The 44,549-nt window shown below is 60.5% G+C and carries 31 protein-coding genes and 2 pseudogenes; 9 read left to right on the top strand and 24 right to left on the bottom strand.

Annotated features, from left to right (window positions below):
• Positions 1-86 precede the first annotated feature (86 nt).
• The 7 genes from AC27VU_RS07445 to AC27VU_RS07415 all read right to left on the bottom strand — a co-directional run bounded on the left by AC27VU_RS07445 (position 87) and on the right by AC27VU_RS07415 (position 7,914).
• Positions 87-1,511, bottom strand: a complete 1,425-nt coding sequence (locus tag AC27VU_RS07445; protein ID WP_488723795.1) for an ABC transporter substrate-binding protein — start codon at positions 1,509-1,511, stop codon at positions 87-89.
• Positions 1,512-1,789: 278 nt separating this feature from the next.
• Complete coding sequence (locus AC27VU_RS07440; protein ID WP_003225615.1) at positions 1,790-2,035, bottom strand: 4Fe-4S dicluster domain-containing protein; 246 nt, start codon at positions 2,033-2,035, stop codon at positions 1,790-1,792.
• A 25-nt stretch (positions 2,036-2,060) separates the two neighbouring features.
• Positions 2,061-3,791, bottom strand: a complete 1,731-nt coding sequence (locus AC27VU_RS07435; protein ID WP_488723794.1) for a fumarate reductase/succinate dehydrogenase flavoprotein subunit — start codon at positions 3,789-3,791, stop codon at positions 2,061-2,063.
• Position 3,792: 1 nt separating this feature from the next.
• Entirely contained in the window at positions 3,793-4,539 is a 747-nt protein-coding gene (locus AC27VU_RS07430) for a GntR family transcriptional regulator (protein WP_003225618.1), read from the bottom strand.
• Between the two features lie 223 nt (positions 4,540-4,762).
• The gene (locus AC27VU_RS07425) at positions 4,763-5,731 is read right to left on the bottom strand and encodes a Gfo/Idh/MocA family protein (RefSeq protein WP_488723793.1); all 969 of its coding nucleotides are present in this window, start codon (positions 5,729-5,731) and stop codon (positions 4,763-4,765) included.
• A gap of 25 nt (positions 5,732-5,756) precedes the next feature.
• Entirely contained in the window at positions 5,757-6,644 is an 888-nt protein-coding gene (locus AC27VU_RS07420; protein WP_488723792.1) for a Dyp-type peroxidase, read from the bottom strand.
• Positions 6,645-6,876: 232 nt separating this feature from the next.
• Positions 6,877-7,914 (bottom strand): AraC family transcriptional regulator, encoded by a 1,038-nt coding sequence (locus AC27VU_RS07415; protein ID WP_003225624.1) that lies wholly within the window; start codon positions 7,912-7,914, stop codon positions 6,877-6,879.
• Positions 7,915-8,124: 210 nt separating this feature from the next.
• Between AC27VU_RS07415 and AC27VU_RS07410 the strand changes: the two genes are divergently transcribed.
• From AC27VU_RS07410 to AC27VU_RS07400, 3 genes are all read left to right on the top strand, one after another.
• Entirely contained in the window at positions 8,125-9,072 is a 948-nt protein-coding gene (locus AC27VU_RS07410) for a SphA family protein (protein ID WP_488723791.1), read from the top strand.
• 253 nt (positions 9,073-9,325) lie between these two features.
• Positions 9,326-9,520, top strand: a complete 195-nt coding sequence (gene relB, locus AC27VU_RS07405) for a type II toxin-antitoxin system RelB family antitoxin (protein ID WP_095136765.1) — start codon at positions 9,326-9,328, stop codon at positions 9,518-9,520.
• Entirely contained in the window at positions 9,426-9,794 is a 369-nt protein-coding gene (locus tag AC27VU_RS07400) for a type II toxin-antitoxin system RelE/ParE family toxin (RefSeq protein ID WP_315975172.1), read from the top strand. The genes relB and AC27VU_RS07400 overlap by 95 nt, the downstream gene beginning before the upstream one ends.
• 48 nt (positions 9,795-9,842) lie before the next feature.
• Here AC27VU_RS07400 and AC27VU_RS07395 read toward each other — a convergent pair whose 3' ends face one another.
• From AC27VU_RS07395 to gspG, 9 genes are all read right to left on the bottom strand, one after another.
• Complete coding sequence (locus tag AC27VU_RS07395) at positions 9,843-22,349, bottom strand: filamentous hemagglutinin family protein (protein WP_488723790.1); 12,507 nt, start codon at positions 22,347-22,349, stop codon at positions 9,843-9,845.
• A 212-nt stretch (positions 22,350-22,561) separates the two neighbouring features.
• On the bottom strand, positions 22,562-23,671 hold the full coding sequence (locus AC27VU_RS07390) for a substrate-binding domain-containing protein (protein WP_488723789.1): 1,110 nt from the start codon (positions 23,669-23,671) through the stop codon (positions 22,562-22,564).
• 471 nt (positions 23,672-24,142) lie between these two features.
• A complete protein-coding gene (gene gspF / locus AC27VU_RS07385) occupies positions 24,143-25,354 on the bottom strand; it encodes a type II secretion system inner membrane protein GspF (RefSeq protein WP_003225634.1) in 1,212 nt (403 codons plus the stop codon).
• Positions 25,354-26,760 carry a type II secretion system ATPase GspE gene (gene gspE / locus AC27VU_RS07380; RefSeq protein WP_488723788.1) on the bottom strand — a complete coding sequence of 469 codons (1,407 nt, stop codon included), beginning with the start codon at positions 26,758-26,760 and terminating at the stop codon, positions 25,354-25,356. The genes gspF and gspE overlap by 1 nt, the downstream gene beginning before the upstream one ends.
• A gap of 435 nt (positions 26,761-27,195) precedes the next feature.
• Positions 27,196-29,574, bottom strand: a complete 2,379-nt coding sequence (gspD, locus tag AC27VU_RS07375) for a type II secretion system secretin GspD (protein WP_488723787.1) — start codon at positions 29,572-29,574, stop codon at positions 27,196-27,198.
• Positions 29,571-30,119, bottom strand: a complete 549-nt coding sequence (gspM, locus tag AC27VU_RS07370) for a type II secretion system protein GspM (RefSeq protein WP_488723786.1) — start codon at positions 30,117-30,119, stop codon at positions 29,571-29,573. The genes gspD and gspM overlap by 4 nt, the downstream gene beginning before the upstream one ends.
• Entirely contained in the window at positions 30,112-31,296 is a 1,185-nt protein-coding gene (gspL, locus tag AC27VU_RS07365) for a type II secretion system protein GspL (protein WP_488723785.1), read from the bottom strand. Before gspL ends, gspM begins: the two co-directional genes overlap by 8 nt.
• Complete coding sequence (gene gspK / locus AC27VU_RS07360) at positions 31,293-32,246, bottom strand: type II secretion system minor pseudopilin GspK (protein WP_488723784.1); 954 nt, start codon at positions 32,244-32,246, stop codon at positions 31,293-31,295. The genes gspL and gspK overlap by 4 nt, the downstream gene beginning before the upstream one ends.
• 8 nt (positions 32,247-32,254) lie before the next feature.
• Positions 32,255-32,713: a type II secretion system major pseudopilin GspG gene (gspG, locus tag AC27VU_RS07355; RefSeq protein WP_456019824.1), complete on the bottom strand. Its 459-nt coding sequence runs from the start codon at positions 32,711-32,713 to the stop codon at positions 32,255-32,257.
• A gap of 148 nt (positions 32,714-32,861) precedes the next feature.
• Here gspG and gspI point away from each other — a divergent pair, with 148 nt between their 5' ends.
• Positions 32,862-33,236, top strand: coding sequence for a type II secretion system minor pseudopilin GspI (gene gspI / locus AC27VU_RS07350; RefSeq protein ID WP_488723783.1), 375 nt, complete (start codon positions 32,862-32,864; stop codon positions 33,234-33,236).
• A 232-nt stretch (positions 33,237-33,468) separates the two neighbouring features.
• Here gspI and AC27VU_RS07345 read toward each other — a convergent pair whose 3' ends face one another.
• The gene (locus tag AC27VU_RS07345) at positions 33,469-33,828 is read right to left on the bottom strand and encodes a DUF6124 family protein (protein WP_488723782.1); all 360 of its coding nucleotides are present in this window, start codon (positions 33,826-33,828) and stop codon (positions 33,469-33,471) included.
• A 598-nt stretch (positions 33,829-34,426) separates the two neighbouring features.
• On the opposite strand from AC27VU_RS07345, the gene AC27VU_RS07340 reads away from it, so the two are divergent.
• Positions 34,427-35,173 carry a hypothetical protein gene (locus AC27VU_RS07340; protein WP_488723781.1) on the top strand — a complete coding sequence of 249 codons (747 nt, stop codon included), beginning with the start codon at positions 34,427-34,429 and terminating at the stop codon, positions 35,171-35,173.
• A gap of 135 nt (positions 35,174-35,308) precedes the next feature.
• Here the strand turns inward: AC27VU_RS07340 and AC27VU_RS07335 are convergent, their stop codons facing one another.
• Together AC27VU_RS07335 and AC27VU_RS07330 are read right to left on the bottom strand one after the other, a co-directional pair.
• Entirely contained in the window at positions 35,309-35,875 is a 567-nt protein-coding gene (locus AC27VU_RS07335) for a hypothetical protein (protein WP_488723780.1), read from the bottom strand.
• A 258-nt stretch (positions 35,876-36,133) separates the two neighbouring features.
• Positions 36,134-36,640 (bottom strand): annotated as a pseudogene (locus AC27VU_RS07330) (tyrosine-type recombinase/integrase).
• A gap of 317 nt (positions 36,641-36,957) precedes the next feature.
• Between AC27VU_RS07330 and AC27VU_RS07325 the strand changes: the two are divergent.
• Positions 36,958-38,690 (top strand): annotated as a pseudogene (locus tag AC27VU_RS07325) (DUF6119 family protein).
• A gap of 153 nt (positions 38,691-38,843) precedes the next feature.
• On the opposite strand, the gene AC27VU_RS07320 reads toward AC27VU_RS07325, so the two are convergent.
• A complete protein-coding gene (locus AC27VU_RS07320) occupies positions 38,844-39,275 on the bottom strand; it encodes a type II secretion system protein N (RefSeq protein WP_488723779.1) in 432 nt (143 codons plus the stop codon).
• A gap of 133 nt (positions 39,276-39,408) precedes the next feature.
• On the opposite strand from AC27VU_RS07320, the gene gspH reads away from it, so the two are divergent.
• Together gspH and AC27VU_RS07310 are read left to right on the top strand one after the other, a co-directional pair.
• Positions 39,409-39,861 carry a type II secretion system minor pseudopilin GspH gene (gene gspH, locus AC27VU_RS07315; RefSeq protein ID WP_488723778.1) on the top strand — a complete coding sequence of 151 codons (453 nt, stop codon included), beginning with the start codon at positions 39,409-39,411 and terminating at the stop codon, positions 39,859-39,861.
• Positions 39,858-40,466, top strand: coding sequence for a type II secretion system protein GspJ (locus AC27VU_RS07310; RefSeq protein WP_488723777.1), 609 nt, complete (start codon positions 39,858-39,860; stop codon positions 40,464-40,466). Before gspH ends, AC27VU_RS07310 begins: the two co-directional genes overlap by 4 nt.
• A 339-nt stretch (positions 40,467-40,805) precedes the next feature.
• On the opposite strand, the gene AC27VU_RS07305 is transcribed toward AC27VU_RS07310, so the two are convergent.
• The 3 genes from AC27VU_RS07305 to AC27VU_RS07295 are packed head-to-tail and all read right to left on the bottom strand — an operon-like array spanning position 40,806 to position 42,989.
• Positions 40,806-41,744 carry a FecR family protein gene (locus tag AC27VU_RS07305; RefSeq protein WP_488723776.1) on the bottom strand — a complete coding sequence of 313 codons (939 nt, stop codon included), beginning with the start codon at positions 41,742-41,744 and terminating at the stop codon, positions 40,806-40,808.
• A 31-nt stretch (positions 41,745-41,775) separates the two neighbouring features.
• The gene (locus tag AC27VU_RS07300; RefSeq protein ID WP_262142560.1) at positions 41,776-42,327 is read right to left on the bottom strand and encodes an RNA polymerase sigma factor; all 552 of its coding nucleotides are present in this window, start codon (positions 42,325-42,327) and stop codon (positions 41,776-41,778) included.
• The gene (locus AC27VU_RS07295; protein ID WP_488723775.1) at positions 42,324-42,989 is read right to left on the bottom strand and encodes a secretin and TonB N-terminal domain-containing protein; all 666 of its coding nucleotides are present in this window, start codon (positions 42,987-42,989) and stop codon (positions 42,324-42,326) included. The genes AC27VU_RS07300 and AC27VU_RS07295 overlap by 4 nt, the downstream gene beginning before the upstream one ends.
• A 207-nt stretch (positions 42,990-43,196) precedes the next feature.
• Between AC27VU_RS07295 and AC27VU_RS07290 the strand changes: the two genes are divergently transcribed.
• Positions 43,197-43,511, top strand: a complete 315-nt coding sequence (locus tag AC27VU_RS07290; RefSeq protein ID WP_201137405.1) for a hypothetical protein — start codon at positions 43,197-43,199, stop codon at positions 43,509-43,511.
• Positions 43,512-43,804: 293 nt separating this feature from the next.
• Here the strand turns inward: AC27VU_RS07290 and AC27VU_RS07285 are convergent, their stop codons facing one another.
• Positions 43,805-44,245, bottom strand: coding sequence for a carboxymuconolactone decarboxylase family protein (locus AC27VU_RS07285; protein WP_003225663.1), 441 nt, complete (start codon positions 44,243-44,245; stop codon positions 43,805-43,807).
• Positions 44,246-44,549 lie beyond the last annotated feature (304 nt).

The following is a 44,549-nucleotide window of genomic DNA, read 5'->3' as shown; positions in this document are numbered from 1 at the left end:
TTTCCCCCCCCCCCCCCCCCTCTTCCCCCCCCCCCCCCCCCCCCCCCCCAAGCCCGCTCCCACAAGGGAATGTGGTGTGCCTAAGATCAGCGCACGGCCACAGCCTGGGCCGTGGCATCGGTGAAATCGAAGACCTTGCCACCCTGCGCCGCCGCAAATTGCTGGGCCTGGCCCTTGAGCAGAAACGCGCTCAGGCGGCCCTTGGCATCACTGGCGAACCACGCCTGATCGGCGAGCAACTTGATCCCGCTGTCACTGGCCTGGGCATACACCGCGCGGATGTTTTTGCCTTCCTGCTTCAACGCGGCCAACGCAGTGAAAGCGGATTCCGCCGAGGCGTACTGGCGCACCTTGTCTTCGCCGCGCACCCAGATTTCGGCGACGTGGCTGAAGTCAGTGATCGCTTTGCCGGTCGCGGCATCCAGCGCTTTCAACGGTGTTTGCGCGTAATTGGCGAGCTGCGCGGTGTAGTCCAGATTCGAGGCCTTGAAGGCAGCACGGATGTACTGATCGTCGATGAAGGTGTTGAGGTCGAGGCCGCGATCAGCCTTTTTCAACAGCTTCAGGGTATCGATCGCGGTGCCAACAGCCTGACGATATTCCGGCTTCCAGCTCAGGTCGCGGGTCTGTACGCCGAGCGGGCCGTGGAACAGGTAGTTGACCTCGGCATCGACGCCGGTGACTTTGGCGATCAGCTCGCTGTATTTCTCCGGCTCGGCGGCGAGCAACTGGTTGGCTTCGATACTCGCGCGCAGGTAGGCGACGACGATTTCCGGGTACTGTTTCGCGTAGGCCTGATCCACCAGTGCACCGTGGAAAGTCGGCGCGTTGGCCTGAGCACCGTCGTAGATCTTGCGGGCGAAACCACGGCTCGGGAACAGTTCGGCGAACGGCACGAAATCGGCGTGGGCGTCGATCTTGCCGGCCTGCAACGCGGAGCCTGCGACTTCCGGCGGCTGAGCGATGATGTTCACGTCTTTGAGCGGGTCCCAGCCCTGCTCCGCCACCGCGCGCAGCAACATACCGTGGGCGGTCGAAGCGAATGGCACCGAGATGGTCTTGCCCTTGAGTTCGCTCAGCGCCTGCACCCCGGACGCACTCGGCACCACGATGCCGTTGCCGCTGCCCTTGATGCTGCCCGACAACACGCTGATGAACAGGCTGTGCTTGCCGGCAGTTTCGAACGCCACACCGTTGAACGCCCCGGGGAAATCGGCCATGGCGCCGAAGTCGAGTTTGCCGGCGACCATCTCGTTGGTCAGCGGTGCGCCGCTGGTGAAGTTTTTCCACTGCACGTCGTATTTCGCGTCTTTATAGGCGCCGTCGTGCGGCAGGTATTTGTCGAGCAGACCGAGCTCACGAATCAACAGCCCGCCGGCGGCGCAGTTGATGGTGGTGTCCTGGGTGCCGATGGCGATGCGGATGGTTTCGGCCGAGGCCGACAGAGTGAATGAAGCCAGTACCAGACCGGCGATTGCTGCACGCAACATGAGTGTTTCCCCTCGAATCATTTATTGGATGTTCGTCTCCGCCGCGATCAGGGCGCGGTGGGAAACGAGGGGTTTTGGGTGAATCCAGCGTCCGGGTGTTTCCGGATGGCTTTGGGTTGTCTGGGCGGGCCTCTTCGCGAGCAAGCTCGCTCCCACAGGATTTTGGCGTACTCAATTTGTGCAGTAACTCGATCCATTGTGGGAGCGAGCTTGCTCGCGAAAGCGGCGTATCTGTCAACATCATTGCTAAATGACCCACCGCTTTCACGAGCAGGCTCGCTCCCACATTTCGAGCAGGATCAGCGCAGGAGATAGGGGATGTCGACCTTGACGGCACCAGTCGGGCAATCCTTCTCACACGGCATGCAGTACCAGCATTCATCGAAGGCCATGTAGGCCTTTTGTGTGGCCGGGTTGATCGCCAGCAGGTCCATCGGGCAGACGTCGACGCACACGGTGCAGCCTTTTTCGGCGATGCATTTGTCCTCGTCCACGGTGACCGGGGCGTTGGAGCGGAAGAAGATTTCCTGGGCTTGATAGGCCATGGTTCGGACTCTCTCTGGTGATGCATCAAGCGGCGAACGCGCCCACCCGCAAGCGGTCGTAAGCCTGCATTTCTTCGGCATCGAGCGGGATGATGTACGGCTCGACGGGTTTCTTGAAACTGGTCATGCGGCCGTCTTCACCCTTCTTCAGATGGCAATGGCAGAACCACTCGCTGTCGTTGCGCTGCGGGTGATCGACACGGTAGTGGTACAGGCCCCAGCGGCTCTCGGCGCGGAACAGTGAAGCGCGCGCAGCCATTTCCGCGCAGTCGCGGATCACGCTGGTTTCCATGGCGCGCATCAGTTCGTGGGCGTTGTTGGCTTTCATCTGCTCGAGGTCGCGTTCGATGTCGCTGAAGCGCTGCAGACCGATCTGCATTTTTTTGGTCACTTTCGGCGGTTGCAGGTAGTCGTTGACGAAGCGCCGCAGCTTGTACTCGACCTGCGCCGGCGGCAGCCCGTGTTCGCGATCGAGCGGTGCGTAGACCCGCGCTTGCTCCTTTTCGATCTGTGCGGCATCCAGCGCGGAAAACTCGCGCCCGGCGACAAAATCCGCCGCGTTGTGCCCGGCGAACCAGCCGTAGGTGAACGCGCCGAGCATGTAGTTGTGCGGCACAGCGGCCATGTCACCCGCCGAGTACAAACCTTTCACCGAGGTCTCGGCACGCTCGTTGACCCACACCCCGGACGCCGAATGGCCGCTGCAAAAACCGATCTCCGAGATGTGCATCTCGACCATCTGCGTGCGGTAATCGGTGCCGCGATTGGCGTGGAACTGGCCGCGACTCGGGCGTTCGTTGCTGTGCAGGATTTCCTCGATGTTCTGGATGGTTTCCTCGGCCAGGTGATCGAGTTTGAGGAACACCGGGCCGTTGCCGCTTTCCAGTTCCTGGTGGAACTCCCACATCATCTGTCCGCTCCAGTAGTCGCACTCGATGAAGCGTTCGCCCTTGTTGTTGGCGGTGTAGCCGCCGAGCGGGCCGGTGACATAGGCGCAAGCCGGGCCGTTGTAGTCCTTGATCAACGGGTTGATCTGGAAGCATTCGAGGTTCGCCAGCTCGGCCCCGGCGTGATACGCCATCGCGTAGCCGTCGCCGGCATTGGTCGGGTTCTCGTAGGTGCCCATCAGATAGCCCGAGGACGGCAGGCCGAGGCGACCGGCCGCGCCGCAGGCGAGGATCACCGCTTTGGCCTTGATCACATGGAAGTCAGCGCTGCGGCAATCGAAGCCCATCACGCCGTTGACCGCGCCCTCCTCGTCGGTGAGCAAACGGGTGCAGACCAGGCGATTGGTGATGCTCACCCGCGCACGTTTCAACTGGCGATAAAGCACCTTTTTGATGTCGTGCCCTTCCGGCATCGCCAGCACGTAGGCACCCATGTGGTGGACTTTTTTCACGGCGTAATCGCCGGTTTCGTCCTTCTCGAACTTCACGCCCCAGCGGTCGAGTTGCTCGATGGTTTCGAAACTGTGAGTGGCGTAGGCGTACACCGCCGCCTGATTGACGATGCCGTCGTTGGCAATGGTGATTTCCTTGGTGTACTGCTCCGGCGTCGAGTGGCCGGGGATGATCGCGTTGTTCAGGCCGTCCATGCCCATGCTGATCGCGCCGCTGCGTTTGACGTTGGCCTTGTCGACCAGCAGCACGCGCAAATCACGGTTCTTCTCTTTGGCCTTGATCGCCGCCATCGGGCCGGCGGTGCCACCGCCAATCACGACGATGTCGTATTCCTGCTCTAAGGTCTTGCGGGTCATGTCACGCCCCTTTTTGCCGGTCGATCCGCAGGCGGTACTGGAACGCATCGCCACGGTAGTAAAGGTGTTCGAAGTCCAGCGGCTGGCCGTTGGCGTCGTGGGTCAGACGCTCGATGCGCATGATCGGCGAGCCGGCCTCGACGTTCAGCGCCTGGGTCAGGTCGCTGTCAGCCAGTACCGCGTCGATCGCCAGATCGGCGTGACCGAGGGCGATGCCGCAGTCGTTTTCCAGAATCAGGAAGATGTCGCGGGTGACCAGATCAGCCTTCTCCAGCCGTTCGCCGACGGCTTTGGGCAGGTAGGTGATTTCCAGCGAAATCGGCTCGCGGTTGATCAGGCGTACACGTTTGATCTGCGCCACGGTCTCGCCTTCGGCGACTTGCAGGCGTTCGGCGACACGTTTGTCGGCGGGGATGAATTTGAAACTGCGCAGACGGTTGATCACCTCGTATCCGCGCCCGGTCATGGACTCGGCGAGACCTTGCAGGCTGCTGACGTTTTGGAAGGTTTTCGGCTTGGCGACGAAGGTGCCTTTGCCGTGGATCTTGAAGATCAGCCCTTCTTTCTGCAGATCACCCAGCGCCTGGCGCACGGTGATGCGGCTGACTTTGAACAGCGTGCCGAGTTCGCTTTCGGACGGCATCTGGCTGTCTTGCGGATATTCGCCATCGAGAATGCGTGCGCGCAGGACGTCGCGCAGTTGGGTGTGCAGCGGGACGCTGGGTAAGGAGAGAACGTTATCGGTCATCAGGGATCACTTGTTATAACGAGTTATGACGTGATCTTAGAGACGTTATGACAAGCTTGAGAAATACCGAATGGGCATAACCTTAGACACGACGACACACAGACCTTTGTGGTAGGGGGCTTGCTCCCGAAGGCGGTGTGTCAGGCGATGGAAATGCCAGCAATGCCGGCCTCTTCGGGAGCAAGCCCCCTCCCACAAGGAAATAGTGTTGTGGTCTGGAGGATCAGTACCGTTTGAGGATCTGGTCCATGACCCAATCGGTTTTGAGGGCTTGTTCGGCGACAGCGGGATGTTGCGAATCGCCACGGATGTGCGCATTCATCCCGAGGACGTGATGCCACTGAATGTGCTCGTGATGGGGGATTTCCAGACTGATCTGTTCGTCGGCAAATAGCTGGACCGGATGCTCATCGAATACGGAAAAACTGATGCGCCCTCTACTGCCGATAATCTCCACCCGATCCTCGCGCCGATCCGCGACAAAGCTCCAGCAGCCCATGCCCAGCGCTCCGGAGGCGAAGCGCCAACTGGCGCTGACCGCGTCTTCCGCCGCATACAAACCGGCCTGCCGCGCGGTGAAACCGGCGACTTCGACGATATCGCCGAGCAGGTACTGAAACAGGTCGAAACCATGGCTGGCGAGGTCGGCAAAGTAACCGCCACCGGCCACGTTCGGGTCGGTTCGCCAGTTGGCGCTGCCGTCCAGATCCGCCGCCGAGGGGGCTTTGGTCAGCGTCCAGCTCAGGTGCCGCACCTCGCCGATGCGGCCCTGCGCCAGCCATTGCCGCACTTGGGCAAAACGCGGTAACGAACGGCGGTAGTAGGAAACGAACAGGTGCAAACCGGTGTCGGCAAATGCCTGCTGCATCTCGCGACTCTGCCCGGCGTTGAGCGCCATCGGTTTCTCGACGCAGCAATGCTTGCCGGCGGCGGCGACTTTCAGGCTGTAGGCGTGGTGGCTGTCGGGTGGCGTGGCGATGTACACCGCGTCCACCTCGGGGTCGTTGATCAGTGCATCGACATCGGTATAAACCCGAGCGATGCCATGGCGCGCGGCGTAATCGGTCACCGCTTCAAGGCGGCGGCCCATCACCGCCACCAGCGCCGAGCCGGGCGCCTTGTAGAAGGCCGGCCCGCTCTTGCGTTCCGTGACGCTGCCGCAACCGATCATGCCCCACCGCACCACGTCCATGCTCAACTCCCTTTGTTTGAAACACTCAGCCGATGCGCAACGCGCGCAGATCGAGGTGGCCGTCCTTCAGCGGCGGGCACCAGTAGTAGCCGCCGGTGATCGGCCGGCTGATGCGATACAGACCGTCAGTGATGCCGTCTTCCAGACCGCTCATGCGCCGCAGTTGGGCTTCGAAGGCGTCCAGCGAAACACCGAACGCGAGGAACATCAGGCCGGCACGCTCGCCTTCGATCCACGGCATCGAACGACGCACGACGAAGGCTTCCGGGGCGAAGCTTTCCTGGGCGGTGCGTTTGACGTGGGCGGAGACCGGCGCGTCGTCGATCTCTTCGTTGTCGCTGAGGCGACGGCCCATGATGTTGTCCTTGTCTTCGGCGGACAGCTTGTGGAAACCCTTGAGGTCGTGCTGCCACTGCTGGATCGCGGCGAAACTGCCACCGACCAGCCCGTCAGCGCCCTCGCCCAGCAACGCGGCGGCAATCGCGGCGTCATCGTGCGGGTTTTCGGTGCCGTCTTCGTAACCGGTCAGGTCATGGCCGTCCTTGTGGCGGAAGGTTTCCTGGGCCTGGATCAGACGCAGCGCCGGAGCCAGCGCGGCTTCGAAGGCGTTGCAGCGATTGAGCAATTCACCACGGTCGACACCGTGCAGCCAGACCCACAGTGCGTGCTGGGTCGACGGATTTTCCACGCCGACGCCGGTCATGGCCGGGAAGCTGCGCAGGCCGTCGATCTGCACATTCAGGGCCTTGGTCAGGGATTCACCGAAACCGATCACAGCCGATTTGCCGTCCACCAGATTCATCAGGTTGTCGATCGCCTGCGGCAGTGCGACTACCGACTCAAGGGCGAAAAACAGGTGACGTGCTTGCGCAGGAACGGGGGTGGCGAGAATGCCCGGCTGGTAGTAACTCATGTGAACTCCTTGGGAAAGTGCGCGGGAGTTTACCTGTAGCCGGAAAGTTTGTGGGGTTGGAATACTGGTGAGTGGCGCACGGAAGCCTGTGGCGAGGGAGCTTGCTCCCGCTCGGGGGCGAAGCACCCGCAAACCCCGCCGGCAAGGTGTGTCTGGAGGAATGGCGTGGCAGGTTTTGGGTCTGCTGCGCAGCCCAGCGGGAGCAAGCTCCCTCGCCACAGGGGACCGATGTCTAAGCGGTGCTTGCATCCTGGCGCCACGCACTCGGGCTCATCCCCGTCCAGCGCTTGAACGCTCGGCGAAAACTGCGCACGTCGCTGTAGCCAACCTCTTCGGTGATACGTTCAATCGGCATCTCAGGATTGGCCAGCAGACTCATGGTCCGCGCCTGACGCACCTGCTCCAGCAGCGCCTCGAACGTCAGTGCATGCTCGGTCAAACGGCGGCGCAGGGTGCGGCTGCTCATGTTCAGGTCGCCGGCGATTTTTTCGATATGGCTGCCCCGGCTCAAGTCCCGGGCAATCGCCCGTTCCACTGCCTGGATCAGATCGAGTTTCTGATGTACCTGCGCCGCTTCCAGCTCCAGCAAGGCAACCGCCTGACGCAGCGCCAGCGAATGATGATTGGGCAGGTTGACGTCCAGCCACTGGACATCGATCAGCATGCGATTGTGCAGGCAGCCGAAACGCACATCGGGCCCGAGCAAGCGGTGGTATTCGCTCAGGTAATCCGGCGCGGCGTGGACAAATTCCACGGCAATCGCCTTGAACTCATGGCCCACCAAGGCCCGGCCATACACCAGCAGGCTGGCGAAAAACTCTTCAACGGCGAACACCTGCACATCGGCGAACGGCAAGCGACATTCGGCATCGAGGTGCACCTGGTCGCCGACCACATCGACACTGGACACCACGATTCCGCCGGAGGTGTGCTGGTGGCGGATACCCAAGGCAAAGGCATCACGCAAGGTCTTGCACAGCGACAGCACGTGCCCGAGCAACCCCAGCGTACCCAACACATTCTGCGCCCCGACCCACAACCCCAGCCCCTGATTGGGCAGCACTTTGAGCGCGCGTTGAATCATTGCCACGGCCTGGCGGTATGAAATGCGTTGCGCCGGATCCTGCAGATCTTCAAAGGTGAACCCCAGGCCACGGCAAAGGCTTTCGGGGTCGATGCCTTTGTTCTGCGCGACTTCGGCGAGGGTTTGCAGGAGAAACGGCGAGACCAGCGCCAGTTCAAAAGTGGGGTCTTGGACTTTTACGTTCATGGGGACTGACATTCCGGATCACGCTTGATTGTTATTTTTGTAACCGGTTATGTCTAAGGAAGTTAGCACAGGGTTGGCCGACTGTCCGCAGAAGCCCCCCTAACTGTCCGCCAATACCCTGCCCCGTCGCACGCCAAGCGCTTATTTCTATGGTGCCGGACGTTCTGCGTACCGGCGCCACGTCCCAACACAATAATAATGAGGACAGCCATGAGCCCGAACCACGCCACATTCCCCTTGCGTCTGGCACTGACTCTGCTCGGTTGCTCCGCGGCCCTGCCGGCCCTGGCCACCGAAGCCGGGGTCGACAACATCGGCCCCGGCACCGACGGGTTCTTCATGCTGCCGCTGGAGGTCGACAGCCTTCCGGAGAACATGGTCGCGTTCAACCTCTACTACAACCATTACAAGTCGACGAAGCTCAACATCAGCTCGTTGGGCGGCAAGGTGCCGAATGTCGAGATCGAATCGACAGCGGTGATCCCGCGTATTGATTACCTGAGCCCGGTACGAGTGTTCGGCGGACGTCTGGCCGGCTACATCGCCCAGCCCTGGCTGAAGCAGGAAGTCTCGGTCTACGGCCTCAGCGATACCCGCGAAGGCATGGGCGATACCACGATTGCGCCGATCATCCTGTGGGACATGGGCAAGAACCTGACCCTCGGTGCAGCCCTTGAAGTCACGGTGCCCACGGGTGAATACAGCGTCGATCGGCTGGCCAACACCAGCAACAATTTCTACACCTACAAGCCGCTGTTCTCCTTCACCTGGTTGCCGACCGACAAGACCGAAGTGTCGATGAAGACCACCTACAGCTTCAACGAGAAGAACAAGGACACCGACTACAAGTCCGGACAGATCTTCCACTTCGATTATTCGGCCAGCTACAAGATCACCGACGATGTGATGTTCGGCCTCAACGGCTACTACCTCAAGCAGACCACCGACGACAAACAGTACGGCCACACTGTGCAGTTCGCGGGGCAAGACGTGAACGATGGCGTGCGCGGCCAGGTGTTCGCGATCGGCCCGGCGTTGCACCTGACCTTTCTCAAGTACGCCAGCGCGGAGATTCGCTGGGCCAGGGAGTTTGACGTGGAGAACCGGCCAGAGGGGGAAATGTTGTGGGCGAAGGTGAGTATTCCGTATGCGTTCTGAGTGCATTTGTAGGAAGGTGCGCGCGGATTTGTAGGCTGGAAACCTGAAAAACAAAGTGGAGGAATAGGCCTACAACGGCGGTCGAGATTGCCGGACAACGGACGGAAACGTCCGGCAGATTCCAAAAGGGCGCTTGCAGATACTGGGCTTCGTTATCCCGTGGTTCTTCGAGAGCTCATGGGGTACATCGTCTGCCAGTGACGACAATGGGCCATTCCCCCTTAAACTGCTGAGATTGATCACGGAGATCACTATGAGCTTATTACTTTCCCCGTTTTACTCTGACTTCGAATCCGAAGAAGAGGCAGAGAGCTACGATCGCTGGTTTCGTGCCAAGGTGCAGGAGGCACTCGATGACCCCAGCCCTGGCATTCCCCATGATGAAGCTATGGCAATGCTTGACCAGATGCTGGAAGAGATGCGCAGGAAGCGCCGCGCTGCTGCTTGAATGGAGCGATCAAGCTCTGAACGATCTGGCTGACATTATCGATTACGTTGAACAATACAACTCCAACGCTTCAGTGGCTCTACAGCACAAGGTTGGTGCAGCAACGCAAAGGCTTTCATCAATCCCCTATGGTTACCGGGCCGGTCGAGTGCCAGGCACTCGGGAAATGGTGGTCAATCCGAACTATCTGCTGGTCTATCGGGTGAACGGGCGCATCAAAATACTGACGTTAGTCCATACCCGACGACAATACCCACGAACCTCATCAACATAAAAAAAGGGCGGCCAAAAGGCCGCCCGAAGCGTACTACACGAGAGTCTTTTACAACGTCAGCTGGCCCCGCTCCTCCTCGGTCAACTGCTGTTTCGCCTGTTCATCCAGCGCCCCTGCCCCCAACACCTGCACCGGGCTGTTCGGGTTGTATCCGGTAGCCGGGGCACGGTTGGCGCCATCCCGGGTCGGCGCCAGCTGTTCGTTGCCGAAGCTCAACACCTGCACGGTAAACACCGACGCCTGATTCTGCCGCGCGGCCGCCTGCTGCTGACGCGCCACATCTTCCGCCGCTTGCGTGGCCGAAGAGGCGGCGGAGCTGGCCGAGGTAATCGCTCCGGTGTTCACCGCGGCCACCACCGGTACGCCGCTGGTCTTGCCCTGCACCGCGATGTTGGCGGCGTTGACCACGGTCAGCGCGGCGATGTTGACGTTGCCCGACACACGAATCCCCGCCTCCCCCGCATCGATGGTGCCCAGCGGTGCAATCAGGTCGATGTCGCCGGGTGCCACTTCGGCGATCGGGTTGAGTGTGGCGATACCCGCACCGGTGCTCGGCACCGATGGCGACAGGGTCACGTTGCCCCAGGTGTCGTACACGCGTTTCGGTGGGGTGTAGACCACCGTGGTTTTCGAGCCGCGACCGGCGTTGATGTCGCCCTCGGCCGACCAGCCCAGGATCGAGCCGCCGAACGTGGTCATGATCCGGCTTTGCCCCAGCAGAATGCTGCCCTGCGAGTAGAGCTGAATGTTGCCCGAACCCTGGGTGATGATCCCGGCGGTCGACGGTGGCGCCGCGCCTTCGATGCCGAACACCTGACCGCCGCCCGGCGTGAGCATCTGAATGTCGCCGCCGAACAGGGTCTTGACCCCAGCACCACCGTACAGCGTGATGTCGCCGTCGTAGCGGAGCGGATTGCCCGCCACATCGGTGGTCGGGAACAGCGCGGCGATGGCGTTGCGACCGCGCAGGTAACTGCCTTTGCGCGGGCCGTCGACGTCGTTGTATTCCAGGCCGCCGGCGCGCAATTCGGCGAAGTACACCTGCCGCGCGAAGATCGCCTGCGCGGAACTCGGCAGCGCGGCAAAGAACGCTTGCGCCTGCTCCTGATTGCCGCTGAAGCCGTAGCCGAGGCTCAGCCAGCTCTGCAACTCGTCGAGGTAGGTCTTGACCACTTTGCCCGGTTGCGCACTGAGCGCCACGTCCACATTGGCAACGTTCTGCGGATTCAGATAACGGGCAATGAACCGCGAATAATCCGGCCCCTGCACACCAACCCCGGCCTGCAACACCACGTTTGCCCCCGCACGCTTGTCACCTGGCGCCAGCGGCCCGGTGCTGGTGATACTGGCACGATCCTCCATGAGGATATTGCGCCCGGCATTGACTTCCAGCGTGCCGGGGCCGGCGATGTCGAAGCTGCTGTACAGAATGTCGCGCCCGGCTGAAACCTTCGAAACATCCCGTGGATCGTTATGCACGAACAGGTTGCCGGTGGAGTAGATCGTGTCCTTGGTGGTGCCGACCCCGTCCTTGGCAGACGTCGTCGGACTGCCCAGGTTGGTGCCGGACGCCACGATATCGCGCCCCGCCAGCATCCACACCGGACCGGCAGCTTCGTACCAGGTACGCAGCGAATCACTCGCCCGCAGGGTCTCGCCGCTGCGCACGCCGACCAGATCGCCGGTCAATGCATAGAAGCGCGCAGGCCCCTGCACGTCATTCAGACCGGAATAGGTGTTACTGCCGAACGCGAACAGCGGATAACGCCTGTTGGCATCGGCCGCGACGCCATCGCTGCCGCTGTTGCTGATGAACGGAGTTTGCGACTTGTTGCTGGCAAACCCGTTGAACGCCGGAGCGAACGGTGTGGCAATCGCCAACGGGCTGGCACCGGACTGGTTGATCGCATAGCCGCCGGCATAAATCGAATCACCGGCCAGCAACTCGAGCTGACCGGCAGTCGAAGGTGCCAACAGCAGCGAATAACCCATCGCCGGCGCTTCATTGCCCACCCCGTAGGTGGCCGACGACCCGGCATAGATCGAACCTTGTGCGGCCACCGCACGCAGTATCGACGGGTAGACGAAACGGCTGTCGGTGGGCGACGTGTTGTGACCGGTGAGTGGCCCGTTGGTATCGGTTTCGGCCAATTGCGTGCTCGGCGTGAGGTTGCCCCCGGCCGAGAACAGATCAATGGCCGTGTGCGCAGTCCACAGCGAGAAACCGCTGAGGATCCCGCCCTTGCTGAGCGTGCCGTCGCTGTCGAACAGCGGCGTGGCGTTCTGCAACTGCACCCGGCCCGGGTCCACCGCGCCCCCCAGCACCAGGTCACCCCGGGTGTTGATGCGCATGCCCGAGTCACCGGGTATCAGCACCAGGCCACCGGAAGCATTGCTGCTGGTCGAGGTAAATGGATCAGCCGCGCGGGTTTCACGGGCATCGTGAACTGACTTGTTCGCGCCGTATTGCAGGTTGATCCCGCCCACCGCGCTGCCGGTCAATTGCGCAGCGCCGCGCAGATTGATCAGGGCGCCTTGCAGGTCGTGCTTCGGCTGACTGGTACCCAGCGCACCCGCCCGGGCCTGCAGTGACGGATTGAGCGTGCCGCCGATGCGAATATCCATGTCGCCGCCACCGGTCAACTCCAGACGGCCATCGCTGCCGACCCGACCGGTGCTGCCCACGGCGACGATCAGCCCCTGACTGCGCAGATTGACCCGGGAATCGCCCAGCGGTCTGAGCATGCCGCCATCGTCACCGACGCGCAGGCTGATGTTACCGCCACCCAGCGTGCCGAAACCGGTGAATCCCACCAGGTATGGCGCGGCGTCGGCGCCTTCATCCGGCAGCGGTTGACTGGCGTAGCTGCCGAAGTTGATCCACCACGCGGTCGGCACATCGCTGCTGCCGGTGCCCTGACGCCACAGCCAGTTACCCACGGCCACGCTCGACTGCTGCTCCCGATAAGTGCCACCGGTAGCGGTCTCCCGACGCCCCAGGCTGTCACCGGAAACAGAACCGCCAGCGCTGACCGTCAGGTTGCCGCCCATTTGCGGGTACCAGGCCTGATAAAGGCTTTCGGTGCCGCCGTTGACCCACTTCTCGGAGTCAGCACCAGCGCTGCCCAGCACTGATCCGTCGTCCGACAGGCGTCCGCGCACTTGATTGAAACGTGGATCGACATCGCTCGACTGCGTACCGGCGGTGTACACGCCAAACGGCGAATTCATGCTCAGGTTACCCGCCGCCAACAGGTCCAGATCCCCGGTGCCGGTGCGCAGCACACTGTACATCTGGCTGTGGATTCGCGCACTGGTCGCCGGATTGCTCTCGACACAGACTTCCGGATAACTGTCGCACAGGGCCAAATACTCTTCGGGAATCGGCGCGTAATCCTGGAACCCGAACATATTGCCCGGCGCCCAGGTCCAGCGCGCCATCGGTGCACAGGCTCCCGGGTCGATGTCGCACAGCACCAGATACTCTTCAGGCACCGGTTCAAAGGCCGGAAAGCCGTACTGATTGGTCTCGGACCACACCGGTTTCGGATTGCCCTGCGTCACCTTGGCGCCGTAATGAGTGTCCGCCAGACGCAGGTTGCCTTCGCGGGTCAGCGGCTGCACCGCACGGTTATCCGCCGCCCCCAAATCCGCGCCCGCCACCACGCGCATCGACCACGACGAGCTGCCCGCCGGCAACATGCTTGCCAGCGCCCAGTTCGCGCCCTGGCGTGTCCCGGCCAACGGACGCAGTTCGACAAAGGCAGCGCCGTCAGCCAGGACCACGTTGGTCATGGACGGAATCAACGAGCCGCGCAACAGCGCCAGCGAACCGCGCAACAGCAGGTTTTTGCTGCTGCCGGTATCGGCGTCGAACGCCCCCGGCAGCGGTACACCTTTTGGCCAGTCGATCGCCTGCAAAGCGGTATTGCGGTTCAAGCGAATGCCGGCGCCCAAACGGCTGTTGGCGGGCAAGGTCAGGTTTTCGCTGAGCAGCGTTCCGGCGGCGTACAGCAGATTGCCCGATGCGTCGTGCACAGGGCCCGCCAACACGGTGCCGGCATTGAAGGTATATGGCGCGGCCAGTTGCACCTCAACCGGCAACAGCGTGCCGCTGACCAGCGTGGTGGCCTGGATCGGCAAGTCGTAGTTCAGCGTGGCACCCGACGGGAACTGCGTACCCTCAGCCAGCGTCACGCCGGTGCCCGGCACAATCAGGTCGCCACCGAACGGTTGCACGCCCGGCAACAGTTTCCAGCCGGCATCGTCAGCGGTTTCCGGTGGCGGCGCGAAGCCGTCGTTGAGGCTGCCGTAGATATCGAGGTTACCGCCGGCGCGAATCACCAGACTGCCGGACTCGCCCGAGCCGTAGACGCCGGCGACTTTCTGCGTGTGCGGGTTGAGGCTGGCATAGCGGTAACGGGACAGATCGATGTCGCCCTCCACCACCAGATCGCCATCGGCGGTTTTACTGGCGATCTCGACCCCGGGACGCAGATGGAACGCATCGGCGTAAGTGGCATTGTTCAGCCCCGCCAGTTTGCGTTGCAGCAGATCGGTGTTGCCCAGCGCGGCATTGATGAACGTAGTGCTGTCGCCATCGATACGCTCGAACAGGGCTTGATCGATCACTTGATAAGGCCGACCGCTGACCGCCGGATCGAGCCCATCGCGAGCATCGGTGTAACGTCGCATGCCATTGAGGCCGATCGAACGCGCGCCCTGAATAGTCAGGGTGCCGCTGGCATCGATGGCAATGTCGCCGACACCCAGGCGCGGCGCGTTCAGTTCCAGCGTGCCACGCAGCATCTGGTCATGCTGCCCCGCCAGATACCCCGGTACCGCATCGGTACCATGACGCAGGTCGATGCGTGCGCCGGAAGCCAGGATCAACACACCGTCACCGGAGTTGAGTTCGACCATCGCGCGGTTCGGCGCATCAATGATCTTGCCGTAACTGTCGACGCGCAACACGCGGCCATGGGCATCGAGCACACTGTTGCCGGCCAGGGTCAGACCGTCCCTGGCCGACAGCCGAATACTGCCGACACGCTCGCCACTGGCATCGATCAGACCACCGACCGTCAGCTTGCCGGCGTCTACCGATACATTGACCTCGCTCGCCTTCATGCCGTCGCCAATAAACAGATCACCTTGCTTGAGCTGCAAGCTGCGACTGCCGAAAACCTGACCGGCATTCAGCCGCTGATTGAGGGCGGCGAACTGTTCACTCGCGTCTGCGCCCAGACGCTGGGCGCGAATCTCCACGCCACCGGACTTGTACGGCACGAGCGTGCCGCCAGCGTCGTAATAGCCGCTGCTGCCACCGCGAATTTCACCCTGCAAGTCGACGATGCCCGCCGCGCTCGCCAACGCGACCGCACTGAGGTTGCCGGCCTGATTGTTTTTCGCCGACAGATCGATGCGCGAACCGGGCGCCTGGCGGATATTGCCACTTTGGCTCAACAGCGACACGTCGCCGCCCCAGCTGTACTTGCTGACATCGTTGAACGGCAAGGTGCGCCCGGCAAGGTCTAGCTGCGCGCCGTTGGCGAGGGTCAGATCGTGCTCGGCCGTGACCGCCAGTTTGCCGCTGGCCAGCGCGATACGACTGTCGAGCACAATGCGCTCGGCTTGCAGATTCAACTCGGCGCCCAGGGCATCCGCCGCGGCAGAATTGCCGGCGCCAGTGCCGCTGAGCGTCAGGTCGTTGCCAGCCTTGAGCAGGTTGACCGACGCCGCTTCGCCGGTAAGCAACGGCGTACGCAGATTGAGGTTACCGCCGCTGTAGAGGTAGCCCTTGAGCGGATCGTAAGCGCCCTGTTCCTGATACACCGCCAGACTGCCCTTGTGGTTGGCGGTAATGCGTTCGCTGGCCGTCAGGTTGACGTTGGCAAACCCCAGCGCCAGACGGGCGTTGTGATCCAGCCCGTTCGGTTGCGGCATCGGGCCGTAACCCAGTTCGATACGTTGAGCCTGAATCTCCAGCGTGCCGCTGCCGGTGCCGGCACCACCGGCGATCACACTGCCCGGATCCTGAGTCGCGCCGTTCCAGATCAGGTTGGCGGTACGGATGGTCGCCACATCATTGGCATTGCCCGCCCCGTAAATCGCCGGGGTGGCGAGCACCAGATTCTGCAATTTGCTCTGTCCGGTCTGCGGATCCAGGGTGTCGAGGGTCACGCTGCCGTACAGATTGAAGGCATCGCGGGTGGTCAGGCTCAGGGTTTCCAGGGCTGGCGCACCGTATTGGCTATCACCGCGCATCAGGCGATCCAGCACATTCTGGTTCAAGGTCAGCCCGGCCGGCACCTGGTTACCCGCAGCGGCCAGCGCTTCGGCACTGCCGGCGTTCACCGCACCGACGGCCAGCGCCAGGTGACGCGTGCCGAAGCGCACCGCTTCGCCGAGTTCGAACTGTCGGTCGGTGGCGGCGGTAATACTGCCGTTGGAATAGAGCTGGGTCGGGCTGCTGCACAGCCCCGTCGAGCAGACGCCGATGCGGATGTCGCCAGCGCCGAAAGCATTGCTGCCGGCCTCGGGAGCGAGCACGTTGGTCCAGCCGTTGGACATCACCAACAGGCTCGCGGCACCGGGCTGATAGATGTAGCCGGCCGTCGAGTCGTAAGCGACGTTGCCGCGCCCCAGCGTGTTGATGCCGGCACCGGCTTCGATGGTGATCGCGCCCTGCGCGGAGTTGGTGCGCAACAAGACTTCCGGTGCCGAAAGAACGGCCCCCTGACGCAACACGATGTCGCTGGTGTCGCCAGTGAAGTTGATGATGTTGCCGGCGGTGTTGTAGTTCACCGTCGGCAACGCACCGAGGGTCAAGCGTGCGGCGCCCAACTGGTTGAGGGTGTCGGCGTACAGCGAAATGCCGTCGAAATCCTGGGTCGGCGCCTGACCGGCCCCGAGGATTTCGAAGCGGGTGCGGGCGTTACCACTGCGCACCGCCGCCGTGCCGACCAGCCCTCCCTCGGCAGCATTGAATTGCGCGCGCCCGTTGAACTGCAAGGCGATGTCCTGCTCGCCACCGGCCACCAGACGCAAGTCCAGCGTTTTGCCGTCCATGGGTGCCAGCGCGCGTGGTACGCCGCGGCGTGCCGCATCGCTCTGAATGAATTGGGTGAAACTGGTTTCGTTGTATTGCGAGTAACGACGCAACACATCGGCGGAGGTCAGGATGACCTGACTGGCGAGGCTGTCGCGCAAACCGGTGTTGGCGATCGACAGCTGCCCGCTGCTGGTCCATGAACCATTGCGCAGCGCCAACGCCGCTCCTGGTGCTGCCGCCGTCGCCTGGCCATTGACCTCGACCCGGAACGCGCCGGGCAACAGGGCAAAGGTCGAAGGCAGCAGCGTATAGGTGCCAGCGGCCAACCCCGGGACACCGGCACCGAGAGTGATTTGCTGGCCGATACGCGGATCAACCGCGCCGCCTTCGGCGAGCATCGGTGCGTAAATGCTTTGATTGCCCGGCACGATGGCGTACACCGGATTGCTCGCCAGCCCCGGCAGGCTGAACGTGCCGTCGGTGGCATTGCGCACCAGCGGGTTGAACCGGGCATCGGTGGAACCGCCGCGTCCGGATACGAAACCGGCGCCACGCAGGTCACCGCCACCCGACAGATCAAGCAAAGCGCCATTCTGCACATCGATCAATTGCGAGCGCATCGACACACCAGCGGTCTCGCCAGTGATGCCGTTCAACTCCACAGACTTGCCGTCATAGCGATAGTCGATGCCGTCGGTGGTGCCGCCATAAGGCATGACCAGTCCGGCGCCACTGACCGAGGTCACACTGCCGGGTAACAAGCGAACTTCGCGGGTGGTCGTCAGCAAATCGTCGCCCAGGGTGATCATGCCCAGCGGCGCACGAAGCACGCCGCCCTGCTCGATGTAAGCGGCTGACAGCTCCAGCCTGCCAAACACCGAATACGGCATCGCTGCCGGTGCCGCGCCGAGGCCGCTGATGCGCAAGGTGTGCTGGGAAACCGGCACGGCGCCCTGATAACCGACGCGCACCTCGGCCTGAACACCACTGGCGGGATAGATCTGCGCGGCGCTCAGGTTCAAGTCGCCCGGGGTCCACAACCGCGACTTCTGCGCGCCATCGGTCGGTGCCAGGAAACGCAGATCGCCGCGGTTGTCGAGACTCACCTGCCCGAACGCCCGACGGCTGTATTCAGCGGCCGGCGCCTTGAGTTGCAGAATCGAACCCTGAGTACCGAACGACAGGCCATTGCCCAGATCCAACAAGTCGGCCGAGGCGTTGAACTGCGCCTGCGACAACTGCGTGGTCGGGTTATTCGTCAGGCGTGGCCGAATCGCACCGACGATGCCGTAGTAGCTGCCAACACCGGACAAGCGCAGATACGGTGCGCTCACCTCGACACGCGTAGCGTCCTGCGCCGACTCAGCCAGCGACAGCGCACCGGCGTACAGGCTCAGACTCTGATTCATGTGCAAGTTGACGTCGCCATCGAATGACAGCAAGCCGTTGCTCAACAGGCTCAGATTATCGAAGCCGCCAGACATCAGGCCATCGGCGCTCAAGCGCGCCTGTCCATAGCGCAAGCCAGCGGCGCCCTGCCCCGGTCGCAGATCCGCCGCGAGCCGCTCTTCAGACATGCCTTGGCCGATGATCATCTCCCTCGGCGCTCGTACGCTGTTATCCGCCGAGTCGGCGTACAGCGGCGTTTCCAGAGCGATCTCCAGACGCCCGCCCGCCGCCCCGACGCCACCGGCCGTTGCCCGCAGATCACCGTCGATGAACAGGCCGTTGTAGGAACTCAGGCTGATGCGCCCGCCGTCCGTGGCGACGCGGGTCGGGCCTTGACCGGCGATGTCGAGCAGCGCTTCGCTGCCGGAAGCGTCCAGACGTGCGCCTTGGCGCACGATCACGTAGGCATCGGCCGCCGTGGCCGTGGCGAGTTTCGCGTCGATCTCGCCGCCAAGGATGATACTGCCGCCCTTGCCGACCTGACCGTAACGGCGCCCCAACGCATCGACGGCAGTGCTGGCCCGCCCGGCCACGTCGAGCATCGCGTGTTCACCGATCCAGATCGAACGGTTGTGCGCGTTCGGGTCAGCCTTTTGATCGGAGGTGGCCGGTTTGATCGAGCCCAATTGCTGCTGGCGAATGTCGATCGTGCCGCCCCAGGCATTGAGCGCGCCGTCCACGGTGATCTGCCCGGCCCCGCGCAGTTTGATGCTCTGGCCAGGATCGACACTGATGCGCGCGCCGCGGCCAATGGTCAGCGGGCTGTTGGCCGCATCGATCAGGTTGATCAGACTGGCCCCGCCTTGCAGCGTCAGGCTGGCACCGCCGCGCTGCGTCAGGACGCCCTTGGTCGGATCCTCCTGGTACAGCGCCGGCGTCCACAGCTCCAGCGCCGATTGCGGATCGACGCCGCTGGCCTGATTGGGTGCCGAATCCGCATAGCGATAGACCGGCATCGTCACATCAATCTCAGTACCTTCGGCGACGTCCAGGCCATTCAAGCCAATGAGGTTGTAAGCCGAGAAACCCTTGCCGAACAGGTCCGCAGACAGTTGCAGCGTGTTGGTCGCGGGCAACGTATCGGCCTGGCCGATCTGAATCCTGTTGGCCTGCACGGTCAGCGTGCCGCCGCCCGTGACGCCATAGCCACGCAGTTCACCCTCCAGGCGCAAATGCGATTGGCCCGGTGCGGAAATCGCACTGGACTCCAGCGTCAGATCGCCACCCTTGCCGCCCTGGGTCTTGCCGTTGGCGAGCAGCGCGCCGCCCGAAGAAACGTCGAGCAGGCTGTCAGAGGCAATGTCGATATCACCACTGCTGCGGATCGACAGCAGACCACCGTTGAGAGCCCCGAGGCCGGCGTTGTCGTCGGGATTGCTGCGCAGGTTGCTCCACACCCCACGGGTATCAAGGTGTACGCCTGCGGCCACCGCCACTTGCGTGACCTTGTCGGTTTTCGCCGTGAGCCGGGTATCGGTACGCTCGGTGCCGTTGAACTGATTGAGCACGTTGCCCAGATGCAAGCTGCCGCTGCGCGCACTCAGGTTGGCGTCAATCTGCACATCCGGCGCATACAGGGTGATGTCGCCACCGTTGTCGACACCCAGCGCGCCAGCGACAGCGATCTGGTCCCGGGCCGCGACCTTGAGCGCGCCGAGACGGAAACCGTTGAGCTGATCGTTATCAAGAAACAGCTTGCCCTTGCTCGAGTCCGCCACGGCTCCGGTCAGATCCGGGTCAGTGCCGGTGACCGGACGCTGGCCGCCAATCTGCACCTGATCAAGCAGCGGATTGAGCGAGTACAACAGGCCACCGGCCGCTGCCACATAGGCCGGGTCATAGCTGCCGACGATCAGTTGCGCACGACGCGCCAGTGCGTTCTGGCTCTGGTCATAACCATCAAGTACCGCTTGTGGCGCCTGGTTCTGCCGCTCGCCCTGATACACCTCGCCGAGCATCTGCCCATCGAGCACGGCGTTGGCGGTGGAGATCACCAGTTGCCCGGCGTCGCGTCCCACGGTGTAACCCGATTCGAAACGCGAGCGCGGCGCGATCAGCGGACTGTAGTAATAACGGGTCTGGCCCCAGCGTTCGCTGCTGTCTTCATAACCTTTGTACAGTCCGGTGTAGAGCAGATCCCCCGGGGCACGGGAGACTTCATACAGTTTGCCGTCGGCGCCGCGCAGCCAGCTCTGGCGAATCTCGCCGCCCTGCACATCCAGGGTGCCGCCCGACAGATTGATCAACGAGCCCTTCTCGGTGACCACGTCATTGCCGGCAAAACTCACCGTACCGCCCTGGGCCATCCACTCGCCGATGCTGTGACCCTGGGTGCCGAGATAGCCGCCGACTTCAAGCAAGCCACCGGCCGTGTACCAGCGATCCGTGGTATAGCCGTTGGTGCCGGCCGGGACGTACACCAGCTCACGCACATCGACCCAGATGTCGTTGCTGTTGAGCGCGCCCTTCTCGCGGTTGACCGACGCATCGCGCTGCTCGTTGCCCTGCACGTTGATCTTGATGCTGTTGTTTTCCATCGCCACGTTGACGCCAACCGCACCTGACACATCAATCAATGCACCGTCACGCACCAGGCTGCGGCGCTGTGCACTGACAGCGACCTGGCCGCCGGTGGCCAGAGTGATCGAGCCGTTCTGGAACTCGACGCTGCCGCCGCTCTGGATCTCGATGCGCGACTGATCGCCACGAATCCGGTTGTTTGCGCTGACGCTGGTCAGGGCGGCGTCATGCTGGCTGTCGAGCGCCGTCAGGTCGCTGCTGTCGAGCATGATCGCCGTCGCGCTGCCCTGCCCCAGCGTGACGCTGCCGCTGCTGTCGGTGCTCGGGTTGCTCAGATGAATCGTGCCGCGTGTCGCCACCGAGGTGCTGGCGAGCAATACGCCGTTCTGCACCACTTCGTGGCCGGTCAGGGTGATGTCGCCGGTGGCGGACTGGATCAGACCGTTGTTGCTGACCTTGCCCGCAGCATCGCCGGCCTTGAAGCCCGGAATGACTTCGCTGCCGAAGGTCGTGGACAGCGCATTGCCTTCGGTGCCCGAACCCTTGCGAATGTAGAAGCGATCACCGGCGGCCAGCACGGTCTGGCCCTTGGCGGTGCTGATGCTGCCGTCGTTCTGCACTTCGCTGCCGAGCAGCAAGGCATAACCGCCAGCATCGGTGGACGCCGCCGGTTTTTGCGTGGCGATGCTCGCACCGCGTTCCACCAACACCTTGCCGGCGGCTTCGGTGAACGTCGGCTGCGTGCCGTTGCTGTCGAAATACAGGCCACGTTCACGGAACTGGATGTCGGTGATATTCGCGGCGGCCGCCACCAGATTGCGCACGTTGACCTGACTGCTGCCGCTGAACACGATGCCGTTCCGGTTGATCAGCATCACCGTGCCGTCACCCTTGATCTGACCTTGAATCTGACTGGCACGCGCATTCGGATCGTTGACCCGGTTGAGCACGGCCCAGTCCGACTGCTGGGCGAATTCGACGCTGGTGTTACGCCCGACGTTGAAGGTCTCCCAGTTGAGGATGGCCTTGTCGGCAGTCTGCTCGATCTTCACCGTGGTCTTGCCGTCGGCCTGAGTCTGTTGCGGGCCTTTGGCGTTCTGCCAGCCTTGCGTAAGGCTGTTATCGACCTTCAGGCCGCCCTCGCCCAAGCCATCCGGCACCGCTTGCACAGTGCCAAGCGCCGTGGCACGTCCGGCGGCCTGGGCCGCCTGTTGCGCGGCAATCGCAGCCACGGTGTTGTTCAGGGTCTGGATCGAACGCTGCAACTGCTGACTGGCTTTCTGCTGCTGCGCCAACGGCGGGGTCATTCCCGGCAAACCACCGACGCTCGGACGCGCAGCGGCTGCTTGCTGTGCCGCGCCCTTGGCGGCAAACCAGCCCGAGCTGAACGCCGTCTGCGCCTGCGCACTGCCCGCCACCAGACACAACGCCACGGCGTGTGCCAACGGCTTGAGCAACCACAGCGCCGGCTCCGCGAGTTCACGCTTGAATGACTGGGCGTTGCTACGACGACGGGATGGGCGAGCGAGCATCACTACGAGATCCTTTTGAGTTGCCACACGAGGCCGCAGGCCTGCAAAAACCTGCTGTTACGACATAGGCAGTTGGCGCGGCCCGCGACCGAACGGATGTCACACAAACTTCATGTTGGCGGAGTATTCGCGGGGCGCAGGCGACTTGTGCGGGCAAAAAAAATGGCAGCCCCGAAGGGCCGCCATTCGTGTTGCGGGTTGAATCGAACGTCTTACAAAGGACGACCGATGGTGTTGCAGACGCTGGTGTTGTTGATGTCCAGGTTGTAGCCGGCAGCGTTGCTGACGAACGTTTCGTACACCTTGGTTTTCCAGGCGGCAGGCACGGTCACGAAACCGTGGTTCTTGACCGCCAGGTCGTTGGTGGTGGTGTTGTAGTGCGTGGTCAGGAAAGCCTTCACGTCGTTGGCCACAGCTGCATCCTTGTAGCACTGACCGACGATGAAGTTGGTGTAGGCCGCCAGTTTGTAACCGATGGCCGGGTTAGCCACCACTGGCGACCAGCGAGTCGGGTCGGCAGCCAGGGCAGCGGTCGAAGGTGGGGTCACCGAGGACAGTGCCAGCGCAACGTTGGCGGAAGTTGGCTGAACGTTGTTGACGCGGGCAACCAGCGCGTTGCTGGTGGCGTCTACACCGTCCGGACCGACATAGCCGAGCGAACCGTCAACCGCGGCCACAGCAGGTGCCACGTCAGCAGTGTTGGCGACGCCAACCCAGTTCGATGGCAGGGCGGAACCGGCTGGACGGGCGTTGACGAACGTCGAGTTGGTGGTGAACTTGGTTGGGCAGACAGCGTTCAGGTGACGGGTGAGGATTTCCGAAGTACCGCTGGACACGTTGCGATAAACGATGCGGATCGGGGTGGTGTCAGCAGTGCCCAGCAGGCCGCCCCAAGTGGTGACGGAGCCCGAGAAAGCGTCGCACAGTTGAGCGCTGGTCAGGTTCAGCGCGGTCTGACCGGATTTTTTGTACGGGATGGCAACCGAAGTGGCAACCGATGGCAGCTGGATCAGCGGGCCGTAAGCTGCGCCGAAGTTGGTGTTGTAGGTGCTGATTTCCGAAGCGCTGAGTACCGAGTCGCTACCGGCGAAGTGCACAGTACCGGTGGTGCCGAAGCCAGTGGCAACGTTGGTCAGGAAAGCAGTCTTGCCGGCACCGCTACCCACGGCGGCGTAGCTGAAGTTGGCAGGCAGGATGCTGTCGGCCGAACCTTTGTACAGAGCGGCTGGCAGAGTAGCGCCACCACCGGTAACGGCCATGGCTTGAGCGGAAGCCAGCGCGGCGACGGTCAGGGAAGCTGCGATCAGAGTGCGCTTGAACATGAAGAATCTCCTTTTCAACGATGGTTGTGAACACAGGTTTTCAGGGGTCTTGCATGACACTGGGAGGACTCACCGCTGACCTTCGCAAGCGGGGTCCGTGGTTAAGTCGCACTGAGAAATTCGCAGTTTCCGGTGACAGATAAAGGAAAAAACCTCGGGAGCTGCGCGCCGATTTTCCGGCGGTTTTCTCGGGTGTTTGCGCGGGATTGCGAGGGGTCTGGATTGGGTGTTTGGCTGAAATTGGCTGCAGCCGTTGCGGGGTGGTTGCAGATGACAGAAAGGAGAACCCGAGGATGGGGGAAATCAGGGTCGGGTGATGCTGAAGTCCTGGAAAAAATCTGAATAATTTATTGCCCTGATGGGCCTCTTCGCGAGCAAGCCCGCTCCCACAGGGGAACGCATTTCAAATGTGGGAGCGGGCTTGCTCGCGAAGAGGCCAGTCCAGACAACCTCAAACCCTCAGACACACCACTACTGCACCAACTGATTGATCTCAATGATCGGCAACAACACCGCCATCACAATCACCAGCACCACCCCGCCCATCACCACGATCATCAGCGGCTCCAGCAACGCGGTCATGCCCATTGCCCGCCGTTCGATATCTCGCGACAGAGTCTGCGCCGCCCGTTCGAGCATCGGTGGCAGTGCGCCGGTTTTCTCGCCGCTGGCGATCAGGTGAATCAATACCGGCGGAAATACGTTCTCCACCCGCAGCGCCGCCGCAAGATTCACCCCTTCGCGAACCTTGGCCGTGGCGTCGCTGACACTCAGACTCAGGCGATCATTGGACAGCGTCTGCCGCGCCGCCTCCAGCGCGCGCAACAACGGCACGCCGGCACCGCCGAGAATCGCCAGCGTCGAGGCAAAGCGTGCGGTGTTCAGGCCCAGGACGAAACGTCCGATCAGCGGCAATTTCAGCACCCGATGATGCCAACTCAAACGTGCCGCCGGATTGCGCAGGTACAGGCGCCAGCTCCAGAAAGCACCCGCGATCAGCGCCGCACATAGCCAGCCCCACGCCCGAATGAAATCACTGGCGGTGAGCATCGCCAACGTCAGCCCCGGCAAGTCCTGACGCGCCTGGGAAAACGCACTGACCACCTGCGGCACCACATAGCTGAGCAAGAAAATCACGATGCCGATCGACACCAGCCCGACCACGCCGGGGTAGATAAACGCGGTGAGAATCTTGCCGCGCAGGTTGTTGCGTTCCTCGATGTAGTCGGCCAGGCGCTCCATCACCTGCGCCAGATCACCGGACTCCTCCCCGGCGGCGATCAGCGCGCGGTAGATCTCCGGAAAATCCCGTGGCCGTGCGGCCAGCGATTCGGCCAGACGCATGCCGCTGCGCACGTCGGCACGCACCGCGCTGAGGGTGTGGGCGATGTGTTTTTTCTCGGCCTGCTCCACCGTTGCGCTGAGTGCTGCTTCGAGCGGCAGGCTCGCACCGAGCAGACTCGCCAATTGCCGGGTGGCCCAGGCCAGATCGTTATCCGACATCCGCGCACTGAACAGGCCACCGCCGCCATGCTGGGCGACGTTGCTCTCCTTGTGCACCGATAACGCAGTCAAACCACGGCTGCGCAACACGCCAAACGCGGCGCCCTGACTGTCGGCTTCCAGATGCCCGGACTCGATTTTGCCGGTGGCGTCGGCGGCTTCAAAACGATAGCGATTCATCAGGCGTCCCGGGTCACACGGAGGATTTCTTCAGGAGCGGTGGCGCCGCTGCGAATCCAGCGCTCGCCGTCCTCGCGCAGGCTGAACATCCCGGCCTTTGCCGCCGCCGCTCGCAAGGCCTGCTCCCCTGCCCCTTGGTGAATCAGGGTGCGGATATCGTCGTCGATGCAGAACAATTCGTGGATGCCGGTACGGCCGCTGTAACCGGTGTGATTGCACGCTGGGCAGCCCACTGGCCGCCACGTTCCCGGCGCAGCCGGATCTTCCTGTTTGCACTCTTTGCAAAGGCGTCGCACCAGACGCTGGGCCAGCACACCAAGCATCGACGAGGCCAGCAGAAACGGTTCGACACCCATGTCGATCAAGCGATTGACCGCCGACACCGCGTCGTTGGTGTGCAGCGTCGCCAGCACCAGGTGACCGGTGAGCGAAGCCTGCACGGCGATTTGTGCGGTTTCCAGATCGCGGATCTCGCCGATCATGATGATGTCCGGGTCCTGGCGCAGAATCGCCCGCAAGGCCAGGGCGAAGGTCATGTCGATCTTGGCGTTGACCTGAATCTGGCTGATCCCCGGCAGGTCGTACTCCACCGGGTCTTCCACGGTGAGGATATTGCTGGTGCTGGCATCCAGGCGAGCGAGCGCGGCGTAGAGACTGGTGGTCTTGCCGCTGCCGGTGGGGCCGGTGACCAGCACAATGCCGTGGGGCTGGCGGATCAAATGATCGAGTTTGGCCAGCACCTGAGCATCCATGCCCAGTGTTTCCAGATGCAGGCGCCCGGCCTGCTTGTCGAGCAAGCGCATGACAACGCGTTCGCCATGCCCGGTGGGCACAGTCGACACACGAATATCGATCGGCCGCCCAGCCACACGCAGCGCGATACGGCCGTCCTGCGGCAAGCGTTTTTCGGCGATGTCGAGCTGGGCCATGATCTTGATCCGCGACACCAGCGCGCCGTGCAGCGCCTTGCGCGGCGAGACCACATCACGCAGCGTGCCGTCGACCCGGTAGCGCACCACCGAATGGGTTTCGAACGGTTCGATGTGAATGTCGCTGGCCTCGTCCCGCGCGGCCTGTGTGAGCAAGGCGTTGATCATGCGGATCACCGGCGCGCCGTCCTGAGTGTCGAGCAGATCGGTGATTTCCGGCATGTCCTGCATCAGCCGGTCGAGATCGACTTCGTTCTCCGCCGCACCGACCACAGCGGCGGCGCTGCCGGTGTCGGCATAGGCGGTGGCGAGCAAGCCGTCGAGCTCGTCATCGCGCACGCGCTTGAGCGAGCTTTCACCGAACTGGCGCCGCACCTCGTTGATCGACCAGCCCGGCGTCGATGGGCAAACGGTCAGCACGCCGTCGCACAACAGAATGCGCTGGGCCTTGGCCCAGGCGTAGGGAAGCGCACTCATCTAAAGCCCTCCCCAACTCCAGGGTCTGGACATGTTTTTGTGGCGAGGGAGCTTGCTCCCGCTCGGGGGCGAAGCCCCCGTAAATCGGGCATGCAGGGTGTATCTGGAAGAATGGGGTAGCAGGTTTTGGGTCTGCTGCGCAGCCCAGCGGGAGCAAGCTCCCTCGCCACAGGAATGTTTTTCAGCTTGCGGGCCGAGTTCATGGCCTTGGACCAAGCGCAGCGAAGCGAACTCATCTCAAAACCTCCCCAATCCTAGGGTCTGGACATGTTTTTGTGGCGAGGGAGCTTGCTCCCGCTCGGGGGCGAAGCCCCCGTAAATCCGGCATGCAGGGTGTATCTGGAAGAATGGGGTAGCAGGCTTTGGGTCTGCTGCGCAGCCCATCGGGGATAAATCCCCTCACCACAGAGTAAATTTTCAGATTGATGGAGGGATTCAAAAGCGTGTGCTCCCTTCGATCGGCACAGCTTTGATGGTCGCACGGGGTCCCGAAGCCGGAACCGAACTCGGAACCCCCTGCGCCGCCGTCGGCAACTGCGGCGCCTGCATGTCCGGCATTGCCCAGCTGCGTTCCGGTTGCAGGCCGCCCTGGGCGCGGCGCATGAAGTCGTAGCGGTTGAGGGTGATGCTGCGCCCCGCTTCGCTGTCGCGGATGATGTACGGGCGCAGGAACACCATCAGATTGGTCTTGGTGATCGCCCGGCGTTCGTTGCGAAACAGTGCACCGATCCCCGGCAGCGTCCCCAGCCATGGCACCGCTTCGTTGCTCTGGCTGTAGCCGTCCTGCAGCAAGCCGCCGAGAACCATGATCTGGCCGTCGTCGAGCAGGATGCTGGTGTCGATCGCCCGTTTGTTGGTGACGATGCCCGCCGACGCCGCACTGGCCGAAGCACGCTCGTCGATGCTGCTAACCTCCTGATAGATATCAAGCTTGACCGTTCCGCCCTCGGAAATCTGTGGCCGCACATTCAGCTTCAACCCCACCTCTTCACGGGTCACGGTCTGGAACGGGTTGTTGCTGGTGCCACCACCGCCAGTGACATAGCTGCCACTGACAAACGGAATGGTCTGGCCGACAAAAATACTCGCCGCTTCGTTATCCAGGGTCAGCAGATTTGGCGTCGACAGCACGTTGGTGCCGCCCTTGCTCTTCAACGCCCGGGCCAGCACTTTGAGGTCGAGGATCTTGCCGATGCCGGGAATGTCGACCGTGCCGTTGACGTAGCCGACGTTCAAGCCTTGCGGCAGCACGTCGAGACTGGTCTTGCCGTTGAGATTGATCCCTGATCCACCGAGGTTCGCCCCGCCGATCACGCCTTTGCCGCCGAGATTGCCGGTCTGCCACTGCACGCCGAACTCGCTGGCATCGTCCTCGCCGACCTCAACGATCAGGCTCTCGATCACCACTTGCGCACGGCGCTGGTCGAGCAGGTCGATCACCTCGCGCAGGTTGCGATACAACGGGTCCGGCGCGGAAATCAGCAAGGTGTTGGTGGTGGCGTCGGCCTGAATCGTCACCCCGCCGGCACTGAACGCAACGTTCTGTTCACTGGCCTGTTTGCCGGCGCTGCTGGTCGCACTGCTGCCCTGCGCATAACTGCCGCCGGTGCTGCCGGTGCTGGATGTGGTCGAGGTGTTGCCACTGCTTTGCGTGCCGCTCTGCGCACTCGACCCGCCATTGTTGCCGTTGCTGCCCATGGCACTGAGCACCGAGCGCGCACTGTCACTGGTGCCACTGTCGCTCTCGCCGGTGAGCAGCCCGCGCAAGGCCTGCGCCAGTTTGGCTGCCTGGGCGTTGCGCAGATAGACCACGTGCAGGTTGCTCGGATTGCTCTGCGCGTTGTCGAGTTTGTAGATCAGATTGCGCGCCAGCTCGGTGCGCTCGGGGCTGCCGGCGCGGATGATGATGGTGTTGGAACGCGGGTCGCCGATCACCGCGATTTTCTGCGTCGGATCGTTGCCCGGCGCGTCGAGCAGATCCGCGACCATCGGCGCGATGTCAGCGGCGATGCCGTTCTGGATCTGCACCACGTCGGTGTCGATCGCGCTCGGGCTGTCGATGGTCTGGATCAACTGGGCGACGCGGGTCAGGTTCTCGGCGTAATCGGTGACGACGATGGTGTTGTTGCCCGGGTAGGCATTGATCGGATTGTTCGGCGATACGATCGGACGCAGCACCGGAATCAGGTTCACCGCGTTCTCGAATTGCAGGCGAAAGGTGCGCGTGAGCATGCCGTTGCCGGCCGGTTTGTCGGCGCTGTAGATCGGGCCGCCGAGCAGTTTCGCATCGGCCTCCGGCACCACCTGCGCGACGCCACCAACATCGACCACGCTGAAGCCCTGCATGCGCAACGCCGCGAGCAGCATGTCGTAGGCCTGGCGCGCCGGCACCTGACCTTCCGACACCAGCGTCAGGCTGCCCTTGACCCGAGGGTCGACTAGAAACTGCTGACCGGTCGAGCGCGACAACGCGCGCACCACCGCTTGAATATCGGCATCGACAAAATTCAGCGTCACCGGCTGATCACCCAACGGGTTGCTCGCCAGCGTGTTGCTGCGCGGAGCCGCGCCACTGCGCGCGCGCTCAGTGATGTTGTGCATCTGCCGTGGTTGCGGCGCGGTTTGTGCCTGGGCGCGTTGCCGATCGAGCAGCGCATCACCGCTGCGTTGGGTGTTGGCCAATGGCCGGCCGAGTTCGCTGTCCACCAGCAATGGCGGCTGGTTCGGCGGCGTGGTGGTGTTGCTGCACGCGCTCAACGCCATCAGCAGCATCGGCAACGCCATGCGCGCCGGTTTGGATCCTGACCCCTTCATGAAGCTTCCTTAGCGCCCAGCGCCTGATCCATGCGAACGGTGCCTGACAATGTGCCGGCAGTGACTTCGGTCGAAGCGTTGTCTGCGCGTTGCAGACGGGCCTCGACCACTTGCAGAGAAAGTTGTGCCGGGTTGCTCAACAGCCAGTCAAGCAGCGCATCGGCCGGCGCCGCGTCGAACGTCAACTGCCACGCGCCGGCCTCCCCGGCCTGTAATTGGTAGTGCCCGGCCAGGCCGCTGGCCTGCAGGGTCTGCTCAAGAGACTGCTCGATGCTTTGCCCCTGCGGACGCACGCTGACCTCGCGCAACAGCACTTCGAGGGCTTCGGACTGGGCGCGTAACTTCGGGGTTTCGGCTTGCCAATAAGTGATTTTTTTCAGCGGCGGCTGAATCAATGCGACCCACACCAACAGCCCCAGCAGCAGCGCCGCCATGCCGCCGACCATGCGTTTTTCGCGCAGGGCCAGCGCTTGCCAGCGCGCCTGGAGTTGCGCGCTGAAACGCTGCCAACGGGCGCGATAAACCGCGAGCGATGCCTTATTCATCTTCTGCTCCGCTGTCGTCAGCGCTGTCGTCGGGAGTGGTGACTTCGTCGCTCGGTCGCAGCAGCCAGCCCTCATCATCGGCCGTCGCACTGATCCCGACCTGAGCCAATGCGGCTTGCCAATCCTTGTCCTTGTCATTGGCGCTGCGCCGGGCATCGGCCAGCAGACTCAACTGCAACGTGCCGTCAACAAACGTCAGGCGCTCGACCGTGCCGGCCATGAACGGCATGCCGCTGCCGGCCTGCAACACCAGCCGATTGAACGGCTGCGCCGGATCCTCCGCCGCGCCCTTCTGCCGCGCCGCCAATTGCTGACGCGCCTGTTGCAGCGGATTGAGGATCACCGGCAACTCGGGAAAGGCCTGCTTCACCCGTTGCGCCATCTGCGCCTTGAGCTGCTGACCCTGACTGGCTTCGCGGGCGGCATACAGGTTCAAGCCGATGACCCACACCGCCACCGCCAATGCGCAAAGCCCCAGCGCCCGGCCCCAACCGCGATGCTCGCTGCGCTGCTGTTGCACCGCGCCGTGCAGGCCCCAACCGGGCAACGGCCCGGTCCAGCGCTGCGCCTCGGCCATCGGCAATTGCGCATCCGGCGGCGGTGCAGAACCGATCCAGTGCAGCGGCGTGCCGCAGGTCAGCAGCCAATCGCCAATCTCCTCGTCGAACAACGGCTGCACCCGCGCCACCTGCACGCTTTCGCGCAGCAACAAATGGCCGTCCTGCCGACAGGCCACCGTGCCCGGCAGCACCGGCAAGCTGTACGCCGCCGGGTACAGGCCGCGCAGGTTCAGACCGGCCTGTTTCAGCAGTTGCCCCAGGTGCAGCAAGCGCTGACGCGGCGCCCAGGCGATCTGCACCTGCCCCGCTTCATCCCGCGAACTGTGGGCGATGTGCATGTCATTGCTGTCGCCGAGCATCAGGGCCTGCGCCGCGCATTGCACGGCTGCAGCGGTCTTGTTCGCCGGCAGCGGCGGCAAGTCGATGCTCGCCAGCAGACTGTCCGCCGGGTGCAGAAAAGCGCTCAGCGCTGGCGGCTTCGGTAGCTGCCCCAGTTGAGTAAAGGTCAGACGCTGCTCACGAATGACCTGCCCCTGCCGGTCCAGCCACGCACAATCCATCTCACTGTCGAGACTCAACCCCGCCAGTGGCGGCAAACTCACACGCAACTGACTCATACGCCCACCCGCGACCAGATCACCTGCGGCAGACGATCCTCGCTGCGGTGCAACAACGCATCGAGACTGACCCGACGCTGATCCCGCCGCGCCTCGCCACGCAGACGAAACCAGTCGCTGGTGATGCCGACCTTGACGCTGGTCAGCTCCAGGTTCGGCATGCGCAAGCGGTTGACGAAATCGCCACGGTTGATGAACCAGCGCCCGGCGTCACGCTCATTGATCAGCGCCTGCGCGCGCTCCAGCGACAACCCCGGCACATACGCGGCCAACACCGGTGCAGTGGCGGTATTGCCATTGAGCCAAGTGGTGGCTGGGATCACCGTCAGGTAAGGCGCCAATTTGCCGATGACCGCTTCATTCACACCCTCGACGCTGCGCAAATCATCGAGACTGCGCAGCATCGGCAACTTCGGATTCTGTGGCTTGCGCGACGCATTCGGCGACGTGGCACGGCCACTGTCAAAGCCGTTTTTGCTCGCGGTGTTTTCGGCAATCTGCGGATTCAACAGATACGGATAAGAGCCGATCACCCGCTGACTGATGCGCTGACTCAATCCGGCGCTGATGCCGATCAACTCGCACAGTCGCTGAAACGCCTGCACCTGCGCCTCATCGACACGCTCGTTGGCCACCAGATTGCGCAGGTTGAACTTGCCCTGCTCATCCTCCAGCCGCCCCTCGAAACCCTGCGCATTCAAGCGCTGCGCCCACGGCTGATCGAGCCGGGTCAACGGATCACGCTGGCGCGCATCCCAGAGCACTTGCCGACTGATCTCCAGGCCACCGTGCAACACCCAGCGCCCCTGCACCCGCTGCTGATCCGCCTCCAGCGCCCGGGTCGAAACGCTCTGCCGGGTCAACATCCCCGCCGCAATCACCGCGACCACCGCAGCAATCAGCAGCGCACTGATGATCGCCATCCCCTGCTGGTTCGATTGGCTGTTCATCACCGGCCTTACAGCTGCCAGGAACCGATATCGGCATTCACGCCGTCGCCGTCAGGCTGACCGTCGGCACCGAGGGAAAAGATATCGATCTCGCCGTTGGCGCCGGGGTTGAGGTACTGATAAGGACGACCCCACGGATCGTTCGGCAAACGCTCCAGGTACGAACGCCAGTTGCTGTTCTTCGCATCCGCCGGACGCTCCACCAGCACTTTCAGACCCTGAGTCATGCTCGGGTAAGTGCCGTGATCGAGGCGATACAACTTCAGCGCCTGCATCAAACCGCCAATATCCTGCTTCGCCGCCGTGGCCCGCGCCTGATCCGGCCGATCGAGTACCTTGGGCACCACCATCGCCGCCAGAATCCCGAGAATCACCACAACCACCATGATCTCGATCAGGGTAAAACCCTGCTGCCCACGGGGCATCCGGCTCGGTCGTCTGGGCTGTTTGAACTGCGCGATATCCATCTCGACATTCCCTTGGCTTGATTCGATTCGACGCGCAGTGTTGCAAGAAGATATGTCAGGGATGTTGAAAATCCTCGGGAGTTTTCGTCGTCAAGCCGTCAAGGACGCGGGTTAGGGTCGAGGGCTGTGTTTTGGGTTTGGGCCATTTATGCCTACGCGCTCCCGAGAAAGCGGATTCACCCTGATTGAAGTGCTGGTGGCGCTGGCGATCATTGCTGTGGCGATGTCGGCGGCTGTGCGTGTGGCCGGGCTAATGACCCAAAGCAGCGGAGTTCTGCGGGATCGGTCGGTGGCGATGATTGCGGCGCAGACACGCATGGCCGAGCTGCAACTGGAGGGTCGATTGCCGATAGGAGTAAAGGCGCAGGACTGTGATCAAGGACGCCTGCTATTGCGCTGCGAACAAGCCATCGCCACGGCTGAAAATGGCCGATTACTCAAAGTCGCCATCCAAGTCTTCAACCGCAACCAGGACACCCCGCCCCTGGCCCGCCTGGAAACCCTGTTGAGTCGCCCCCTGTAGGAGCTGCCGAAGGCTGCGATCTTTTGACTTTGATCTTTTAAAACCAAAATCAAAAGATCGTCCGATCGCGGCCCGAGCCTCCGGCAGCTCCTACACAAACATCTCAGGCAAAAAAACAACGCATGCCCCACACGACATCCGCAATCAGCCTGAAACCCTGTGGGAGCGAGCTTGCTCGCGAAGGCGCCAGAATGAACACCCGATCAATCACCAAGTGTCCGCGACACCTACATCACCCCGGCAACTGCAAATTATCCAAAGCCCGATTCACCGCCAACTCCCCGAGCATGATCAACTGCGCAATCCCCGCCAGCGCATGACGCTGCGACACCGGCAACAAACTGGCAATGTTCTGCGCGAGGGTTTTGGCCGAAGCGAGTGTTTCACTGGCATCGACCAGCAGCTCTTCGGTTTTGTTGTCCGCCGTCACGGCATACATCCCCCGCGTTCTACGCGGCGGCGGCGTGGAACCGGGCGGACAGAGGTAATGGTCGAGCGCGCGGTCGGCGGCTTCGTGGAGTTTTTTTGAGTCGATGGATTCGTAGGGGGAAACCGAGGCGGTTTCGGGTGGGTTGGGTGTTGGTTTGATCATGAGTGAATCTCCAAATCATAGAAAAGGAGCCATCATCTTTCGCTACCAAACGAAGGGGTGGTGGCCATACGAAGGTTGGTAGACCGGTGACTTGGAAAACCGGCGCGCCCGAAGACGCCCTGCGCATGGCCACCATAAAATCACAGCCCCAGAAGGGCCTGTGTCGGGTGACGCTATGCGCCAAGTCTAAGCCGGGCTACCAAACCCGATCGCTGATTCGTCAGCGACCGAACCACAATAGAACCCGCCCCCGAGGCGCACAAGCCGGCGGATTCTGGCGTAGCTGTAGGCAATGGCGCAAGGATGTGTAGCCCGAGTGAGTATCTGAAGATGTCTTTTTAAACGCCGGTGTTTACCTAGGCCTACTGCGGAAATCTTTCCTAAATAAATCCATCCCCTCAGCGGGTCAGCTGACTTGCTTGAGTTGAGCTATATTTCACACCCGATGGCTACTTTCGGCCAATAGCTGTCTGCCGTGAAGGTGAGGAATCGACGAAAGTAACCGAGCGCCTAGATGCTGCGACCCGCAAGATGCTAAATTATCAATAGAACAATCAAACATTTACGTTAACCCTATCAGCTAAGGAAGATTTCAATCTTGGACATTCGGACGTTCGGAAATTCAGCTAAGGGGCTAGCAAAAAACCCATTAGGAATTATTGCATTATTTATCGTATTGATATATGGATTTGCGGCATTGACTTTGGGCCTTAATAACTCCCCTCAGCCCGCAGAGCGGTTGCCTCTTGTGTGGTTTTTAGTGATATTCCCTATAATTGTATTAGGCACATTTGGATGGCTTGTAAGTTGTCATCACGAAAAACTATACGCGCCGGATGATTACAAGTCTGATGACGGTTTTTTACGAGGAATGGAGTCTCGCACCAAACACACTAAAGAATTGCAAAAACAACAGCATGAATTAAAAGAAAAGGTGCGACAGGCATTTAAATCTTCTTATGAGTTCACCTCCCAAGAAAACGCGCAAGGGCTTCTTGAGAAAGTTACTGAAGAAATTGACAAGGCCACAACAATATCTGTTGATGCGAGAAAGTTTCTCGATAACGAGGCTGCTTTGTTTGTTTTTCCTACAGCAGCTTTTGAGACCTTAGGTGACCTTACAAATGAAATTTATTTCAAACTGAGGCATAAGGTGCAAGCATTTGAATATGGGTATTCGTGGCAATTGCGCGAAAAAAACTCAGGCGAAATTATAAAAAATACTCGCATGATCACGGGCGCGCGTAGAGGAAAGCCTTTGACCGATTTTAGAAGTCTTGCAGAAGTCGGAATTACTCCAGGTATGACGCTTTGCGTGGAGTCACCGCTATTCGCTTATCAGTAGTGGCACCAAAAAGTAGACGACTAAAACAAAAAGGGGCCTGATTTATTTTTCGGAGAATAAATCAGCGCCCTTTTCTCTATTTCAGCCCGCACACTAAACATCATCAACCAATTTTAAAAAGTGGAGTTTACATATTTATCCTCCAACTTTAAAGGCAGCCTCATCACACAGATATGCCTGATATTGTATTTCGCGCACGCACTCATTTGCAATTCCAGACTTGTAATGACTCGCAAACGAATACTGACCAATATACTCAAATAATTTTTTATCAAATAGCTCAACTGCGCGCCGCGCAGTGCAGACCGCACTTATAACAACAGGATCAGGAAGAGACAGCAAGTCGATACGACCAAGCATCTCTAGTACTCTCCGAACGTCTAAACGCACTTGTTCAATATATATCTTTTCGTTATCAACTATTTCGCCGCACCCGATTACTGTAATGGCGTAGTTCAATACCCCAAAAACAGCAGCACATTTGGCGGCATCTTGGCGACGAGTCACTGCTTCAGCCCTCTTACCTTGCTCATTCGCTATACTCCATGCGGCCCATATTGAAACAATTGCCCCGATTGCTTGAACCCAACCAGCAAGCTCAGATTTACTTAAGTCGAACAGAGCAATCACATAACACAAAGCGATCAATAAGACGGCGTTCTGCACCGAGATCCAAGGTTTAAACCAACCGTTTCCAGACATTCCTGAATCACTCCTTTTTCAATCATCGCAATATACCGGCGAATACCTCCTATGTCCTCACAACTAAAGAAAAAACCCTTCGATTTCAAAACCCAATACGGATTCGGCTTCAAGCCTCAGGACGATGAGATCGTTGTCGACTTCTTCTGTGGCGGCGGTTCCGGGCTTCGGATAAAGGGGATCGATCTAATTTCCCTACTCAAACGTGCGCTTTTGGCCGGTTAGCGACGGCTAAGTCTCGACCGTCGCTACGCATACTCAAACCTCAGTTTTGTCCGCTATCTCCAAGGCATCATCGACTTCAATTCCCAGATATCGATGGCCGTCCAGCTTTGTATGGCCGAGCAGCAGTTGAACCGCTCGCAGATTCTTCGTCCTGCGATAGATCAACGTTGCCTTCATACGCCTAATTGTATGAGTGCCATACAATGCTAGATCAAGGCTAACGGCCTCCGCCCAGCCTTTGACGATACGAGCGTATTGACACGTGGATAGATGATCTGAGGTATGCAGCTTGCCCAGAAAAAGGCGGTCCTCGCTGCGGAGTTGTGCCTGATGTATCCAGGCCGCGATAGCAAACCGTGTTTGTTCCGTGATCTCGACCTGCACGGGCCGCAGCGTCTTTTGCTGCATCACCATGGCTCTTGTTGATAAATCCTCGCTATGGGCGACGTCGCGCACGCGAAGCTTGATTAAGTCGCAGGCCCGAAGTTTGCTGTCAATGGCCAGATCAAAGAGCGCAAGATCGCAGGTTCATTCTGCAATTTAAAGCCTTACCCGGATGGCCCAGATATCTCTCAGTCTGAATGGAGCTTTCTGACCAATCGGTTTTCCTTCGTTACAGGGCAGATCGCTACGGGTAGCGACGATATTCATGACATGTCCTCCACGTATGGAAGGATAAGGATGGCTAACCAGAGTGAAGGGTCGTTAGTCGGCCAGAAGAGAAGGGAGGAACTCGGCTTCAGTCCCCTGCTCAGAGGAAATTTTCCAATATATTCAAAAAGCCAAGGGCTATTTATTGACATAAAAAATAATGATGCTTAGCTGTGAGTAATGCGTGACTAACCCGAGGGAGCGCCATGACCGAACAGGGAGTTGAAATCGCACAAATATCTTTTTTTCTGGCAAGAGAAAACAAAACAGCCGACTCCATGCTTGATCAAAAAAAAGATGTTTTAAAAAACTTGTCAGCAAGAGAGTTTAGATTCTCAATCAATGGCACAGATTGTCAGTTTATTTACTTTGAAACTTCGACTACAAAATCAAACCCACCATGGCTAAATTTCATCAACGAAAAGCTTCCTTCAGGCGAAGGACCACTTTTCAGCGCAAAAAGCAAAAATCCAAATGGGATTTTATTTTTAACCGTTAATAATAGAGTTTTTGCCGCTACCTTTGGGCGGAGTGCCGTAAGCTATCTTGATCGCGATGCTTTTGAACCAGACTTTGGTATAAAAACAGCTATGAATATGTGTGGCAACGAAGAAATACGTCAGACAAAAAGTGAGAGCCACGCAATAACACCAACACATATTGACAGGCAGGTGAACAAGCCGGTTGATTCTTTCGCTTTTGGTCTCAGTGAAGCAGAAGACCTGAGATATATTTCAGCTAACATGAAAAACCACAAAAATATAACCCTTCAAGGCCGGAACAATTTAACAATAAAAATCATTGGAAAGGAGAAGCTAAACTGGCAAATACTAATCGACTATTGTGAGGATTTTTTACTGGCCTATGCAAGCAAGGAGTACGCTAAGTTATTTCCAAACTACAAGCATTTTGATGAGGCAACGGAAACAGAAAGTAACGCACTAGACGAGCTTTTAGTCACTCAGTTGCGCTTAAAAAATACGAACAACATTAGCCTAGGAATTCCCGAGGTCCTGATTGATCCAGATTATGGCTTTGCCTATTCGAACCATAAAAAAAACTCTGATAGGACTTATGCATACTTAGATATTTGTCAAGTTTTTGAACATATGGCATTTGACAAAATAACGCCCGAAAAACTTAAATCAAAATTCATTTATGCATATTCATATGAAGAAGATCAGGTGCTAGGGTATAAAAAATGGCCCCTGTACAACTGCCTATCTTTCGAGCACAGCCTAGGGGGTAAATATTTTGTATTAAGCGACGGAAAATGGCTGGAGGTAGATAACGACTTCTATACTGAAATAACCAATTTCACCAAAAATACGCTCCATGAAGAGATAAGCGAGGAGATTTATAGAGGGATAGATATCAGTGATGACGTAAAAATGCAGAACAGAGAGAGCATATTTAATAAAAAATATGTGAAATACGCCCCTCATGCGTACTGTTTGATCAAGCAAAACTTCAAATCGGCTCAGGTCGCAAAGACAAAGAATTTTGTGACATTCTAGATCTTACCAACGATAGTATTATTCGAATCATCCATTGCAAGCCATATAAAAACTCGTCATCAACAAATTACCTATTTTCACAAGCTCAATTCTATTGCCATGCATTTATTAACGATCAATTTTTTCTAAGCGAGATTAGGGCTCATATAAACACTTCTACCAGCACAAAAAAATCAGACTATTTAGATTATATAAAACCAGACATAGCGAACATACATGGCAAGGACTATATTGTTTGCCTTTGGCTGCTATATGATCAGCGCTTAACTGTTCCCGCCAAAACTGAAATACCATTAATGGCGCAATATGAGTTGAAACTGATGCATGAGCATTTGCGCAACACGTGTAAGTTTCACGATGTCATAATAAGGTTTATTCCAGTTATTAAGAAAAATTATGTCAAGGACATTTCGCATCAGTAAGAGAACGAAGCACACGATCGGATGGCGGCTATTGGCCGATATCGAACTCTCTCGACTACCCGCATCAGGTCGGGAACGACAACAAGCTGCTTTTGGAGGCCCTTGAACCGGCATTCAACTGAACGGCAAAAATAACGACTTCAACCCTACAGATCAGGGCCTCATAAGATTCGGCAAAACCACCCCCTCCCCCAACCTCTCCACCCCCAACCTCACCCTCTCCCCCCCCTGCTCAATCACCACCCCATCCCCCTCCACCGCCACCAACTTCACCCCAGGCCCCACCCTCTCCCCCTGCAAAAAACTCCTCGGCGGCCCGTCGTTCAAACTCAAAATCGCCACCGCCCCGCGACTCCCCGCCATCACCCCGCTCACCTTGATGTCCATCGGCGCCGTCTGATTGGAAAACCACTGCAACGCAGGGCTATCACTGCGCGCGGCGAGCATTTGCGGTGGGGCCGGTGGGGTGTGGGATTCGGCGGAGGTCAGGAGTAGCGACGACCAGGTCACGACGCCGACCAGGGCGGCGAGCAGTGCGAGGGCCTGGACGGTTTGCGGGGGGGAAATGCGGGTGGTGAGCATCATGGGCTGAATCTCCTTTTTGTCCCTGCTGACAGGCTACGCGGCAATTCTCACGGTTTTATTTCACACGTCTTACATGTTGGCCGTGCAGGATGTTTTTTTGGGACGGGGCAGGACGCAACGGAGTGCGCAACCGATGAATGTGGGCAAGCAACAAGGTTTTACGCTGATCGAGCTGATGGTGGTGCTGGTGATCATCGGGATTGCCAGTGCGGCGATCAGTCTGAGTATCAAGCCGGATCCGCTGCAGTTGCTGCGCAAGGACGCCGAGCGTGTGGCGCAGTTGCTGCAGGTGGCGCAGGCGGAGGCGCGGGCTGATGGCCGGCCGATTGTTTGGGTGAGTGATGGCAAGGGGTTTCGGTTTAGTCGGCGCGGTGACGGTGGTCGGGGTTTTGAGCATTTCAAGGATGATCCGCAGTTGCGGCCGCGCAGTTGGCAGAGTCCGAAACTGGAGGTGCGGGTGGAGCCTAAGCAGAAGGTGGTGCTTAACGCCGAGTGGATCAATCCGCCGCTGCAATTGACCTTGTCCGATGGGCTTAATCGGCTGAGTGTGCTGCGTGATGCCAGTGGAAGGATCAGTGTGCAATGAACGATCAACGGGGCTTTACCCTGATCGAGGTGATGGTCGCGATTCTGCTGATGGCGGTGGTCAGTTTGATTGCCTGGCGCGGGCTGGACAGTGTGACGCGGGCGGACAGTCATTTGCAGGCGAGCAGTGAGCAGAGTGACGGTTTGTTGCGGGCGTTGAATCAGTTGCAGCGTGATGTGGATATGCGTGCGGGTGTGGAGTTGAGTGAGCCGAAGAAGGTTGGCGTGGATGATGAGCCGCCGAGTGCGCCGCCTGCGTTGACGGTGCGGAGCAGTGATAGCAAGGGGTTTCGGCTGGATATCATTCGCAGTGCGGCGGATCAGCCTGGGGCGTTGCAACGGGTGCGTTGGTGGGTCAAGGGGGATACGTTGTATCGGGCGGTGGCTGAGGCGCGCAGTCGTTATCCGTTGCCGGCGCCGGGGGTTGGGGTGGCGGTGTTGCAGGGTGTGAGTGATGTGCAGGTGCGGGTTTGGGAGGTGGATAAGGGGTGGCGGCAGTTGAGTGGGAATCGGCGGGAGGATCCGTTGGGGTTGGAGGTTCGGTTGACGCGGGAGACGGCGCAGGGGGTGGAGCGGTATCGGCAGGTGATGGGGCCGCTGCAATAATCTGAATCACTGCAAAAACCTGTGGGAGCGGGCTTGCTCGCGAATGCGGTGGGTCAGTTGATGATGGTGTGGTTGAACGGGCGCCTTCGCGAGCAAGCCCGCTCCCACAATTGGATTGGGTTTGGTTAGTTGGGGAATGGTTGGTTTGTGAGCTGTCATCGCTGGTAGAGGCCAGCACCCACAAGCCGGTAGATATTGGTCGGCTGTCGGGCCGTCATCGCGAGCGGGCTCACTCCTACAAGTGGATGGTATGCAGTCTGAGAGAGATGAGTTGGCTGGAAGGCCGCCTTCGCGAGCAAGCTCGCTCCCACAGGGGGTGGTGGGTTTGGTGGGATTGGGTTAGCTGAGGACGACTACGCCGCCGGGTAGTTCGGTGCATTTGACGCCGTAGGCGTCGCGGATCAGCAGGGCGACGCCGGCGAGTTGGTCGAGGCTGAAGCGGGCCTGGACGCGGCGTTGGCCGAGGTCGCGGTTGAGCAGCAGCAACATGCCGGGGCGGTAGCGGTTGATCTCGTCGATCATCTGGCTGAGGGTCGCGCCGTTGAATACCAGCACTTGTTGGCGCCAGTTCATCACTGCGGCGGTGTCGACGCTTTGTACTGCGCCCACTTGCTGCGCGTCGTAGGTCAGTTGCTCACCCGGCTGCAAGCGCAGACTGCGGCCATCGACATTGACGTCCACAGAGCCATCGAGGCAAGTCACACAGACTTGTTGATCGGTGTTACGCAGGTTGAACCGCGCCTGACTCGCCCGCAACCACCCGCCCCCGGCCTGCATCGCCAGTGGCAACCGCGCGGTCTGTACTTCGACTTCGCCGCTGACCAATTCGAAACCCTGCACACCATCATCGCCGGAGCGCTGGTTGATGCGGGTTTGTGTATTCAGTTCCAGGCTCACGCCATCGGCCGGTTCGACCCGGCGCTGCTCGCCGACTTCAGTGATGTAATCGGCGCCGAGGCCACCAAAGCCTCCGGGAATCGTCCCGCGCACCAGCAGAAACGCCGCCGACGCAGCAATGGCGCCACCGAGAAACGCCCGGCGACCGAAGCGCCGAGGCGATTGCAGCATTTCAGCGGCAGGCTGCAGGTTGTGCCACAACACCTTGGCCTCTTCGAAAGCACGGGCATGTTCGGCGCTTTGCGCGCACCAGTCGCGCAACGCCCGGGCGTCGGCCACGGTGGCGCGGCCCGAGGTCAGCAAGATCAACCAGTCGTGGGCTTCGTTGTGCAGATTGTCGGCCGCCGATGGCTTGGCAGGTGTCAGTCGAAAGATGTTCAAACGCGCAGGTTCTCAACGAATTGATCGGGCACTATTCAGATGACGGTTTTCCGGCCCCGCGACCGAACCGCTGAAACACTTTTCTTTCCAGTTTCGCTGCGCAGTGCCCCAACGCGGCTTTGATTTCCTTCTCGACCATGCGCGTGGAAATGCCGAAGCGCTGCGAGATTTCCAGGTGCGGCGCCTCCTCCAGCCGCGCCGCGATGAAGATTCGGCGACGTCGTGCAGGCAGCTCGTAGAGGGCACTGAGCAGCGACTGGATTTCCTTTTGTCCCCCGACCACTCGCGCCGGATCCAGCGCCTCGTCGCCGACTTGCAGCAACTCTTCGACTTCCTCGCCGGTGAGCAGGCGCGCATCGGCCTGACGGCGGTCGGCGGCGATGTTCAGGGCCATGCGATAGAGGTAGGCGTTGGGCCGCAGCAGGTTCGGCGGCGTTTCCATGCGGTCGACCCGCAGGTAGGTTTCGTGCAGCACGTCGTTGGCCAGGTCTTCCGAGCCGAGACGCCTGCGCAAGCGCACCCGAAAGTCCTCGTAGGACGTCAGGAACAGCTGGACCATCGAACCTTGTCCGGTGTCTTTCATCCCCCGGAAACTCCTTCCCATTTGGTGCATTCCATGCGTTTCCCTGACGACTCCGGTAACAACAGCAACGTGACCGGCTGACGCAACGCGCTGGGCGTCGGCCGGTCGATCCTGAGATTGCGAAAGCTCTCCACCAGCGCGGTATCGCGCCGTTCATCACCGGTCGAAGTGACCAACCGGTTGTGCTGCACCACGCCGTCACGCCCGACCCAGACCTGCAACACCGCGCGATAACTGCCTGGGCGAGTCAGCGGCGAACGGCACAGGTTGCGCTCGATCGCCGCTTGCACGGCGGTGGCGTAGCTGCGACTCACGGCGGCGCTGGCCGGCGTGGGTTTGTCCAGGGCCGACGGCACGTCCTCGACCTGCGCCACTTGCAAGGTGAACGCATCGTCGCGGGCGTAACGCGCCATCAGGCCACTGCCGCCGAGCAAACGGCGCAAGGCGTCGGCAGCGGTGTATTCGCCATCGACCGCCAATGAGCGCCGGCCACGACTCAACTGACTGTCGACCAGCACCGCCACCCCGGTGGCATGGCTGTACTGATCCAGCGCCCGGGCCAGGTCTTGCGCCGGAATGTGCAGCGTCATGCGCAAGTCGGCCGGCACCGGTTCAGCTGTTGCCGCTCCGCTCAACCAGCCAAGCAGCAGCCCCAGACTCACCCGGCGCACAAGAGTCGCTGAACGCTGAAGACCGTCCCTGGAACTGCCTCGCTGCACGGCTGACGTACCCCTGAAAACCGTCATCCTGATGGCTGTTTATGAATCTGGTGTGACGGGCGGTGCAAAAAAACCATCACGGGATTCGCGCAAGGCTTGCACTAGACTGCAATCAGAGAACGGCCGCTTCGGGCCGGCCAGGAGGCTTGCATGAAATCACTGTGGAAATTCGCCCTCGGCGGGCTGCTGCTGAGCGCCTTCGCCAGTGCCCACGCCGAACAGCCGCTGGGCTGTGTGGAGGTGACGGTGGGCGGCTACAAGGCGCCGAATTACGATTGCCTGAGTCAGCAGATGGGCAACAATCCGGAAGGGGCTGCCGCTGCGGAAAAGAATCAGGAAGCACTGAATGTGCCGGTGAACAAGCGGCCACCGAATCAGGTCGGGCTGGCGACACCGGCGGCGACCAGTACGCGGATGGGGAATACGTTCGGGACGTCAGTCAAACCGCAGCGCCCACCGAATTAGGGAAACATCAAAGTCAAAAGATCGCAGCCTTCGGCAGCTCCTACATGGGATCGAATGTAGGAGCTGCCGAAGGCTGCGATCTTTTGATCTTCAGTCACTTTGGGTCTGACGAAAGCTCACCGCCCACCGAACTGAAGACCAAACTTTGTGGCGAGGGAGCTTGCTCCCGCTGGGGTGCGCAGCGCCCCCAAATCTGCCGAACCGGTTTTAACTGACAGACCGCATGCAAAGGTTTTGCGGCTGCTGCGCAGCCGAGCGGGAGCAAGCTCCCTCGCCACAGGGTTTTGTGCACGTCAGTCGCTTGGGGTTTGGCGGAAGCTTACTGCGAGGCGATTCCAGCTGTTGATGGTGGTGACGGCCATGGTCAGATCCACCAGTTCGGCCTCACTGAACTGAGCTTTGGCCTGCTGGTAAACCTCGTCCGGCACATGACTTTCCGCCAACAGCGTCACGGCCTCAGCCCAGCCCAGGGCGGCGCGCTCGCGGGGATTGAAAAAGCCGCTGTCGCGCCACACCGCGATCGCATACAAACGCCGATCACTCTCCCCGGCCCGCCGCGCGTCCACCGAATGCATGTCGGTGCAGAACGCGCAGCCATTGAGCTGCGAGGCGCGGATCCTGATCAGTTGCAACAGCGGCGCCTCGATGCTCAGGTCGCTGGTCAGCGCCTCCATGGCGATCATCGCTTTCATCGCCTTGGGCGATGCGTTGTAGTAGTCCAGACGCGGGGACATGGCAGGTCTCGGGAAGCGGAATGATGAGTTCACGGTATGCGCTGATGCGCTGGCGTTACAGCCCCAATTCCACGGAATATCGCTACACCACTGAAAGCCCGGCCACACAAATCCCCTGTAGGAGCTGCCGAAGGCTGCGATCTTTTGACTTTGTTTTTTTATAAACAAAAGCAAGATCAAGAGATCGCAGCCTTCGGCAGCTCCTACAGGGATTGGGGCCAATTTGGGGATTTTCCGCTGCGCATCTACTGACGAACAGGCAAAGCGGAGTAATCTGGCGGGCATTCAATTCGCCCCCCGGAGC

Source organism: Pseudomonas sp. 14P5.3.2 (assembly GCF_057799175.1).
The sequence above is the reverse complement of the archived record's forward strand: the minus strand, read 5'-3'. Positions and strand labels throughout refer to the sequence as shown.

What these genes read in the sequence shown, in the direction of transcription:
- AC27VU_RS07445 (WP_488723795.1), bottom strand. Translation starts at nt 1,511, where the DNA reads ATGATTCGAGGGGAAACACTCATGTTGCGTGCAGCAATCGCCGGTCTG.
- AC27VU_RS07440 (WP_003225615.1), bottom strand. Translation starts at nt 2,035, where the DNA reads ATGGCCTATCAAGCCCAGGAAATCTTCTTCCGCTCCAACGCCCCGGTC.
- AC27VU_RS07435 (WP_488723794.1), bottom strand. Translation starts at nt 3,791, where the DNA reads ATGACCCGCAAGACCTTAGAGCAGGAATACGACATCGTCGTGATTGGC.
- AC27VU_RS07430 (WP_003225618.1), bottom strand. Translation starts at nt 4,539, where the DNA reads ATGACCGATAACGTTCTCTCCTTACCCAGCGTCCCGCTGCACACCCAA.
- AC27VU_RS07425 (WP_488723793.1), bottom strand. Translation starts at nt 5,731, where the DNA reads ATGGACGTGGTGCGGTGGGGCATGATCGGTTGCGGCAGCGTCACGGAA.
- AC27VU_RS07420 (WP_488723792.1), bottom strand. Translation starts at nt 6,644, where the DNA reads ATGAGTTACTACCAGCCGGGCATTCTCGCCACCCCCGTTCCTGCGCAA.
- AC27VU_RS07415 (WP_003225624.1), bottom strand. Translation starts at nt 7,914, where the DNA reads ATGAACGTAAAAGTCCAAGACCCCACTTTTGAACTGGCGCTGGTCTCG.
- AC27VU_RS07410 (WP_488723791.1), top strand. Translation starts at nt 8,125, where the DNA reads ATGAGCCCGAACCACGCCACATTCCCCTTGCGTCTGGCACTGACTCTG.
- relB (WP_095136765.1), top strand. Translation starts at nt 9,326, where the DNA reads ATGAGCTTATTACTTTCCCCGTTTTACTCTGACTTCGAATCCGAAGAA.
- AC27VU_RS07400 (WP_315975172.1), top strand. Translation starts at nt 9,426, where the DNA reads ATGACCCCAGCCCTGGCATTCCCCATGATGAAGCTATGGCAATGCTTG.
- AC27VU_RS07395 (WP_488723790.1), bottom strand. Translation starts at nt 22,349, where the DNA reads ATGCTCGCTCGCCCATCCCGTCGTCGTAGCAACGCCCAGTCATTCAAG.
- AC27VU_RS07390 (WP_488723789.1), bottom strand. Translation starts at nt 23,671, where the DNA reads ATGTTCAAGCGCACTCTGATCGCAGCTTCCCTGACCGTCGCCGCGCTG.
- gspF (WP_003225634.1), bottom strand. Translation starts at nt 25,354, where the DNA reads ATGAATCGCTATCGTTTTGAAGCCGCCGACGCCACCGGCAAAATCGAG.
- gspE (WP_488723788.1), bottom strand. Translation starts at nt 26,760, where the DNA reads ATGAGTGCGCTTCCCTACGCCTGGGCCAAGGCCCAGCGCATTCTGTTG.
- gspD (WP_488723787.1), bottom strand. Translation starts at nt 29,574, where the DNA reads ATGAAGGGGTCAGGATCCAAACCGGCGCGCATGGCGTTGCCGATGCTG.
- gspM (WP_488723786.1), bottom strand. Translation starts at nt 30,119, where the DNA reads ATGAATAAGGCATCGCTCGCGGTTTATCGCGCCCGTTGGCAGCGTTTC.
- gspL (WP_488723785.1), bottom strand. Translation starts at nt 31,296, where the DNA reads ATGAGTCAGTTGCGTGTGAGTTTGCCGCCACTGGCGGGGTTGAGTCTC.
- gspK (WP_488723784.1), bottom strand. Translation starts at nt 32,246, where the DNA reads ATGAACAGCCAATCGAACCAGCAGGGGATGGCGATCATCAGTGCGCTG.
- gspG (WP_456019824.1), bottom strand. Translation starts at nt 32,713, where the DNA reads ATGGATATCGCGCAGTTCAAACAGCCCAGACGACCGAGCCGGATGCCC.
- gspI (WP_488723783.1), top strand. Translation starts at nt 32,862, where the DNA reads ATGCCTACGCGCTCCCGAGAAAGCGGATTCACCCTGATTGAAGTGCTG.
- AC27VU_RS07345 (WP_488723782.1), bottom strand. Translation starts at nt 33,828, where the DNA reads ATGATCAAACCAACACCCAACCCACCCGAAACCGCCTCGGTTTCCCCC.
- AC27VU_RS07335 (WP_488723780.1), bottom strand. Translation starts at nt 35,875, where the DNA reads ATGTCTGGAAACGGTTGGTTTAAACCTTGGATCTCGGTGCAGAACGCC.
- AC27VU_RS07320 (WP_488723779.1), bottom strand. Translation starts at nt 39,275, where the DNA reads ATGATGCTCACCACCCGCATTTCCCCCCCGCAAACCGTCCAGGCCCTC.
- gspH (WP_488723778.1), top strand. Translation starts at nt 39,409, where the DNA reads ATGAATGTGGGCAAGCAACAAGGTTTTACGCTGATCGAGCTGATGGTG.
- AC27VU_RS07310 (WP_488723777.1), top strand. Translation starts at nt 39,858, where the DNA reads ATGAACGATCAACGGGGCTTTACCCTGATCGAGGTGATGGTCGCGATT.
- AC27VU_RS07300 (WP_262142560.1), bottom strand. Translation starts at nt 42,327, where the DNA reads ATGAAAGACACCGGACAAGGTTCGATGGTCCAGCTGTTCCTGACGTCC.
- AC27VU_RS07290 (WP_201137405.1), top strand. Translation starts at nt 43,197, where the DNA reads ATGAAATCACTGTGGAAATTCGCCCTCGGCGGGCTGCTGCTGAGCGCC.
- AC27VU_RS07285 (WP_003225663.1), bottom strand. Translation starts at nt 44,245, where the DNA reads ATGTCCCCGCGTCTGGACTACTACAACGCATCGCCCAAGGCGATGAAA.